Below are 57,671 nucleotides of genomic sequence, written 5' to 3'. Positions count from 1 at the left end.
ATCACCTGAGATGATTGAAATGCAAAAGAAATTAGGAGGCGAATTTGCAAAACAGGGTTCGCTTGTATCAGAGGTAATTTCTGGTGCGATATGGGGAATAGTAGGTGTTATGATTGCAACACTTGTTATTGCAGCTATTTATAAGGTGTTTATGATGTTCTATGGAAATGATACTTCTTATAAAAAAATAGTAATGATTATTGTATACGCGGATATTGTTGTTATTATTGGTGGACTTATTAATGGTGTTATAGCTTTAATTTTAGGTGCTGGACCAACTGCGTATACAAGTTTAGGACCACTATTCGATCAAGGTTCACTTGCATATGGAATTGGTAATACAATTGAATTGTTCTATTTATGGAATATCATTTTAATTTGGCTAGGGTTACAAATTACAGCTGGAGTAAGTAAAGTGAAGGCAGCTATTCCAATTATTGTTTTATTCATTATTAAAGCGGGATTCCTAGCTGCGATTGTTGTATTGATTGCAAAGTTCTTACCTGGTTTGCCTGTATAATAATATGATTGAATTAAAGGGTGACTCTTCAAGAGAGTCACCTTTTTTATTTTTACCCTTACTTCAAATACCGCCAACAAAATTTCAAATACTATCTAGTGTAATTTCAAATTCCATCGGTAGTATTTGAAATTACTCACAGTGAAATCTTTTCTTTATTTTTATATTGTGAAGGTACCGCGGAATACTAGAAAGGTATACCTTTTAGAAACGGGTACTGTGTGAAGCCAGCGACTTTTACAGAGGTAGTTGTTTTGTATGAAGGAATGATTGTAAATCAAATAAAGAAATTAGGTATTCGCCAAGATTATGAAGAGTATTATCAATGTGGTTTAATTGGTCTTTGGCATGCGTATGAAAGATTTGATGCAAAGAAGGGGTATTTCCCTGCATATGCACTTGTAACAGTGCGTGGTTATATATTAGAAAGATTGAAGAAAGAATCTACTGTACAAGAAAGATATGTATGTGTAGGAGAGTATGAGGATATCTTTCATTTTGAAGACGTTGAAATGAGAGTGAAGGAATTTATGAGTGTGTTAGATGAGAAGGAGAAGTATATTATTTTTGAACGTTTTTTTGTAGGAAAGACGATGGGAGAAATCGCTTTAGAGACGGAAATGACATATTATCAAGTAAGATGGATGTATCGGCAAGCACTCGAGAAAATGCGAGATAGTGTAAGAGGATAAAAATAACAAATAGAATGGAAGGTAAGGAAATACTACCTTCCATTCTATTTGTTATTAAGGTGATGAATCTTGCATGTTCATTTGGGATAATACATATCCAGCTTTCCATAATTGCTGACTTAGCTTATGGGAACTAATTTGTATCGTTACGGTAGCTCCGTTTGAAAAATGAATTTTAGCTCGTTTAGCTTTTTTGAAAAACTCTATTGTATGAACATGTTTGAAGAAAAGCCAAATACAATTTGGAGAAGCAGGAGATTCTGTTGGGAAAGCACAAATATATTCTCTATGATTGATCGGAATTGGAACGTTTTGTTTAAATTTAAATTTTGTTTTAACGGCATTACGTCTCCCTTGATAGGTAGAATGAATATTTGTTAGACAAGATTTCTGTATAAGTTGGAGAGCAGTTTGACAGGAGTAAAGATGGTTTCCGCTACTGTCGATAATTTTTGTACGGTAATAAGGGTGTTTACATGGTTCAAGCATCATTGTAGAACTAGAAATAAAAATGTTGTTTTCATTATCCATAATTCTATATCCTCCCTTATAATTTTCATTCTGAATATAATTATATATAAATTAAGTAAATTAATTGTTAATATTCTATTTCATATTGTAAATTTTGGCTATTCGTTTACAATCAATAGGTGATAGTCTTTCTAATTTGCATCGCTTGTACATATATATGAAAATAGAAAAGAGTAGGCGGTGATATAGTATGAAGAAAAAGTATATTATTATGGCTTTAGTTGTCATTCTCCTAGTATATTTAGCAAACAGCAATCCGAGTAAAGGAGAATATACAGAATGGGCAGCGAAGCAGTTTATGAAGCGAAATGATGTGAGTAAGAAGCTAGATGAAGTTCAAAAAGAGAATGAAGAGGGTCTCCTTGGCGACTTGGCATCGGCCGGTAAAAAGTTAGCGAAAAAGTATGTTGAGCCACAAGTTGGGTTATTAATTGATCATTATACGAAGCGAAATGATTATATATTCTTCTCAACATATACGACTGAGTTTGATATAGGTGAAGAACATTATAAGTATGTATGCGTCGGTTTTTCAAAGATTTTTATCCCGATTGAAATGCCGAAGAAAAAAGACGAATCTGCAAAATGATGCAGATTCGTCTTTTTTATTTTATAGAGTAATTGGAACTTCAGATACATTTTTTTCTACAAGGCGAGCTCCTTTTTTTCTTGTATTTTCATCAATGGATGAAAATACAGATGAGGCAAGGATTGTATCCATTACTTGATTTACGACTTGTGCATCGATTGGTGTGATAGGCGTATCGATAGAAAAAACGACTGTTTTTCCATCTTCTTTCGCGAAAATCAATTCTAGTACTTGCATGTGTTATTCCCTCCTTTGTATTTATCCCGCTATTTACGGGGGTTGGGTCTGCCGGTTAAATTGCGGGCTAATAATCAGTGGGGATGAATAAAATCCCCACTGATCCGAGTTTTACTTTATAGTTTAGAAAGATCTGATGTGCTTACAAGTTGCACAGAGTGAAGTGGTGATGCTTGTAAGGAAGCGAGAGCATGAGCTACGTTGTGTACTTGATCTAAGCTCGCATTTGTTTTAACACGTTTAAATTGTTTGCCCTTGAAAACTGTTTTGCCGTTCTTATCTAATCCGTTGTTTAAGACAAGACGTAAAGTTAAATCCATTACGATTGTTTCAATTGCCATGTGTATCACCTCCTTTCACTTTATAAATAGGGTACAAATGTCATGTTTTGGCGTGAAATTTTTTCTTTTTTTTGGTACCCTTAAAAGATTAAGAGAGGAGAATTCTGGATAATGAATCGTAAATGGTTATTTTGGATTCCTGTATTACTATGGATGGGGCTGATTTTCTATTCTTCGGCACAACCATATAAAAAGCAGGATATGCGTTCAGATATTGAACAATATGTGAATGTTGAATTTGTGAAAGAGCATTTTTCATGGGTATCTATCGATTATGGTGGAGGAACCCCTGTTAGTATTGCGAATAAAGGTGTAGGCGGATTTATTGAGTTTTTCCTTCGTAAAGGTGCTCATTTTATGGTGTTCTTTATGCTAGGTTCATTGATTTATTACGCTTTTCATCGATCAGGTCATTCGAGGAAAAGATGTTTTATATATGCCCTTCTTTTCGTTGCGGGTTATGCAACATTTGATGAAATTCACCAATGGTATACGGGAGACCGTACACCAATGTGGCAAGATTCATTGCTTGATACGTGTGGCGGATTAACGGGAATTATAATAAGTAATTGGTTTTGGAATAGAAAAAAGCGCTAATCTCATTTTGAGATTAGCGCTTTTTTGCGGGTAGTAAAACTCCCCGTAACTGGCCTGATTAAAGTTTCACTTTATACACCAAGTAATTCTTTTAGTTCGTCTGTTGATAGTTCAGTCATCCAACTATCGCTTGTGATGACCGCATTGTTTAGAGATTGTTTTCTTTCTAGCATTTCATCAATTTTTTCTTCTAATGTTCCTGTTGTAATGAGTTTGTGAACATGAACAAACCGTTTTTGACCAATGCGATATGCGCGGTCTGTTGCTTGATTTTCCACAGCTGGATTCCACCAACGATCGTAGTGAATGACATGGTTGGCAGCGGTTAAGTTTAATCCTGTTCCGCCAGCTTTTAAGGATAAGATAAAAATGTCATACGTTCCGTTTTGGAACTCCTCAATCATCTTGTCACGATCTTTTTTCGGTACACTACCGTTTAAGAAGAGGACACGCTGGCCGAATTTTTCTTCTAGCACACGTTTTAGCATGTTCCCCATGCCGATGTATTGAGTGAAGATGAGGCAACTTTCATCTTGATCCTTTATATTTTCGATGAGCTCCATTAACGTTTTTGTTTTCATGGAGCGTTCAACGACATTTTGTGGTTCTTCTTCTTTTAAATAAAGAGCAGGATGATTACAAATTTGTTTTAGCTTGTTCAACATAAGTAATATAAAGCCGCGTCTTTCAATTCCGCTTAATCCTTCTACATTTTGCAGTGTATCTTGAACAAGTTGTTCATATAAGGAAGCTTGTTCACCAGTAAGAGGACAGTAAGCTTTTTGTTCTTGTTTATCGGGTAAATTTAATGCGACTGTTTGATCTTTCTTCGTTCGGCGCAGTAAAAATGGTGAGATAAACCGTTGAACTTGTTGGATTTTTCCTTCATCACGATCTTTTTCAATCGGTGTGACGAAGCGGCGCTGGAATTGCCCTAAGCTTCCGAGATATCCATGATTAATAAAGTCGAAAATGGACCAAAGTTCAGCGAGGCGATTTTCCATCGGCGTACCAGTTAAAGCGATTTTGTGATTTGCTTGCAAGTTTCGTACTGCTTTCGACTGTTTCGTATGTGGGTTCTTAATATTTTGTGCTTCATCCAAAATAACAGCATCCCAGCATAATGAAGTCAGTTCTTCCTCATCGAGCTGAGCCAATGCATAAGATGTTAATACAACATCTGCCGATTGAAGGAAATCTTCAAATAAATTGCCCTTATCTCTATTACTTCCGTAATGTAATTGAACACGTAAATTCGGTGCGAAACGCTCAAATTCTTTTTGCCAATTTCCAAGAACAGATGTCGGTGCTACGATTAATGCAGGGCCTGTTTTGAGATTGTTTTCTTTTATATATAGTAAGTAAGAGATTGTTTGAATACTTTTCCCGAGTCCCATATCGTCAGCTAGCAATGCTCCAAATCCAAGATTTCGTAAATATAATAGCCATTCAATACCGTGTTGTTGATACGGACGAAGTGTTGCGTTTAGTGAAGTAGGGACATCTACTTTTGGAATATCTCCAATATGAAGCAGCTTCTGGAAGAGTTCTTCATAATATCCATCTAGTTCGATTTCGATATCAGTAAACGGACTATTATCTTCTACAATTTCGGTTTCAGCCGTATTTGATAAATGTTGCTGCAGGACATCTTTCATCTCTAGTCCGTATTTATCGGCACGGTTCATGAGTTTTCTTACTTCTTCGATAAAGGCTGGATCTAGTCGCATCCATTGACCGTTTATATTAAATAGACGTTTGTTTTGTTCAACGAGTTCGAAAAATTCGCTTTCCGATAAATCAATGCCGTTCGTCGAAATGCGCCAGTCAAAATTAACGAGCGTATTCATACCGAAGAACGATTGTGTTTGTGCTGTATTTTGCTTCAACTGAACACGTAATTTCGGTTTTGTTGCTTTTAAATTTTGCCACCATGATGGTAGTAAAATTGTAATGCCGGCTGCAAGTAATTCATTGCTTGCTTCTGTTAAGAAGTTCCACGCTTCGGTTTCAAAGAGCTCATTTCGGAACGTATCTCCTTCTTTTAACCACGGTATGAGCTTACTAAAACCTTCTTGTGTCTCTGTAATCCGTTCTTCGTAATCGTGCCATCTTTTCGGTAAGGAATCGATGTTTTCATATACATATATGCGATGCGCCCCGCGCTTTGGTGTCACAATTGTTTCAAGCTTCCACATTTCAAATTCTTCTTGTGGTTCTTGCAGTCTTAGTCCGATTGTAAACGGAAGATCATCTTCAATATAACCAATTTTTCGAAGCCAATCTTCTTCATGTAGTGCTGTTTCCAATTGTCTTTTCGTAAAGTCGTAATGTTCATATAGTCTTTTGGCATCTTCCCAGCCGTCATTTGAGCGATTATCTTGTAATATGCTTTCATTAACTGCTGCTGAGAAAAGAGATGCTAATGTGTCATCTTCAATTGGTGTATTTTGAACTTTCCAAGATGGTTGTTTGGACCAATGATTCATATCTGGTACGAAGCTACCACTCGTAAAGGCATCCCATAATTCATTTGCATCTTTCGTAAGGGCTGTAATAGGTCCGTTTATTTGCATATGTGCAAATGAATTCATCGGTTTGTTTGCAATGTATTCAAAGGCTTGTGCATTTGTTAGCAGCACACCTTGTTTTCCTTCGAAGGTTGCTTCTTTTAGAGAAGTACCGTAGAAAGAAGTGGAGTGCCATGTGAATGCATTTCGTTTCCAACTTGTTACGGATAATGGAGTACCGCTGTCATCTTCTCCCCAAAGGAACCAACCTTGACTAACATGCTGGAGCCTAATTGTTACTTCAGTTTGATTGATCATCGATTAATTTTCCTTTCCGTAATTCCTCTTGTAGTGCACGCAGACGTGAATGGAGATTGGCGATGTGAATAATGAAAGCATCCCATTCATCGGTGCGTTTTAATCGTTTATATAATGTGCGTAATTTCTTTAAGTAACGAACTGCGCGTTTATATGATTTGCGATTTCGTTCTTCAATTGCCTCTACAGCAGCAAGATGGTAAAGAGGAAGTGCCGCTTCTGGCGCTTCTTTTTCAATATCTTTCAGTGGCTCTTTCAACAGTTCAATTGCTTCAAATCCATATAGGAGATGAAGCTCTGCCCATGTGCGATACTGTTTTTTCGCGAGTACGTACTGTTCATAGTTTGTGAAACTATATGGTAATAGCTCTTGTAAAATCATTTCGAAACCAGCTTGTTCATTTGTATGTGTTGCATATGTTTCATACATGATTACAAATAGCCGAACGACATCTTTTATGAAAATCGTATTTTCGTGATCTTGGATTGTTTTCTTTACTTGTTTATACGTAAAGGAAAGCCAATTTTTCGCACGATCCCACTGCATGGCACTTAATAGTTCTTCTAACCAATAGAAGTATAGACTCACAACAGAAGCAGGCTGTTTTTTTAGTAAGTCCATCGCTAGTAGATCTTCGTCATTCAAAAAGAGAAGATGGGAAGACGCTAACGCTTTGGATAGTGGATTGATTTTCGTATCGATTCGTTTTTCTTCTTCTTGTATTTTCTCTTTATTGTTTAAAAGTTCACTCCATATGTGACGATAAATGAAAAATCGCTCTTGCGTATAAGTGTCGGTAGAGAAGAATGCTTCATGAACGAGACGAGCTGTTTCTTGTAAAATTATTTCAGACTCTGAAGGAATCGCTTCTGATTGTAAGTCCCGAACGATGGATTCCACTTTGTCTACAAATAGGCGAATGACATTAACAGGTTGGTGATAAGAATACGTTTTGTTTGCGTCGAATGCCTGAATTTCTTCTAATAACTTTTGAAAGCAGTAAAGTGCTGCGTGTAACCTGAATAATTCATGTATCGCAATGACACGCGGAGCTTTCCGCTCAAGTTTCGTATAGAAATCTGTAAAGATACTCATAAGAAAATACATTTGTTTATAAGTAAGCCGAGCTTGTTCTTTTTTAAATGATTCATATTCTTTTTCAAAATACGATTGCCAACTTTTATAATCGGTTTCTTCAAAAGCTGATGATTGCAATACTTGTCTTGCAGTTCGAATAGGAGGAAGGGAAGGTTTCGTATTATTTTTAAATAAAGTTAATACATCTCCTACTTGCCCGAAACTAGACGCTGCAGATAGTAATACAGCAAGCATATGCTCACATTGTGTTGGTGCGAAGCAATCACAATAACTTTCAGCGACGTTACGAATCGGAATATGAACGCTATATACGTTGCCTTCCGCATCTACAGTTCCTGATAGTGTATAACCATCAAAGTCAACATTGTAGACAACACCACTACGATATAGGTGCCGAGCTGTAGCGACATGTTCCTGATCAGCTGTTTGCTGTGGATCTAGTCCTTGAACGAACTCATTCGCAATCATCATAATTTCATCTTTCGTAATTGAGTGTTGCAGCATAATATTCCTCCGTACACATATTTCTTTCCTTTACCATTATAAACAAAAAATGCTCAAAACAGAAAAAATGAAATTTGGATTACATAACTTGAAAATCATGGTAATATATAAAATGTTAATTTCGTATATGAATATATACGTATAGGAGGAGAAATGATTTGTCAGATTTACAGACGAAGTTAGGTAGTGGAATGAATAAGTTACAAGAAGGAATAGAACAAGGGAAAATGAAGTTGCAAGTTGCACAAGAAATTGCTCAATTGAAAAAGGGAATGCAAGTGCAAATGCAGAAAAAAGCAGAGGTTCTATTAGAGGTGGGACAGCAATTGTACGTTCAATTAAGAGGAAATGGAGTAAATGAATCGAGCTTAAAAGAAATGATTGCTCCAGTTCAAGAATTTGATGTAGCTATTTATCAAGCAAGAAAACGCATTGTTGAATTGCAAAAACAACAAGGTGAAAAAGCTACATGTGAATGTGGTGGATCTTTATCAATAAATGATAAGTTTTGTGGTTCGTGTGGAAAGCCTAACCCAATGTTAGCAGTAGAAAATGAAGGTGAAACGGTAAATTGTATTTCATGTAATGAGCATATCGATAAAAACTCTACTTACTGTCCAGTTTGTGGAATTAAGCAAAGTGGGGAGTGAATTAAATGTATTGTCGCACATGTGGAAAACAACATGGTGAAGAAGTAAATTATTGTCCAAATGAAGGTAGTATGGAGATTGCAGGAGCTATAGATGCAATAACATTAGAAAAAGATACTGCAAAATACTGCAAAGGTTGTGGCAATGAAAATGCTCAAAAAAATTTATATTGTCAAAAGTGTGGGTATTCTTTATTTGTTGCGAAGAAAAAAGAACAATCTGTAAAATTGCCTACAATGGATGGTGCTCCTAAAGTTGAATTTAAAGCAGATAAAGCCGTTTTACAAAAAGGTTTTATTGGTGGGGCTGTTGCAAGTATTCTCATGTTAATTGCTGGTTGGATTGGTAGTTTATTATTTGCTTCTATGTTAAGTGAGATGTTTAGCAAATTTGCGAAAGAATTAGAAATGTTGCCGAATTTTTATTCGAGTGCAACTTCTACGATGTTAAGTTATCATTTACTTGGTTTTACAGCTAACGACGATAGTGGATTGATATTTTCTTTATCTTGGCATACTCCATTTACATTACTATTAATCATTCCATTTATTATTTTCGCTGGTACAGGAATTTGGTTAGGGAAGCAGCATGTTGCGAAAACGATTAAAGATCAAATTTTTATGGCATCAACAGTTGGTATTATTTATGGCGTCTTTTTATTCATTATAAGTTTTATAGCATCACAATCTTTTGCAATTCCATTCTCAGAAGCAGGTAAGATTACGGTTGGCTATTCAGCGATTAAGAGTTTATTGAGTGGTTTTGTATGTGGGACATTATTTACCTTATTAGGATTTATTGCTCATACAAGCAAAAACAATATGGCAGCAGCATTTCAAGAGTTAATGCCATATGGAGCGTCTGTTTATTACGGTGTTTCAGCTATGATAAAAGGACTTTTAGTAACAGCAGTAGCGGTTTGTATTATGGCGTTAGTAAGTAAGGAAGATGGTATTGAACCATTAAAAGAAATAACAACTTTAAAATCTGAAAGTACATTATTAGCATTAGAGTTAACACCTCAATTATGGAGTATGGCTCATTTTGCGCCGTTAGAAGTATCAAGTCCAGCACTTAGTAAGGAATTTACTGGAATTGGAAAGAAATCAAAAGCATATGAGAGCACACTATCGTTTTCATTTATATCAGGCGTCTCTGTAAATGGCGTAGAGCTCAGAGAGATATTGATTTCAAAAGGAGCAAATGAGGAAAGCCTTGCAGAATTTGATAAAGTGAATAACGTATTCCATTATGGTTTATTACTGCTTATTATTCCATTGTTCTTTATGTTTAGAGCGGGAAGAAAGTTAGCTAAATTACCGACTGCCAATATATATATTACATTAGCGGTATGCAGTGGTTCTTACACAATTATGATGATTGTAATGAATATGATTTCTAAGTTCCAAATTAATGTTTCAGGAACTGTAACAGGTTTATTTGGAACAAGTGGAACGGTATTATCTATGCAAAATTCATTTATATATTTAACTTTGTTTAGCTTGATTGTGACATATGTAGCAGCATTTGCTGGAATGAAATTAGCTAAAAAATAGGAGGAGAGCACGTTGAAGTTTTGTGGAACATGTAAAAAGAACGTTGCAGACCATTTAAACTTTTGTCCTGAGTGTGGGAGTAAAGTAGAAGTAATCGTTGATAACACTGCTGCTTCATATACAGAATTACAAAGCGAGACAAAACCAGTGAAAAGTAAGAAAAATGTATTTTTAATCATTGGTTTAGCTATTATTGTTATTTTATTATTTGGGGCATATAAATTTGGAGCATATAAGTTTTCAAAAGAAAAGCAAGTAAATGTAATGATTGAAGCATTCCAAAAGAAAGATATTAACGCAATTGATGAGTTTGTGAAAGCAAATGATTCAAGCTTAAAGATTAAGACGGAGGATATTAAAGCGTACATGCGTTATTTAAAAGAGAATCCTTCTTACAACAAACAATTGTTGTCTTATTTACAAAAACAGACAGTAGATCAAAAGTTAACAAAAGATAAACCTGCATTTAAAGACGGGGAAATAGTAGAAGAGGGAAAAGAGTGGTTCTTATATCCAAAGTATAAGTTCAGCATGAAATCTTATTATATGAGCGTAAGTACAACTGCAAAGAATGCAGAAATATATGTGAATGATAAAAAAGAAACAGAGCTTTCTAGTGATAAAAATTCGAAAGAGTTGGGGCCATACTTCCCAGGTACATATGTTGTAAAGGCAACGGCGAAGACAGAACTTACTGAATTAGAAACAGAGAAAGAAGTAGATTTAGCGGATGAACAGAGCGAGAAAGTGAAAATTGATTTATCGCTTGAAGGCAAGTATGTAAGCATTTCTTCTGATGAAAGTGATGCAACTGTATTTGTGAACGGGAAAAAACGTGGAAAATTAAGTTATGGAAGTTATAAGCTTGGTCCTGTATCCACAGATGAAACAGTAGAAGTACATTTAGAGAAAACTACTGATTTCGGTGTGATGAAATCTGAAAGTGTTAAAATTGGAGACCAAAGCACGTATTACTTAAAATTCCCGAAAGAAACATCAAATTCAGCAGTGGGCGACTTTGTAAAAAATCATATTTATGCTAACGTACGTGCAATTTCATTAAATGATTTTAGTTTAATTGAAAATAATTATGATAAGAGCGGGAAATCGTATAAGGAAGACCGTGATTATATACAGTATTTACACAAAAAAGGAATTACAGAAGACTTATTAACGATGGAAGTTCGTAATGTAGAGCGTCAAAGTGATACGAAATATAAAGTAACGACATATGAAGAGTATCATATTCGTTACGGTGATGGATCTGTGAAGTTCAAAAGTTTTAATAACGAACATATTGTAACTGTGAATGGAAATGGAAAGATGCTGTATCATTCTCTTGGTGCAAATAATACGTTGAAATCAGAAGATGTATCTGGTCCAACTCGTTAATATGAGAGAAGCTGTTCAATATTTGAACAGCTTCTTTATTTTGTAGCTATATCAATATTTCGTGTCAAACCGTTGATATATCGTAAGTTATGATAGATATAATTGAAAAATCGTTGATATATTGCGATTTATGATAGATATATTCGGAAAATCGTTGATATATTTTTCTTAAATTGTGTTCATGAAGGGAAAATAAAAAAGATATCACTTAGCCGAAAAATCCGGCGAGGTGATATCTTTTTTTACGATTATGAGTGCGTTTCCTTTAATATCGCTTGTACATACGGATCATGTAATATTTGCTCTATAATTGGCAACATATTTTGTTCAAATGGAATGTCGATAGGAAATGGTTTTTGAGAGCCTGGTTTTATTCCATATTGCACAATTTTGTAATGTGTATTGTTTTCAGACTTGAGCACAATTAACTTATAGCGATTATCATCGCCAGCAAGTGAGAAATCAATAGAAGTAGCGTTATATGTTACTTCATCTTTATATATGTACGGCTTTGGCGTACCAATCCAGTCTACTTTTGCTTGTACATTCATGGGCATAGCCTCCTTATATGTATTATAAATAAATAAAAGCCAGCTCTCAATAAAGAGAACCGGCTTGTAATTTAGCAGTCATTGGTTATTTTAAAATTTTCACTTTAACAGTTTTGCGTCCCCATTTTTGAGCAGCGCTATCTGATCCAAGTAAGATGTCGATACGGTTACCTTTAATTGCACCACCAGTATCTCCAGCGATAGCTTCTCCGTAACCTTCTACCCATACTTTAGATCCTAATGGGATTACTTTCGGATCAACAGCGATCATTTTCATGTTTGGATTCGCAGTTAAATCATGACCCATTGCAGTTAATACACGGCCGCCATATGTGCCACCGTTTTCGCTCGGGTGAGCTGTATATGCTGTAGCTACAACTGTTAACTCACGACCACCAGATGGTGTGCTAGTTTCAGCAGCTTTCACAGCAGGCTTAGCAGCTGGTTTTGCTTGTGCTGCAGGTGCTTGAGCCTTAGCTGGTGCTTCAGCTTTAGCAGGAACAGTCGTTTCTTGTTTCTCAATTACAGGTGCTGTACCTGTTAAGAAAGGAACATGAACATAAGCTGTTTTCCCGTTATATTCAAATTGTAACCACTCATTTTGTACTTGGTTCGTTGTTTCGATTACATCGTCTTTCTTCAACTTTCCAAGAATTTCTGAGTTTGTGTTCGCTTCAGCACGTACGTTTAATACGTTAGCTGTTACGTAGTAGATGCTTTTTGTGAACTCTGCACTTACGAATGCGTCTTTACCGTCTAAAGTAACTTTTGACCATCCGTTCTCTGTATTTTGAACATCTATCTTATTACCGTTTAGTAATTTACCGACAACTTTTGATTCCGTAGTAGGGTTTTCGCGTACGTTTAGTACGTCTGTTGTTACAACAGTTTCTGCATTAGCAGATGATGTGAAAATCCCAAGACCAAAAACTGCTGCTGTTGCTATACCAATTAATTTTTTCATGATAGCCTCCATTGCGTTTGTTTTCGTGTCCTCATTATAGCAACAGATTTTTTCGGATTTGGGGAAAACACACAATTACAAACCATTCGTAATAAGTCGTTAACATCCTGTAATATAACAAAAAATATAGGAAAGCGTTTTTCATTCTATATGACTCATAGGTTTCTAGTTATATTCAAAATATTTAATACAACATGTTTTTTTCGACGTAAATAAGAATGTTACAGGAATGTTACATGATGTTTACTAAACGATTACATTCCTTGAGTATTTTACCGTTTTATGGGTAATATAGTTATATAAACATAAACATTTTGTTTGTGAAGCTATAAACACGTGCTATATACTAGCAAAAAAACCGCATAATTGTTACAAAACGAAAGGGTTGCAAGGAAGAACTTTGCCCTTTTTTACATATGTAACACATCCTTTTTTAGGAAAATACATTCCTATCCGCGTTTTTCTCACACAATTTGACAGCAGTATTTCTAACTTGTAGCTCTTGCAGAGTGAAAAGGTTATACGAAAGGTAAGGCTGTCCATAAGAATTCGAATTGGTGAAGGTGAAAGTAAGAAAATCACCGCAAAATTATAGTTTTCTATCCGATTTTACATATCGGAATTTATGTTATTTACAAAAACGAAACCTACGAAGGGGGATTTGATGAGGAAACTGACAAAAACATTCATCGTTTCATTAACATTATGTATTGCATTTACAATTTGGGGGATTATTCCCGAATCTATTATTGGAAAAGGTAGCTTAGGAAATGTAACAACCGCAATTCAAACTGCATTAGTTAGTAAGTTTGGATGGTTTTATATTATTTCCGTTTCTATTATTTTAGGTGTATCTATCTTTTTAATTGTTTCGAAATACGGTTCTATTCGTTTAGGTAAAGATGATGACGAACCTGATTATAGTTATATGACATGGTTTGCTATGTTATTTAGTGCTGGTATGGGTATTGGCTTAGTTTTCTGGGGCGTTGCCGAACCATTAAACCATTTATACGCACCTCCGTTTGGGGATAGTGCAACTGAGGAAAGTGCGCGCCTTGCACTGCGTTTTTCATTTTTCCATTGGGGATTACATCCTTGGGGACTATATGCGTTTGTAGCGTTATGTATTGCTTACTTTACCTTTAGAAAAGGAAAAGCAAGTACGATTAGTGCGACAGTAGGCCCGTTATTTAAGGGCGGGGAACACGGGCGTATTGCTCATTCATTTGATGTGTTAGCTGTTTTCGCAACTGTGTTTGGTGTTGCAACATCATTAGGTCTCGGTGCAAAACAAATTGCAGGTGGTGTTAGTTATTTAACATCTATCCCGAACTCATTAACGACTCAGTTAGTTATTATTGCAATTGTAACAGTATTATTTATGTTATCTGCGCAAACAGGTCTTGATAAAGGAATTAAATATTTAAGTAATACGAATATTATTTTTGCGTTTGCACTTATGATCATTGTATTATTTGCAGGTCCAACAAACTTTATTATGAATTACTTCACTTCAACAATAGGTTCTTATATTCAGGAATTGCCAAGTATGAGTTTCCGTTTAAGTCCATTGGATGAAGGCGGAAATCAATGGATTCAGTCATGGACAATTTTCTATTGGGCATGGTGGATTGCGTGGTCACCATTCGTAGGTACGTTTATTGCTCGTGTTTCACGAGGCCGTACAATTCGTGAGTTTGTTATCGGTGTGTTACTCGTACCGACCGTAATTGGTGCACTTTGGTTCTCTGTGTTCGGCGGTACTGGTATTCATATGGAGCTGTTTGGTGATGCACATATCTTCGACAAAGTGAAAGAAATGGGAACAGAAGTAGGATTATTCGCTATGTTCGATCAGATGGGCAGCTTTGGATCAGCTTTATCGGTTTTAGGTATTTTACTTATTGCAACATTCTTTATTACATCTGCAGACTCTGCAACATTCGTTTTAGGGATGTTAACGACACATGGTAGTTTAAACCCACCAAATCGTATTAAAATGATTTGGGGTATCGTTCTAGCCGCGATAGCTTCTACGCTATTATATATTGGCGGATTAGAAGCCTTACAAACGGCAGCTATCATTGCAGCATTCCCGTTCGTCTTTGTTATTTTCTTTATGATGGCAGCATTATTTAAAGAGTTACAAAAAGAAGGACGTATGAAGCGTCATTAATAATAGAAGGAAAAGAGCTGATTTCATATCAGCTCTTTTTTTATCCCTCTATTTGCTGAGCAGTAAGAACCCCACCTCAAAATTCAGCAAAAGCAAATAAATCGAGCTGCTTGTAAAAGCCCGATTGGTGATGGCTAATGAAAGTTTCACTTTATATAGAAGAAATTTGAAATGCGGGTAGGGGAAATAAAATACTTTACCATATAAGTAGTATGCCTTTTATACCAAGAAAAAATGATAGGTTTCGACAATATTCGATACCTTACGAATTCTATTCGTATTTTTGTCAAAAATATGTCGGAAATGTGTTGTCACGTTTATATATATGTGCTATATTATTTCCTGTAAGCGATTTCAAATAGTTTTAAAGCGCATTCAAGGGGGACATCTAGAATAATGAAACGTTACGAAAGAAAGTGGAAGCATATTTGTTTGAAACGTGTGGCACATCGTAGTGTCCAAGAAAGCACGGAACCTAAGACTGAAACGCGCAAAGAACAGCAAGAGAAGCAATTGGTTCTACAAAAATAGCAATCACTTTTTCGTATATAAATGAAGGTCGATCGTTCGTTGGGGGATGGACGTGAAATTACTTTCAGCTAAGGGGTATTGTCTGATATATAATTTATACGGCAATAAATAAGCACAGAGCATACGGCGCTCTGTGCTTATTTTTATTTATCTTTTTTGAATCGAACTGTCTTATCCCAGCCAATGACTTGTTTCTTGCTCTTCGCACGTAAGTATAAGATTAAGCTGCGAATAAATAAGTACGTAAAGAGCTGTGCGTACGTAAAGTACATAATAACGCTAATAAAAATATTAGTCGGTGTAAAGGTTCGTTCCACACTCTGGGCACTAAATAATTGAGAAACATATGTAATATATGCGACATACCACATAAATAGTAGTGGAATGCTATATTGAATTTGGAATATCCCGAGTAGCCCAATTACAAACCAAACGTTCGAAATGATTAGGAATAGCCAAAATACAACATACACTAGAACTTGTTGTAAGGAATGAACGAGCAGTTTTCCTTTAAAGAAGCTTAATGACGAGAACATTTTTTCTAAAATGTATAAATTCCCTTGGAGCCAACGTGTACGTTGTTTAATAAGAATTTTTAAATGCTCTGGTTCTTGTTCCCAAGTAACTGATTCTGGGACGATTGGTAAGAGATAACCTTTTTGTGTAATTCGTAATGTTAATTCGGCATCTTCTGCAATTGCATAAGGGTCATAGCCACCAAGCTCTTCTAGTGCAGAGCGACGAAGAAGCATGTTTGTTCCTGTCAGTGAGCCTGTTTGGAATAGTAACCAGCGTCCAGATTGCATAAGGAGCTGGAAGATTTGAAATTCTAGTGAAATCATTCGCGTCAGCCAGTTTCTTTTTTCATTTACTGTACGAACATGTCCAACAGCCCCAACAGCATCTTCAGTTGTTTCAGCGTGCTCTACAAGCATTCGCAGTGCGTGTGGCTCAGGCTGGTTATCTGCATCGTAAACACAGAAGTATTCACCATCTGAAATACTAAGGCCGTAGTTTAGTACACGTGATTTACCCTTCGGTTCACCGGGTGGAACACGAATGTGACGAATGTGGGCATAAGCTTTGTCGAAATCATCGCCGATTTCAGGTGTTTCATCTTGAGAGTTATCATTTAATAGATAAATGGTTAGCTTTCCTGGATATTCAATCTTCGCCATTGCCTCTAAAGTATCTTTAATAACGACCCCTTCATTATGAGCAGGGATGAAAATATCGACGCTCGGATAATGTTCTAATGTACGATCTTTTCGTTTACTATTTCGGTGAATTAAGCCCGCAATTGTTAAGAAAGAGTAGTAAACGAGTAAGCCAGAGAATAGAAAGGCCGTAAAAATAAGAACATATTTAATTGAAAATGTGATACTGATCCAAAAAACGAGTACGCAAAACAGAAGAAATAAAAGAAGTATAACGAGAGTCATCATAACAATGTCTGTCCTTTGTTTCCAATTTGCTCACGTGAAATTTTTATATCTCGGATTGCTTCAGCTGCAAGCCATTGCTCCATTTTTGGCTTTAGGCGGTTCATTACAATATCAGCACCAGCTTCATTTGTGTTTTGTAATAAAATAACTAGCGTATTATTATCATATTCAGCAGCAAGGTCAAAATCATTCCTTACGGTTTCAACTAATAAGGAAGCTACACGGTCCATAACACTTTCCTTCGTATATTTACTAAAGGAAGTGAAATCAAAGTAAACAATAATGCCTGTTTCGTTACGACGATTCATTGCAGTCGTTAATAACGCTTGGCGTCTCTCGAATTCTTGTCTCGTTAGTAATTTTGATTCTCCAATATATTGTTCCAACGTTCTCACACGCTCAGTCAAAGTTTTATTTTCATGAATCACTTTTTTCAATAGGTGAGTTGTTATGTATACAATGAAGAAGTTAGCTGCCATCAGGAAGTGGGTAATCATATATTGCCATTGAACTGATGTACTCCATAAATGAAGCCATGCTTCATAAAATAAATAAAATACGGAAATGATGGTTCCTAGTATGAAGAAAATAAATGCTGTTTTGTCAGCTAAAAATAAGAATAGTACATTTACGATTACGTATATTATTGTAAAAATGAGCGCATGCTCATAATTCGTCACATGTACAGTAGTAAAATAAAATACAATTTGTAGAATCCACATAGAGAGGATTTTATAGAACTTATCTTTCACAAAACTTTCCTCCTTAAAGCTATTTCATCCATAGATACTTGTAGTATGCGCAATTATTAAGAAATTGACTATGTCTTTAAATTCTTTTGAAGGGCAACAACAAGTAGTATTTCTATTTTCATCAGAAAAATAAAAAGATCTAAACATTATTGTATCATAATGTTCTTATATTTGGGATAAGGTGCTTGATAGATATATATAATACGCTTGGATTGCATGAAAAAAGTCTTCTCTTGGAGAAAGAGAAGACTCTATATAAGTTTATAGGAACATCATACCTGCAACTGCTGCGTTTAAGAAGTTCGCTAATGTACCAGCGATAACTGCTTTAATCCCTAATTGTGCAATTTGTTTACGGCGAGTAGGAGCTAGCGTTCCTGTTACACCTAACTGAATTGCGATAGAAGAGAAGTTTGCGAATCCACAGATTGCGAATGTTAAAATTAGATTTGTTTTGTCAGAGAACTCTGCCATGTGTGGTCCTAAGTTTGCGTATGCAACGAATTCGTTGATTGCAAGTTTTTGACCGATAAAGCTTGCTGCTTGTACAGCTTCACCTGGAGAAACACCGATTAAGATTGCAAATGGTGATAATAAGTAACCGAAGATTAAATCAAGGCTAAGTTTAATATCGAACCAAGAACCAACCCATCCTAATAATCCATTTAATAAAGCGATTAATGCGATGAAAGCCATTAACATTGCTGCTACGTTAATAACAAGTTGCATACCTTCAGATGCACCGCGTGCAGCTGCATCGATAACGTTTGCATCTTCACGTTCTGTAGAAAGTTCAACGTTATTATCTACTTTTTCTGTCTCTGGCATGATTAGTTTTGCAATTAATAAGCTTGATGGAGCTGCCATAATTGCAGCTGCTAATAAGTGCTCTAACGGAATACCCATTGCTGCATAGCCGACAAGAACGGATCCAGCAACAGCTGTCATACCGCTTACCATAATAGTGAAGAATTCACTATTTGTTAAGCGTGCTAAGTAAGGTTTAATTAAAATTGGAGCTTCAGTTTGTCCTAAAAATACAGTCGTTACTGAGTTTAAGCTTTCTGCTTTAGAAGTGCCAAGAAGTTTACTTAATGCACCACCAACGACGCTAACAAATTTCTGCATAATACCGAAATGATATAAGATTGCTACTAATGAACTAATAAATACGATTGGAAGTAGTGCTTGAATAAAGAATACAAATCCCCAAGGTCCTTTTGCGTTGACTAAATCCCCAGCAACGAACTTAATTCCCTCGTAAGAAAAATTAATTAATCCTTGAACACCGTCAGCAGCGTGTTTTAAACCTGCTTTACCAGCATCCCATCGTAATACGATAAATGAAAATGACATTTGTAATGCTAGCGCAATTAAAATTGTGCGCCAATTAATAGCTTTGCGGTTGGAAGATAGTAAGAAAGCAATTGCTAATACTCCAATCACGCCGCCAATTCCCCATAAAAGATTCATGCAGTGTATGCTCCTTCCTCATAGTAAAAAAGTGTATAAACCAGTTGTCTATACGTTTACGAATATAACATCTTAAGTAACTTATCATAATGGACATCGGAGGTCAAACGTCTGATGAAAAGTTTAAATAAAAAGAAAATTCTTCAAAAAAACACATATAAAATAAATAGACATGAAATAGGTTATGTTTTTTATGAAAATATATACATTATGATAACGTTATGCATTATTTTTGCAGAATAAAGTGTATGAAATGGAAGAATAGATACATTATTTTTATAGAGAGAAGGTAGGAGAAAGGGAGTAATATGTTGAACTCATAGCAAAAAGCCTTCTAGTAAACTAGAAGGCTTGGAAACTATTAATTAAGGTGCTTTCGTGTATCCTAAGAAGTGGCTCTTCCAATAAGAGTTACTTAATGAAGCGATTGCTACACCTTTATCTCCAGCTTGGATAAATGATCCGCCCCCAAGGTAAATACCCATGTGAGAAGGACCTGATTTATAAGTGTTTTGGAAATAAATTAAGTCACCTGGTTGTGGATTTGAAGTTTGTGGTAGGCTACTCCAATATCCCGCAACACTTTGACGGCTAATGTTATGACCAAATTTCTTAAATACGTGGTAGATGTAGCCACTGCAGTCTACGCCGTTAGCAGAAGTTCCGCCCCAAACGTATGGTACACCTTGCATTGATTTTGCATATGCAAGTACGGAAGAACTGTCGCCACTATTATTGCCTGTATTATTATTGTTGTTATTGTTTTGATTGTTATTTTGGTTATTGTTAGGCTTATTATCTACTGCGCCTCCAACTGGTGTTTTAGATAGGTAACGTGTTCCGATATAACCATTTTGACCGTTGTAGTTAATTTTGCTCCATCCAGAGTTTTCAGAGATTACTTGAACCTTCTGACCTTGTGGAAGTGCGCCTATGATTCTATAATTTGTACCTTCGCCGCTACGTACATTTAGTGCAGAAGCATTAATGTAATAGTCGCCAATTGCACCTTGGTTAGGTTTTTCAGGTTGTTTTGGTTGCTCAGGAGTAGTAGTGCCACCTTTAACGAATTTTACAAATTCGCTACTAACAAAGCCTGTTTTTCCTTGGTAATTTACTTTAAACCAACCGTTTTCAGATCCAACTACGTTTAATGTTGTACCGTTTAAAACGCCACCAATTACACTATGGTAAGCGGCAGGGCCTGTACGAACACGTAAAGATGTAGCGTTAACTACGTAAGAACCACCAGTTTGAATAGTTCCATTATTATTGTTTTGCTCTTGTTTGTTGCCTTCTGTAACGTTTTCGTTAGAACCGCCTTTTGTTACGTAGTCTTTGCTTATATAAGCAGTTTGTCCTGCGTAATTGATTTTGAACCAATCTTGAACTTCGCCGACAACTTGTACTACTTGTCCTTTTTTGACAGAACCTACAGTTGTGTGAGAAGTGCTAGGACCTGTACGAACGCGAAGGGAAGATACATTTACTGTATAGTTTCCGCTTGCTGGTTTTACTTCTTGGTTGTTATTATTCGTATTGTTGTTTGAAGAACCCCCATTAGAAGAAGCGCCAGATACGAATTCGCCACTTACATAACCTACTTGTCCATTATGGTTAATTTTCACCCAACCATTTTCTTGTCCAATTACGTTTAATGTTTGTCCTTCATATACACGTCCAGAAACAGAACTAGAAGTGTTAGGAGCTGTACGTACACGTAATACATCAGCAGTAACTTTATTGTTTCCACCTGTGCTTACATTGTTGTTTGCTGCTCCACTTTTTGATACAAATTCGCCACTAACAAAGCCTGTTTTTCCGTTAATGTTAATTTTGAACCAACCATTTTCTTCGCCAATCACGTTTAGTGATTGACCGCTATAAACGCGTGAGATGATGTCGTGAGAAGTGCTTGATCCTGCACGAACATGTAATACGCTCGCGTTTACCTTATAAGATGAGTCGTTTGATGCAGAAGCTTGGACAGTTGTAGCAGCTTTTTGTGTATTTTGTTCAGGTGCAGCTTGAACACTATCAAGTGTAGGTGCTGCTCCCCCTGCTACAGACACTGCCGCAAGACCGGCAAGGTACTTTTTCATAATTTGTCGATTCCTTTCTGTCTGTAATGTAGTGAAGAAATATTTACCAACTGTTAAAAATTCTAAAGAGCATGTCGATTACTGTCAAGACTTATATAGGAATCTGAATATGACAAAAAGATTACAAGAAAAAAATCAAGGCATAAAATTACACCTTGATTTCCATTTAAATGCATATATTGAATATGAAAGGACAGAAATTATTCGTGTTTAAGAAGATGCCATATTGGATTGTAACAAGATTTGATTAAAAGATTTTTGCAGTTTTTTGGTGATAGGTCCAACTTGCCCATCTTGAATCGCGGTTCCATCAAGGTGGGTCATTGGTAAAATTTCAATCGTTGTGCCTGTAAAAAAGCATTCATCTGCTTGATAAACGTCACGAACGCTGAAAAGTTCTTCCTGTACAGGAATGTGAAGAGTATTGGCTAAAGAAAGGACATATTGACGAATAATACCATTTAAAATAAGGTGATTGGCTGGATGTGTGTAAAGAGTTCCGTTTTTAATTAAGAAGAAGTTGGAATGGCTTCCTTCCGTTACAATACCATTCCTTACGAGAAGTGCCTCTTTACAGCCTTTACGTTCAGCTTTCGTAGCAGCTAGTACGTTTGGTAATAAATTTAATGATTTAATGTCACAGCGTAGCCATCGTGTATCGGGTTCTGATATAGCGCGTATACCATATTCGATCCATAACGCTGGCCTTTCTTTTTTTGTAATATAGGCATAAATTGTCGGAGGGTTGTCATATGAAAATATATGTGTGCGAGCTTGTACACCGCGAGATACTTGCAAATAAATTGTGCCATCTTCGTGGAAATGGTTTCTTTCAATTAATTTGTAAAGTAAAGTGATGAGTTCAGCTTTTGAGAAAGGGAGCGATAATTCTATTTCTTCCATGGATCGATATAATCTCGTTATGTGCGGATCTAATAAGTGAAAGTTCCCTTTATATAGGCGAATAACCTCGTAGACACCATCTCCGAACTGCAAACCTCTTTCTTCAAGTTCTATGTACGTTTGTTGTTTTGTTGTATCAATAACTTCATCATTCCAAAGTACAAATTTTTCGTATGCCAATTTCCGTCCCATCCTTTCGTAAGTACGTAAGTAACGTGAAACTTTCATTCATGCGAGATAAGAATCACTATAGTAATTTTTATGTAAGTAATTCTCTACATATGCCCGTAAATGCCCGATTGGTGAGGGCTGATTAAAGTTTCACTTTACAGCATTTTGTATATACAAATTCGAAAATAAGAATGAGAATCCTGCTTTTAGATAAAAAAAAGCAACATTCTTATGGAATGCTGCACAAGGAGGGTAGCTATCTTTCATAGGGACATTGTCTCGTTGAATGCTTTGTGTATGGAAACAAAACATGTTGAAAGACAATTATAAGAAAGTAGAAACAAAAGATTTACACATTTCTTTAAGGGATCTTACGAAAGATGAGAGATAAGAAATATGTAGAACCTTGTTTACATATTTTATTATAGAGATTCTTCATTAACACTATGTGAATATTTGGTAAAGGTTATGTAATTTTAAAGTTAATGAATATAAGTAGTTGTATGGAAGAAAATAAAAAAAGAGGCTGAGATTACTCAGCGCTCTTCTTTTCTTCTTTAATAGCTGTTTTTACTTCACCAGTTTTGATCTTATTACTTTCAGAGAAGCGAAGTAAGTCACCTTCAATGATTTTATCAGACATGTTCAATTCATTTTGGGCACGATCAATTAGTGGTTGAGATTCTTCTTTCGGTAATTGTACAACTTCGCCAGTAGCACGGTCGTAGAATGTACTGTTTGTGTACATGTATTTATCTGTAACGAAGCTACCGTCACGAAGAACAACAAATCCTTTATTATCAGGTGAGAATACATCATGACCGAATCGAACGTCATTTGTAGAATCTACACCAAGTAAGTTTAGAATAGTTGGTTTAATGTCAATTTCACCAGTTGGTTTCGAAATTGTTTTACCTTCTTTTTGACCTGGAACGTGAATAAACATCGGTGTTTTTTGTAAGTTCATATGGTCAAATGCAGTGATTTCTTCTTTTCCTAAGAACTGTGCCATTGCACGGTTATGGTTTTCAGAAATACCGTAGTGGTCACCGTAGAATACGATTACTGAGTTGTCGTAAATACCTTCTGCTTTTAGACGCTCAATAAAGTGTTTCATTGCTTCGTCTAAGTAACGAGCAGTTACCATGTAACGGTCAAATACTCCATCACCAGAATTATATTCGTCGATTAATTTTGTACTGTCATCGTAAGTGAATGGGTAATGATTTGTTAAAGTAAGGAAGCGAGTATAGAATGGTTGCTTCACTTCTTTCAACATATCAATAGATTGATCGAAGTATTCGATATCTTTTAATCCCCAGTTTAATTTTGTTTCCGGCGTAATCTTGTAATCAAGCTCGTTGTAGTAACGATCATAACCAAGTGCTGGATACATAATGTTACGGTTCCAGAATGTTGCGTTGTTTGCGTGGAATACCGACGTGTGATACCCTTGCTGACGTAAAATTTCTGGAGTTGCTGTATATTCATTGTTACCGTGTGTGAAGAATACAGCACCGCGGTCTAGTGGATATAACGAAGTATCTACTAGGAATTCAGCATCAGATGTTTTACCTTGACCAGTTTGATGGAAGAAGTTATCAAAGTAATAACTTTCTTTCGTAAATTGGTTTAAGAATGGTGTAACTTCTTGTCCGTTAACTGTTGCACCAATTAAGAATGTTTGTAATGACTCAAGAGAGACAACAATTACGTTTTTCCCTTTTGCAGTACCGAACATATTTGGATCTGGTTTACTTTGTGTTGTTTTTACGTAGTTTTCTGTTTCTTGTAATTTACTACCGTCAGCGAATGCTTTTTGTGAACTTGATTTTGCTTGTAAGCCAAGATCGTATACTTGGTGTACATATAATCCTAAGTTTTTAACAAGCATAACGCGGTCGAATGAACGTGTTAATAGTTCTGGGCGTTCAGCTTCTGCAAGTCCTAAGTTTGCGAAGAAAATAGCAACTGTTGATACGAAGTATAGAGAACGCATCGGGCGTGCTACACGCTCTGTAGGTGCAAAGTTCTTCATTTTCTTCAACAGAACGAAGAATATGATAATGTCTGCAAATGCAAGAATAATTTTGTAGTTAAATAATTCTTTCACACTAGAACCTAAACTTCCGAAGTTAGATGTTTGTCCGAGTACTGGTAAAGTAACGAAGTCATTGTAGAATCCGTAGAACATTACGTTACCAACAAGAACGATTGTTAAGATAAAATTAATTCCAAGTGCTATATAGTTACGTTTTTTCCCTTTTGCAAATAATGCAAGACCAACAAGCAGTAATGATGCTGCTAATGGGCTAAGGAATAAAATGAATTCTTGCATGAAAGATTCAAGTTTTAAATCAAAGCTTGTGCGTGTAATAATGTAAGTTTTCAGCCATAAGGCTAATGCTACGAATACAGTGAAACGCACATTTTGAAATTGTGATTTCAAGGTTTCTTTCATTCATTTCCACCCTTTCTCTATCAGGCTTGGTCGATTTTGGAGCGAAAAATGCTAAAATAAAAAATACATAGTTTTCTTGGCCATAATTAAAGGTTCTATATTCACCCATATACGACTATAACTATGCATACCCTTTTGGTTTCTTTTGTTGCTCATAAGCATAACGTCATTTCTGTATTATACAACAAAATTCATTTCTGAGAAACACTATAACATTTTACATTTTTTGTATAAGATTTGTCACTACCAGAGAAAACTTTAACATTCGTTTATATGTCCGTCAACTAGAAAATATAACAAAGATAGAGCAGAATGTTAAGTAGAAGTGAAAATTTTCTTTGTTGAGAAATAAGAAACGAAGATGGGTAAGGGTTATCTAGAAATCTATTATATGAAGGAAATTGTGTAAAAATTAACGAACACTTGTTCTTTTTTAGTTTGTTTGTTACAATGAAAGTTCATTGATAGGTTTTGTGTAATTTCTATGAACTTTTACTGATAACATATTGTAGCTTATTTCTTTTTAAAAATAGGGAGGCTTTTACATGAAACAAAAATTTTCAGTTGAAGCGTTTTGGAAGAAAGTAAAACATGTTGCAAAGCAAGCAGGGCAGTCGGTCATTTATACAAGTTTATTACTGTTTTACGTTTTGCAAAGACCCGATGTTCCAAAACGAGTGAAAATTATTGTAATTGGAGCACTTGCTTATTTTATTGCACCGATTGATGCGATTCCAGATTTCATTGCTGGAATTGGTTATACGGATGATTTAGGGGCGTTAACGGCCGCACTAATACAGGTGTCGTTATACGTCAATGAAGATGTGAAAGATAAGGCACGAGTGAAGTTGGCAGAATGGTTTGGTTCGGATATAGACACAACATTTATCGATCAGAAATTAGGTCAATAGGTGAAACCTGTCATAAGGTGACAGGACGAACGTAAGCGAGGAAGTGCATTATGCCATCAGGAAGAACGCATACGAAAATAAACTTAATATCCCTTCCGGTTGTTTTGTTTTTGCTTTTTTCGTATGGATTAACAAATTTTGATTTTTTATTAACTTTTGCAATTGGTTTTTTAGTAGGTACTTCATTTTTAACACCAGATTTAGATACGTACAGTAATGCTTATAACAAATGGGGTTTCTTACGTATATTTTGGTATCCTTATAAGAAAGTAATGCCACATCGATCTTTCTTTACGCATACGATTATACTTGGTGATGTGATTCGTATTGCGTACATGTTAATCGTCTTTTCTCCATTTTTATTCCTATTAAATGTAATCGCACTGGATGGTAATTTAATAGAAATTGCGAAGAAACATGAGGTTGAAATTGTAACATTCTTAATGGGAATTGTTGTGGCAAGTACGCTCCACATTATAGCGGATAAAGTGAATACACGCCGAAAGAAAATGATGAGAAAAAAGAAGAAACGCAGAAGATAAAGTGAACGGAAAAGGACCCTTGCAATTTGCAAGGGTCCTTTTTTAAACAAACGTTTGTTTCAAATTAAGCTTTCAGTACTTTAATTCCTTTTACAATGTTCCAGATGAAGTAGTATAAGCTGATGATTCCGCAAATAGCTAAGACAATCATTGATCCAATTCCAAGTGTTACATCTGGTTGATCAGATCCAAGACCCATAATTCCTAAAATAGTTAAGCCAATGAATGTAGCGATACTTGGAATGATGTGTGTCCATAGAGCACGTTTTGCATGTGGTTTTGTTTCAGCGTCTCCTACAATCCAAACGATAATAGGGAATAAGATAGGGGCAAATAGTACACTAAAGTATGATAACGCAGCTAATATTTTATTTCCGTTCATATATATCACCTCATGAATAATTTCTGTTGTTATACTATTATTATGCAATAATTTTGGCAAACTTCCTATCGATGAACATTACAAGAACGTGACGATTTTGTAAGATTTCCTGTTAAATAATAAAATTTTCAAAAAAATCTTTTTTAATAGAAATTGTTATGGTACAGTATAAATGAAAGTTTTTGAAAACGTTTTCTTAAACGTTTTTTTATTTTTAGACTTAAAGGTATGATGACCTGATAGTCTATTGATAAGGTTGTATTTATTTAAAAGGGGATTCTTTAGGGGGAGAGGACAATGAACACATGGACACAAGTTTATGATCCGTTCGGTAATATTTGGATTTCAGCAGCAGTAGCACTTATTCCGATTATCTTTTTTTTCTTAGCTTTAGCGATTTTTCGCATGAAGGGGTATGTGGCAGGATTTATTACAGTTGTACTTACAGTTTTAGTAGCGTTATTCGCTTATAAAATGCCGTTCATGATGGCAATGGCAGCAACCGGGTACGGTTTTTTGTACGGGTTATGGCCAATTGCTTGGATTATTATTATGTCGGTATTTTTATATAAAATTTCTGTAAAAACAGGCCAATTCGATGTGATTCGTGCATCGGTATTATCGGTTACGAATGATCATCGTCTACTCGTTATTTTAATTGGATTTTCATTTGGAGCATTTTTAGAAGGAGCGGCAGGATTTGGAGCGCCAGTAGCGATTACAGCAGCGCTTCTTGCGGGTCTTGGGTTAAATCCTTTATACGCAGCAGGTCTTTGTTTGATTGCAAATACTGCACCAGTGGCGTTCGGAGCGATGGGAATTCCGATTACAGTTGCTGGACAAGTAACAGGTATTGATCCACATAAAATTGGACAAATGGCTGGACATCAATTACCATTCCTATCATTATTTGTTCCATTCTTTATCGTATTTTTAATGGATGGATTTAAAGGGATAAGACAAACGTGGCCTGCGTTACTTGTAGCGGGTAGTTCATTTGCGATTACGCAGTTCATTACAGCGACATTTTTAGGGCCGGAACTTCCGGATATTACATCGGCACTTGTAAGTTTAATTAGTTTAGCGCTGTTCTTAAAAGTTTGGCAGCCGAAAGAAATCTATCAATCCGGGCAAGCAAATAGTGAAGTAGCAACAACGACAGCAGCATCGATGCCGAAATTAACGTTTGGAAAAGTAGTAAAAGCATGGTCTCCATTTATCGTATTAACGGTTATGGTAGTCATTTGGAGCCAAAGTTTCTTTAAGGCATTATTCGCTCCAGGAGGGGCTTTAGCAAGTCTTGTATTTAAGTTTGAAATTCCAGGTCTGCATAATCTAGTAATGAAAGCAGAACCAATTGTAAATAAACCAACGCCTTACGAGGCAATTCTGAAGTTTGATGTATTATCAGCAACCGGAACGGCGATTTTAATTGCTTGTATCATTTCCATGTTTATTTTGAAAATGAATGTAAAAGATGCAGTAGTGACATTTAAAGAAACGTTAAGTGAATTAAAAATGCCAATTCTATCTATCGGATTCGTACTAGGGTTTGCATTTATCGCAAACTATTCTGGTCTATCTTCTACGTTAGCGTTAGCATTAGCCGGAACTGGCGGACTATTCCCGTTCTTCTCACCTTTCTTAGGCTGGATTGGCGTATTCTTAACAGGGTCTGATACGTCTGCGAATGCACTGTTCTCGAATTTACAAGCCATTACAGCGCAGCAAGTCGGCGTATCTGAAGTGCTTCTCGTTGCAGCAAATACAACAGGCGGTGTAACAGGTAAAATGATTTCCCCGCAGTCGATTGCGATTGCTTGTGCAGCAGTTGGTCTTGCTGGAAAAGAATCGGATTTGTTCCGTTTTACAGTGAAGCATAGTTTGTTCTTCGTAATAATTGTAGGGATTATGACTTATGTTCAGGCTTATTATTTAACGTGGATGATTCCATAAACAACAAAAGAAATAAATTTTGAATTTTCCAGATTATAGTGTATGATGGGAAAGTATTGAAAATTAAATCAGTGATAAACTAGGGGTGCCTAACGTATGCGTAGGCTGAGAGAGAAGCGCGTGAACTTCTTAACCCTTTGGACCTAATCTGGCTCGTACCAGCGTAGGGAAGTTAACGGCTTTACATAATGATGTCTTTATGAGCCAGGTCCTTATTTTTTTATGGACCTGGCTCTTTTTATGGAAGATGCGCAAATTGGGAATACCGACAGTAGTGGATAGGGTTGTTCAACAAGCAATCAGTCAAGTGCTTGGTTCAATATTTGAAAAACAATTTAGCGAATCTAGTTACGGCTTTAGACAAGGGCTCTTTTATGTTTGTATTTCGGAACTTCATCATATTTCTCTAAATAATAAGCACGGTAAGTAGCTTCACGAAGTTGTACAGAGTTGGCAGCTTCAACCATGTAATAACGAAGATACTGGTTTCCCGTTCGTGTCATGGGTGTTCGTTCCGATTCAAAGTTTCCAGATTGCGATTTTTTCCAGTAAAGACCGGTGTATTTGGCCAATTGTGCTTCGTTCTCAAAGCGTTCAATTTGTCCAACTTCTGCAATGATTCCCGCGGCGTATACGACTCCAATGCCTGGAACACTTGTTAAATATCTCGCTTCTGGAATGGCTTCGAAAAAAGCAGTAATGCTTTTTTCTATTTCTTTGATTTGTTTTTTCAATGTTTGAATCAATCGTGCATAAGTGGCTAATACAACGTCCACAGAGTCTTGAACGACCTTACCTAGTCGGTAGGATTCACGTATGGCTTTCTTGATGGTTTTCGCTAAATCTTCCGGGTCGCTAAAGCGTCCTTTCCCCTTTTTCTGAAGAAGAGTAGCGAGTGCTTCTAGATCCATTTCTGCGATTTCATCCAACGAAAGGGAATCTGAGAGTATTTCCATCATCGTCGCACCAAAAACAGAGGTATTTAACTCTTTCGATAACGTATTACATTTGTAGTAAAGGTTCTCCAGAAAGTGTTGCTTACATTCTGTTTGCTGGTGAACGAGTTGATATCTAGATCGTGTTAAACGTTGAAGGGCAACGTATTTTTCCTCCTTGATAAGAAATTTATTATACCGTCCGATTCGTAAAAAATCGGCAATACGGAAAGCATCTATTTTATCGGTCTTATCTTCTTCAAAGAGTTTTTTATACCGATGGATGGCTTTTGGATTTTATACGACCACTTCCACGTCTAAAGCCCTCAAATCCTTATCTTCCGTTAGGAACATGGAAGGATGGAAACTATAGACGGAAGTAGATTCCATGCCAATGACAATTTTTTTATAGTTGTACAACTGGTGAAAATGGAGAACATCCTCCTTAATGGCGTTGGCACCATTCACATCGTTTGAAAGACAAATTTCTTTCAAAACAGTGTCATGACTGTCAAGAAAACATACATCAGGTTTTTCAGAGCTTACATCAATAGCTACGAATAATCTCAAAGAAAGGATCTCCTTTCTTTGAATAGTATTTGGAATGAGCTTGGATACTGTGGGATCTCCCTAGAGTCAAAAACATAGCCACAACCTCGCGTATGAGTATTCAATGATTGCCTTCATCTAAGCTGCCCCTCCCACCACTATGAGAGGTAAGTGAAGGAAACCGATACAGCTTGTGCGTATGCAGTGCATTTTGGTCTGGGTCACAGTCTTTTAACGTGGTCGAACTACAGGAGGAGTAAGCATATTCCCGATGGATCCATTTCCATACTTCCATTATCTGGGGAAATCCCCCAGTATCCAAGACTAAATTTTACCCATACATCATTTTTTTGATGTAGCTCTTGAAGATAAAAACTATTTAATTTTCAAGGAACAGTTATTAACTTAAAACTTATTATACGAGGAGGGTGTATCATGAAAAAAATATGCTTTGTATTAATTGTCGACGCTGGTATAAATTATGGTTCAATATTTTCTCTACCATTTTTAAGGAATCAGGATGATTTGAAGGAATATTTTTCTAAGTATTATGATGTTTCAATTAATTATATTAGGGATAAAAATTCAGTTGACTATTTGGTAGTTCCCAAACCGTGTCCAGCTTTTGATAATGAAAATAATCTTCCAATAATTGAAGTACCAGCAATCTTATTTATGGAAAAGAATTTTGAAAAAATAAAGACTTATATAGACAATTATTTTTCTAATAACTCATAAAGAAAATAAAAGTACAGTAAAAAGAAGTCCGATAAAAAACGAGTGGCGTAGAATATTTCTATTAATCATTCGTTTTTTATTATATTTACATATATTTTTTAAAAGAGGATTATAGACGTTCTGAAAAAAATTAATTATAACAAGAACAGTGTTCGTGCTACTATCTACGGTTATTTTTTGTACTAAGTACCCCTTTAACTAACAAGACAACAAAAAAATAATTAACATATTAAGTAAAAATGTCACAATAAATGTAAGAGATTTTTCTTTGAGTTTTAGCTCTGAATAATAAAGGTAGTTAAATCACTAAATGGAGGAGCAGGTCAATTTTGTTCCTTGTATAGTAAATTGTTACCTATCTCTATTGCAGGTTGTATGGCAGGTAACAGTAGCAGTTGTAGCGAAATGCAGCAGAGACAAAGGCTCTTTGTCAAACGGGACTGATGAATGTATTTGGCAAGTAAAAAATGGTTCTTTCCGGAGTTAGTTGAAAAGTCTCATTCTCTCCAAAAGTAGAATCTTTGTCCGCAATGTGGAGAATTTGCATCGACCATACATGATTCTTTTAATAAGCTTTAACTTGTTTATGCTCCCTTCGGCAAGACCATTATTATTCTCATAAGTTACCGCATTTCTGACAGCTTCAATATCCCGGGCTAATCCATTCGTAAAGCTCTTAAACTCTTGTATATTAGTATTCTTCATTTTCTCAATACAATGGTCGAAATTCTCAACACTCTTTGTGGTGAAGATGTTTTTAAACTCCTATGTTAAGTCATAAACTATTTTTACAATAGGGTGTTCTTCGTAATTATTGTTGGTATTATGACGTATGTTCAAGCATATTATTTAACGTGGATGATTCCATAAAGAGAAAAAGAAATAACCTTTGCATTTTTCAGATTATCGTGTATGATGGGAAAGTATTGAAAATTAAATCAGTGATAAACTAGGGGTGCCTAACGTATGCGTAGGCTGAGAGAGAAGCGCGTGATCTTCTTAACCCTTTGGACCTGATCTGGCTCGTACCAGCGTAGGGAAGTTAACGGCTTTACATAATGATGTCTTTTATGAGCCAGGTCCTTATTTTTTTATGGACCTGGCTCTTTTTATTTTGGCATGCGCTGGCCATATCTCGTCCTTGTCACGAACAGGGGAGGCAACAAAGGTTATGAAACAGTCTGTTTCAGCTGAGCAAATTGAATTGAAATCAAGTTTACCAGGGAGTAAGAAAGTATATGTGGATGGACCACGCGCAGGCATGAAAGTGCCGATGCGTGAGATTGAACAAAGCGAAACGAACGGCATCCCAAATCCTCCAGTCCGTGTGTATGATACGAGCGGTCCTTATACGGATCCGGCGTATAAAGTGGAGCTGGAAAAGGGAATTCCAACGCCGCGTCATTCTTGGATCATGGAGCGCGGGGATGTAGAGGCATATGAAGGGCGCGAGGTGAAACCAGAGGATGATGGTGTGAAAGTGGCTTCGAAACATACACCTGTTTTCCCGCAAATGGATCGCCAGCCGCTTAGAGCGAAGCAAGGCGCAAATGTTACGCAAATGCATTATGCGCGTAATGGCATTATTACGTCTGAGATGGAATACGTTGCAATTCGTGAAGGAGTAGAGCCTGAGTTTGTTCGTAAGGAAATCGCAGAAGGCCGCGCTATTTTACCAGCGAATATTAATCATCCGGAAGCAGAACCGATGATTATCGGGCGTAATTTCCACGTGAAGGTAAACGCGAATATCGGAAACTCTGCTGTATCTTCTTCTATTGCAGAAGAAGTAGAGAAGATGACGTGGGCAACGCGCTGGGGTGCAGATACGATTATGGATTTATCTACAGGTAAAAATATTCATACGACGCGTGAGTGGATTATTCGTAACGCGCCTGTACCAGTTGGAACTGTACCGATCTATCAAGCGCTGGAAAAAGTAAACGGAATTGCAGAAGATTTAACGTGGGAAGTATATCGTGATACGTTAATTGAGCAGGCGGAGCAAGGCGTTGATTACTTTACGATTCACGCTGGCGTATTACTTCGCTACATTCCAATCACGGCAAAGCGTACGACAGGTATCGTTTCGCGCGGTGGTTCGATTATGGCGCAGTGGTGTTTATTCCATCATAAAGAAAACTTCCTATATACTCATTTTGAAGAGATTTGTGAAATTATGAAGCAGTACGATGTTTCGTTTTCTCTTGGAGATGGATTACGTCCAGGGTCTATTGCAGATGCAAATGACGAAGCACAGTTTTCTGAGCTTGAAACACTTGGTGAATTAACCAAAATTGCTTGGAAACATGATGTGCAAGTTATGATCGAAGGACCTGGACACGTACCGATGCACTTAATTAAAGAGAATATGGAGAAAGAGCTTGATATTTGTCAGGGCGCGCCGTTTTACACACTTGGGCCGCTAACGACAGATATTGCACCCGGTTATGACCATATTACATCGGCGATTGGAGCTGCGATGATTGGCTGGTTTGGAACAGCGATGCTTTGTTATGTAACGCCAAAAGAACATTTAGGTTTGCCAAACAAAGATGATGTACGCACGGGTGTTATTACGTACAAAATTGCAGCGCATGCGGCTGATCTTGCGAAAGGACATAAAACGGCTCATCAGCGTGATGATGCACTTTCAAAAGCACGCTTTGAATTCCGTTGGCGCGATCAATTTAATTTATCTTTAGATCCTGAACGTGCGATGGAATATCACGATGAAACGTTGCCTGCAGAAGGGGCAAAGACAGCTCACTTCTGTTCAATGTGTGGACCGAAGTTTTGTAGTATGAGAATTTCACATGATATTCGTGAGTATGCAAAAGAAAATGATTTAGAAACGACAGAAGCAATTGAAAAAGGAATGAAAGAGAAAGCAGAAGAATTTAAAGAAGCTGGTAGTCATTTATATCAATAACATGTTACACCTCTTTACTTGATTGATCACACTGTAGTACCTAACTTTATTATAGAAGAAGCCCCATTTGCTAAGACGGTAGCAAATGGGGCTTCTGTTGTTTATAAGGCGAAGAAGAGATGTACCCAGTAGAATAAGAGGAATAGTGTGACGACTGTTGTGAGCGGGATAACGATAAGGGATACACTTAAATAGTCTTTCCATTTTACTTTAATTTTGTTTTGTTTCAGAATATACATCCAAATGAGTGAAGCTAGTGTACCAATTGGTAGTAATAGTGAACCGATGTCACTACCAATGATGTTTGCAAGATAGATTGTTTTTAATGTGACTGGATCTAGTCCCATTTCTGTTAATGTAATTGTACCAATCATAAGGGCAGGATGGTTATTGAAGACGTTAGAGAGGATGGATACAAGTCCGCCCATTGCAAAGCTAGCATAGAGTAGATGCTGATTCACAATTGGCTCGAGCCATTGTACAAGTGCAGCTGTTAATCCTGCGTTGTGGAGTCCGTAAATAATGACGTACATAGAGAAGGCGAAAATTAAAATGTGCCACGGTGTCTTTTTCAAAATGTCGACAGGATTTGTTCGTAAGTAGTACCATCTCCAAATGAGAAGAACGAGTGAACCAAGTACTGCAACGATTTCAATTGGGATGGATAAGAAGGATGCAACGAATAGAAGACAGCGCATAAGGAAGACGAAACCTAATACTTTTAACATGAATCTTGTCCGTTTTTGTTTCGTATCAACAGAATTATTTCCTTTTAGTGGATGGAAGTTTTTCGTGAAGAAAATTTCTTCAATATCATATGAAGAAACAGGTAATTTTTTCGGAAGTTTTTTCTTCAAAACTGTATACATGAGCCATGACATAAATAATAAGCCTAATGTTGCAGGTACAAACATCATAGCAGTATGCATATAAAGAGTCATATTAACGATATTTAATGCGATTAAATTTACGATATTACTTACACCAATTGGTGCACTAGATGCCGTAGCGATTAAAGCACCACTTAATAAATAAGGAATTTGCTGATGAGGTTTTAATTGAAGATTTTTTAGAAGAAGAATTAAAATTGGAGTTGTAATTAAAATACTACCGTCGTTATTGAATAAAAGAGTCATGAGAAAACATAATAATTGAATATACCAGTATAAGCGGCGTCCAGAACCCTTTGCTAAATTTGCTAGTTTCGCTGCGGACCAATGGAAAAAGCCGAAGCTTTCTAATATAACTGCCATGACGATGGTCGCTAATATTGTTATGGAAGCACCGCCAATTTTACTTATAATATCCATGACGTCTGGTTTTGATACAAGTCCAGTAATTATGATGATACCAGCTCCGATTGCTGCTGGCCACGCCTCATTTAAACCTCGAGGCCGCCAAAAGATAACAATCATCGTTAAGAAGAATACAATAATAGTAATCCATATTTCAATGCTCATATTTTGCCTACCTTTCTATTTTCCCTTGAATAGATGTAGCTTGTCTCAAGGTTATATTGGTAGTATATTCAGCAAAAAATAAGAAGAACTAGACGTATAACGAGATGAAGCGAATATGTGTTTTTCATGCTAAAGGACAAGTGTCACTCGTAGTGAAATAACTATTGTGATAGGAGTCTATTAATTGATTGGGCAGTAAGGTAGTAAATGAGATTTATATAGGTGTAACTGAAAATATATCAGCGATTATTGAAATATATCGGCGTAACTCAAAATATATCAGCGATCATTGAAATATATCGGTGCAACTCAAAATATATCAGCGATTTTTAAAATATATCGACTTATCGACAAAACATGACAAAAGGAGCCCATCCCAAAATGCCTTTTGGAACAGACCCCAAGACTATATTATTTTTCCTTCAAAAAAGTACGATCCTTCAAGAATAAATTCCAGAAGAAAATAAATCCTGGTAATAAAATTGCAATCCCAATTGCGTATAGAATGAGCAGTGCATAGAACGTTTCTGTCGTTGTAAAGCTTGTAAATACAGTTACGTCAGGATAAATAATATAAGGTAAATGCGCGACGCCGTAAGCGTAGCTTGCAAATGCATATTGAGCGACGACAGCTAAAACGGCAATGCGAGGATATCCTAGTGTATTGTACTTTTTGTTTGTCCACCAAAGGGACGAGTATCCGATAACGAATAAAACAATAGAAACTGTAAACCACGGGAATTGCTTTATTAATCCTTGCATAAGCCAATGTGTTTCAGGATCCATTACAACGAGGGCGATGATCGCCGTAACGAGCGTTGCAGGACCAAGGATGATGGCATTTCTTCTATAAATTCTATACGTATCTTCTGAACTTTGTTCTCTCGCAAAATCAGCAAGAAAGAGAGAGGAGAGAAATAGTTCAGACGTTATTCCGAAGAGCATATAGCAATAGATAACCGGGCTAGAAAGAAGTTTTCCATACAGGAGTACTTCTTTCCCTTCAGACATTGTAATATAGGCTCCCTCTGTAACGGGTAAAACGGTAATTAATAGTGCTGGAATTAAGAGACCAGTAATACCTGAAATAACCCGAAGAAGGTACTGATATTTTGGCAAGGAGTAAGCAAATACCATAAATGTACTACGTACTGCAACGAGCACTAAAATTAACATAACTGGTACGAACATTACTGTCGCAAGAGTAAAGGCTGCTTTCGGAAAGAAGCCGAGAAATGCGACAACGACGAAGACGAGAAACGTATTTGTTACTTCCCAAGTGGGTGATAAGTACCGATTCGCAAGTTTAGCAGCGAGCGTTGGATGTTTTGCGTATACCATGCCCCAAAAACCAGCTCCAAAATCGATGGACCCTAGTATACTGTATACGAAAATAAGGGCCCATAAGATGATGATTGCAATACTTTCCTCATGCATGAGAATCGCCTCCTTGGTGTTGTAAATCATTCTTTAATGGATGTCTTCTAAAGAATGTACGTAGAACAAAGACTGTTAAAATAGCGAGTCCAATATATAAAATGATGAACAAAATAAATAAAGGACCGACGAAATCAGCGCGTGTAGCTGCATCGACGGTACGTTGCATACCATAAATTGTCCATGGTTGACGACCGCTACAACTGAAAATCCATCCGAATTCAATACCGAGCATCATAATTGGTCCGCATGCGGCAGCTCCCCAAAGTAGCCACTTCGGTAGTTCTGTTCCCTTTTTTCGGTACACGAAATACCAATATAAGAGTGCAATTGCTGCAACTGCAAAGGTAAACGCAGCAGTGCCGACCATTAAGTTGAATAGTGTATGTGTATAAAATGGTGGCCATGTTTCTTGTGGGAATTCCTTTAAACCTTTTACGACAGTGCTAGGGTCTAGTCCCACTAATAAGCTAAGCATGTTTGGAATTTCAAGTGCGTAGTTTAGTTCAAGTGTATTAGGATCCACAACTCCGCCAATGGATAGCGGTGCGTGTGATGTCGTTTCAAATAAAGCTTCAGCAGATGCAAGTTTTTCAGGTGAGTGTTTATGTAAGGCAATCGCTGATTCATGTCCTGAAAGCCACATCGTAGCGCCTGTAATAAATGTAACGACAAGCCCTAATAGTAGCCCTTTTTTATGATAAGCAATTTCACGTGTACTTAAATTTTTCTTCAATAATTTAAATCCAGCGATAGAAGCAATGACAGCCGCACCAGTTGCATAAGCCGTAATAACAACATGGAATGCACTTGTGCCAAAACTCGGATTAAAGAAAGCTTTCCACGGATCAACGTTAAAAACAGATCCATCTGGATTCATTGAAAATCCTGCTGGTGTATTCATCCATGTATTTGCTGATGTAATAAGCACGGCGGATGCTGTGGCACCAAGCATGACGAAAAATAGCGAGATTAATCTCATAAATGGAGGAAGTTTATCGGCTGCATATACGTAAATCGACATGAATAAAGCTTCCAAAAAGAAGGCGAAAATCTCAATTTGGAAGGGAACAGAGATAACTTGCCCAACAATTTTGGCGAAACCAGGCCAAAGAAGTGAGATTTGCACACCAACAATTGTTCCAGTTGGAATTGCTACACCGAGAAGAATAGCAAACGCCTTTGTCCATCTTTTCGCCATAATGGCATAGTCGGAGTCTTTCTTCCAGTGATAGAGTATTTCGCTTATAAAAATCATCAATGAAAGTCCGACGCCAAGTGTTGCAAAGATAATGTGGAATGCTAATGAAGAACCAAAAAATGCTCTTGCTAATGTTACCGTATCCATATGTAAACTCCTCTTCTTTTTTGCCATTATTTTCTGATTGAATTGGAAGATTTATTCAAAAAAACTACCAAAAATATATATGTATTTAAAAAGTGAATATGATAATATAATGTTGTAATATTTTGAATAGAAAGAAATAAATAGTTGGTCATGTTTTGTTTGTTTTTTGCTCAGGAATCTTTTATAATCTTTTATGCGAACATAAGTTCTGTTTTTCGGAATCAAGAAGTTTATGTGAAATGGAGAGGGTGTTTTATGTATCCTGAAGTCATTAAAAAGATGGCATTTTCAAAAGAGCATAGAGATTTATTATTGAAGCTATATAATAAAGAAATTACGCGTCGTGAATATGATCGACTTGTACAATCGCTATATAAACCTTCTAAAGAGGTTTGCGGGGGATAGAAATGGGGGAGACAATCTAATAGATTGTCTTTTTTAAATTTATGTATGTTCTGATAAAATTAAGGTTAGCCTTACTAGGGAGGTGAAAAGATTGCGGAAACGTTTATATATAGGGATTGGAGTTATCTTCTTAATCGCTTTAGGTGGAATTGTATTTTGGTCAGCTTTACAAGGAAACCGTACAGAAAATTTTATTTTAAGACATATGGTGAATGACAATGGAACACTTGCCACGTATCGTTTAGTAGATACTAAGGCAGGTACGGGTGAAGCTAAGGGACGTGAAGCTTTATCAGAATCGGCGGGATTATGGTTACAGTATACACTTGATAAAGATGATCAGGCGTTATTTGATGAGCAAGTAAAGGTTATTCAAGATAATTTCATATATAAGAATCATATCGTTTTATGGAAACTCTCTGAAAAGGGAGAGAGGCAGTCAGCTACAAATGCACTTATAGATGATCTTCGTATTATAGAACAATTATATCGTGCTTATGAAATGTATAAGGAAGAGCGTTATAAAAACCTTGCCGATCAATTAAGTGATGCTGTACTTCGTTATAATAAAAAAGATAATTATTATGTTGATTATTATGACGCAGATGCAGGGAAACAAAATAATTTTGTAACAACATCATACATAAATCCGCGTGCATTCTCCTATATGAAGAAGTACGGCAAAGTTTCTGCTCAGCAATATCAGGAAGTCGTTCAATTTTTAGCTGATTATCCAAGGCATGGCTGGGCATTCCCAAAAGAGTATAAAGAAGATGGTACATTTACGTACGATAAAGAAGTGAATCTTATTGACCAATCATACGTTGCATATCATCGAAGTTTAGGTGGTCTTTCATCAGCTGCTTATTTGGAATTTATAAAGAAGAAGTTCCAGGAGGATGGAAAGCTATACGGTCGTTACAATTTAGAAACGGGAAAACAAACTGTGAATTATGAATCGCCGGCCGCGTACGGATTAACAATTTTGTACGTACTACAAACAGGTGATACAAAGTTTGCGAAGGAATTGTATGATCATATGGCCACATTCCGAAATGACAATGTATTTAGTAGATATTACGGTGGATATGTAACAGGTGAAAATAATAATACGCATATTTTTGATAACGTACTACCACTTTTAGCTGAAATGGAATTAAAAAAGAGTGAACAATAAAAGGTGCCACCATATGAGGGTGGCACCTTTTATTTGTTCATATAATTTTACGTTCTAATATTAGAAAAGTAGTCAATCACAAATTCACGGAATTGCTGAGCTGTTTTTGATAAGTAACGTTTTTTTGACCAACTTAATCCGATGGTTCGCTGACAAGTGGGTTCAATAATACGCAACTTGCTTGCTGCTAAAGTAGAGTTTTTTAATAAAGTTAAACTTGGAACAAAAGCGATGCCGAGACCTTGCTTAATGAGATCGCTAATCACGGTCGGTTCATCGACTTCAAAAGCAATATGCGGAGTGAAACCAGCTTCTTTACAAAATTCATCCGTTAAGTGCCGAAATCCGTAGCCAGTGTTCATACTAATAAACGGTTCGTCTTTTACTTCATGCAGGTGGATATTTGCTCGGCCGGATAAACGGTGGCCTGAAGGGACGACTAAGAAAATTTCTTCTGTAATAAGTGGTTCCCAACCAACCTCCTCACCTTCAATTGGCACAGAGGAGATACAAAAGTCAATTTCTATATTATCTAGTTGTCGTTTCATAGAAGGAGTGGATGCAAGAAATTGTTGGAATCGAACGTTAGGATGTTCTAGTAAAAAAGAGCCAAGTAGTTCTGGTAATATTCTCGGAATAGAAACGGCCAGTGTAATAGAGCTTTGTTGTAATTCGGCTAAATCTTTAATTTCTCGTTCCCCTTCACTTAATTCATGAAAAATACGTTCTACTCGTTTTAAAAATACTTTTCCGAAAGAATTTAAAGTAATCTGTCGGCCTTGGCGATCAAATAAAGGGACGCCTAAATCCTTTTCGAGTCTCGCTATTGTTTTGCTGAGTGAAGGTTGCGCGATATGCAATTCTTCAGCTGCCTTTGTCATGTGTTCTAGTCGTGCGACTGTCTGAAAGTATTTTAACTGGAGCAGTTCCATTTCGAATCTCCTTTCTATAGACCAAAAGGAATGAATTGATAATTAAAGATGTATTATACAGTATGGAAAGTGACGTGTATAGTAAATCTGTTAAACCATTCGAAGGGTGTTAAATTAGAAGAGGAGTATGTTTCATGAAGGGAATTAAACTTATATTTAAAGATTGGAAAGCGATGTGGCACCATAAACATGGACGTATCGCTTTAATTTTTTTATTAATCGTTCCATTAATTTATTCAGGATTCTTTTTAGCTGGGTATTGGGATCCGTACGGAAAATTAGATAAATTACCTGTTGCAGTTGTGAACTTAGATAAGGGGGCTGCGATGGATGAGAAAACAATTCATGCAGGAGACGATTTTGTAAAAAATTTAAAGGAGAATAAAGAACTGGCTTTTCATTTCGTATCAGAAAAAAATGCTGATGAAGGGTTAAAAGAAGATAAATATTATATGGTTGTTACGATTCCAGAGAATTTCTCTAAAAAGGTAAGTACACTTATGGATGAGAAACCAGAGCCGGCAAAGTTGCAGTACAAAGTAAATCCAGGTAAAAACTTTGTAGCAGCTCAAATTGGAACGACGGCTGTTGAAAATATGAAAACAAAAATCTCAAACAGTATTACGAAATCTTATACAGAAGGTGTCTTTTCAAAGTTTCAAGATTTGGCACAAGGATTGAGTGATGCAAGTAATGGTGCTGGGAAGTTACATGAAGGAACGACCGATGCAAGAAATGGAGCGAATCAGCTTGCGGATGGTATTGATCGTTTAAGTGATGGGACATCGAAATTGAAAGAAGGAAGTAACAAGCTTGCATCCAGTCAATCTGCTTTAACCGGGGGAGCAAATGAGCTGAGTCAAGGAGCGACATCACTTCATAGTGGTATGGAGTTATTAGCACAAGGTGAAAAAACGTTACAATCAGGAGTTAGTGAATTAAGTGCTGGTACAAATGAATGGGTGAGCGGAAGTGAGAAGCTTGCTGAAGGCCAAGTAAAAGCGGATGGTGCGGCTAATAGTATAAAACAACAATTAGAAGAGTACGTGAAAAATCATCCAGAAGTGCAGCAAGATCCCGCCTTTCAAAAAATCGTTGCTACGTCTAATGGACTAGCTAACGCAACAAGTACTTTAAATAATAGCCAACAACAATTGACACAAGGTGCGAAGAAGCTTACTGACGGTCAACATAAGATTGAAGAAGGCATAAATACATTCGGAGTTAAGTTAAATGAAGCTACTGCTGGAACGCAAAAGATAGCAGATGGTGCATCGAATTTGGCTGATGGATTTACGAAGTGGGGAAATGGATTTACATCATTGCAAGAAGGTGTAAACCAGCTTGCGAGTGGTGGAACGGAGCTGAATAACGGTGCTGGTAAATTAACAAATGGACTTGTTAAACTTGATGATGGTGCGAAAGAACTTTCTACGAAATTGGGAGAGGGCGCAGAGAAGATAGCGGATGTTCGTAATGATGATGCACGTAATACGATGTTCTCAGAGCCAGTTCAGTTAGTGAAGTCAACAGTTTCTGACGTTCCTAACTACGGTTCAGGCATTGCACCATATTTCTTATCGCTTGCATTTTATGTTGGCGGAATTATGGCATCGAATATTTTACCGCTTGGTCGTAGACAAAATATGAAGGTAAGTGGAACGGTACATTTTATTAATAAACTAGGATTGGTATATTTAATTGGACTTATTCAAGCGCTACTCGTAGATGTAGTTGTGCTAGGTGTTATGAAATTAGAAGTCGCAAGTGTGCCACTCTTTGTTTTATCAAGTATTGTGATTTCCTTTACGTTCATGACATTTATTCTTATGTTAGTAACAGTATTTGGTCTTATTGGAAAGTTCTTAGCAGTAACGCTTCTTGTCTTGCAATTAGCGACGAGCGGGGGGACTTTCCCAGGAGAATTAAACATAGCTGTTCTTAGTAAAATTGGACAATTTCTCCCAATGTCTCATTCTCTTAGAGGATTACAAGATGTTATCTCTTTAGGAGATTGGTCACAATTACAAATGCAAATTTTAATATTGTTATGTTACCTCGTTGTTGCCGGTGGAATTGCTTGGATCACGAGTCATATACAGCATAGAGAAACGAATGCAGAACAAGTTTCTTAAAATGAAATAAGCTATCCGATTTTTTCGGATAGCTTATTTTTTATTTGCGTTCCATTACTGCAAAGTAATTATTTTCATTATCAGCAAAGTTGAATGCTCTACCAGTAGGTAAATCTACAACCTGTCCAACTGTGACATTTTTCTCAGAAAGATCTTTATATAGACGGTCTAAGTCATTTGAGAAGAACATAAGTGAAGGTGTATTTAGGTTTAGTTCAGGTTGCATCTTCGCGATTAACGCTTTATCGTGAAGGACGATGCTTGTTCCTGCTTCTTTCGCCGGTGCAATTTCAATCCAGCGGAATCCGTTTCCGTTATTTTCTTCCGCAATGATTTGGAACCCTACTTTTTCTGTCCAAAATTGTACTGTTTCGTCTTGGTTATTTACATATAGCATAATTTGTCCAACTTGATTGATCATAGGTGTCTCTCGCTTTCTTTTTATATGCGTATCATTATATCAAATATATGGCTTGAATAGTTTTTTATGATTTTTTCGGAATACAACCTTCGTCCATTTCATCTTTGTTGTAGGAGAAGGGCCTGTAATCCAAGTATGAAATGGTATTGTGCTACAAATGACCATTGTTGAAATAGAGATAATAGCCGTTAACACAAATAGTAATAGGCTATATAATATAGTATTTTCTTGCAGCGTGAATAAGGAAAGAAGTTTTGTGCATAGTTGCAAGAAGAATAAATGAGCTAAATAAGCACCATACGTGTAATTTCCAATGAAACGTAACGTTTTATATAAGAAACCACGACGCTGTACTATCATAATAGATAACACATACAGTATGATAATTTCGCATACGATATATAAAAACATAGATGGTTTTAAATAGGTAGAAACAGTTAAATGAATAGAGTTTGCTCCGTAAAAACTAAACAACTCATAATTGATGAATAAAAATAAGATGAAAAATAATATTGTTATAAGCGGGATATGTTTCATGACGAATAGCCGCCAAGTTTTTAGTGCTACAGCGGCAATGCCGCCCATAACGAAATAGAATGAGTAGAATAGAAATGATCGATCTGTATAATGTAAAATTGTTGAACTTGTTAATTTTTCTCCATTAAAAATATAGTGAGAAGAGAACCACATTAATAGAAAATATAGGCAAGCGAAAAAGGTCATATATTTATATATGTCTTTTTTATTTTCTGTTCGTTTTTGAAACCAATAAAAAAGTGTGCATAGTAAAGGGAACAATAAGTGAATTTGGAACATCATAATAACGTACCAAAGATGGGGCGCGGCTGTTCCGAGTAATAAACTTTTTATTCCACTTTGTAACGTAATAAGATCATTTGTTGTTAATAAGTAAAGAATAGACCAAAAGAAATAAGGAATGAGTAAGTGTGTCGCTTTTTCAGAAATATATTCTTTATATACTAATTGCTTCGTATAGTGACGAATTAAGTGAAATCCAACGATAAATATGAATGCTGGTGCTGAGAATTTTGCAAGATTAAATAGCATGCCCATAATGAGGGATTGCTCAAGTAAGACATTTCCTTGATTCATTGTATATAATAAGGAACTTTGCAAAACGACAGCGAGAAATGCAATGCTTTGCAAAACTTTAAATTCTGGTGCGCTTTGTGTCATCGTGTCCATCTCCTTTTCCATACATGATTATAGTACGGAGAATGGATAATGGATGTGGAATATTTGTGAAGATTTTAACAAATTTGTGGCGAGAGGAAATATCAACTTATCAACAAATAACGACAAAAAGAGGATGCTCGTTTAGAGCATCCTCTTTCTAGCTATTAAGCAAATTTGTTTTTGATCCAATTCTTACCTTCTACAAGGCGAGCTGTCATTACCGCACAAGCGTTATCTGCTGTTACGTTTAACATCGTTGCAGGTGGATCAATGATTGTACTAATTGCTGCGATAATTGGCAGTGCTTCTGGCGGGAAACCGTATAGAGATACGATTAACATTTCACCGATCATACCACCGCCTGGAATAGCACCCATTACTGTTCCTACTAATAGAGAAACAACAAGTGCGATTGCTAATGTTTTCGGTCCTTCGAATTCCATGTTGAAAATACCGAATAAGAAAGCAATTTTTAATACGCCACCTAAAACAGAGCCGTCTTTATGAAGTGTAGAACCAAGAAGGACAACTGTTTCACGAACGTCTGAAGAAATACCCATTTTCTTCGTTGCTTCTAAGTTCGCTGGAATACTTGCGGCACTACTACAAGTTGCAAGTGATGTAACTGTAGGAGAGACCATGTTCTTCCAAAATACTTGTACACCTTGTTTGCGACCTGCAAGGTATGCATAGAACGTGAAGAATACAAAGAAGTAGATAAGAGAAGCTGGATAGTATACCATTGCTGCTCGGAAGTAAGTTCCAAGAAGTTGTGGTCCGAATTCACCAACTAATGCTGCGAAGTAAGCAGCAAGTCCGATTGGAGCGTAGTACATAATGAAAGATACAACCTTCATTGAAATCTCTGCACCAGCTTGTAGGAATGTAGCGAATGGCTTTCCTTTTTCGCCAACTGCTGAAGTTGCAATTCCCATTAAGATAGAGAAGAAAATAAGAGCTAACATATTTTCACGAGATAGTAACTTCGAGAAGTCAGATACTGTTAAAATACCGACGATTTGATCTGCAACACTAACAGCTTTGCCGGCTTTGTCAGGTTGTGTTAGTTCTAGTACAACACCTTGTGCTGGCGGGAATACTTTCACGACAATAATCATAAAAATAGCAGCTAAAATACTTGTAAATAAGAAAGTCCCAGCCATACTAGACATAATTTTACCGAAACGTTTTAATCCATCCATATTAGCAATAGACGATGCGATGCTAAAGAACACTAGAGGTACAACAATCGTAAACATTAAGTTTAAGAAAATATCACCAAGCGGCTTTAAAGCAACTGCATCGGCACCCATGAAATAACCAATGAAACCACCAATTAGGATAGAAGATAATAAAATAAGTGGAAAGCGATATGCCTTCATAAATATATCCTCCTATCAATTAAAAAAATCATACTGAATCATTATAGCGAGTTAGAGTCCTCTTTACTAGGAGAATACGGATAAATGGAATAGCGTGAAAACCAAGAAATTTTTGTTTTTAAGCTCGGCATACAGCAGGAAATCTAGACATATATATTTGTAACCTAGTGGTGGCAAGGGATGCACCATAACTTAGGTTTAGAAAAAGGGGGAGGGAAGCGGAATGAATATTTTACTTTGCTGTGCAGCGGGAATGTCTTCCAGTTTGATTGTTACAAAGATGGAGAAAGCAGCAGAGGCAAGAGGGATAGAAGTGAAAATCTGGGCAGTATCAGGTTCTGAAGTGAATAGTCATATTGATAAAGCTGATGTCCTTTTACTTGGACCGCAAGTACGTTATTTATTACCGAAAATGAAAGAATTATGTAAGGATAAAGGGATACCTGTTGATGTCATTCAATCCGTTCATTACGGACTTTGTAATGGAGAAGCTATCTTGCAAGCAGCTTTGTCAATGAAACCATGAGGAGAGTGGGATAGATGATACGGTTTTTAGAGAAGTACGTGATGCCGGTAGCAGGGAAGGTTGCAGAGCAGAGGCATTTACAAGCAATTCGAGATGGAATTATTTTAACGATGCCTTTCTTAATTATTGGATCGTTTTTCCTCATTATTAGTGCACTGCCGATACCCGGATATAACGAGTTTATGGCAGGTTTGTTTGGTGAGAATTGGCAGAGAGCTTTAGGGTATCCAGTTAGTGCAACTTTTAATATAATGGCTTTAATAGCTGTTTTTGGAATCGCTTACAGGCTTGGAGAGTATTATAAAGTGGATGCTTTAGCATCCGGGGCATTGTCGCTTGTGACGTTTTTACTTGCGACGCCATTTCAAGTTGCATATATTATACCAAGTACAAAAGAAAGTGTACTTGTAGAAGGTGCTATTCCAGCTGCATTAATGGGAAGCCAAGGGTTATTTGTAGCAATGATTATTGCACTTATATCTACTGAACTGTATCGATTTATTGTACAAAAAAAGATAATTATAAAGATGCCAGAGACAGTTCCACCAGCTGTCACGCGTTCATTTGCCGCACTTGTTCCAGGATTTATTGTTGTAACAGTTATTTGGATTTTACGCTTAATTATAGAAAATACTTCTTTTGGCAGTATCCATAATATTGTAGGACAAATTTTACAGGAACCACTTAGTGTACTTGGTGCTAGTCTTTGGGGCGCAATAATAGCAGTTATTCTCGTTCATGTTCTTTGGTCGTGTGGAATTCATGGTGCTACTATTGTTGGTGGTGTAATGAGCCCCGTTTGGTTGTCGTTAATGGATCAAAACCGAGTTGCTTTTCAAGCTGGGCAAGATGTACCAAATACAATTACGGCACAGTTTTTTGACTTATGGATTTATATGGGCGGTTCTGGAGCAACGCTTGCTCTAGTTGTCGGAATGTTACTATTTGCACGAAGTCAACAATTAAAAAGTTTAGGGAGATTGTCAATTGCACCTGGTATATTTAATATTAATGAGATGGTAACTTTTGGTATGCCGATTGTAATGAACCCACTTTTACTAATTCCATTTATATTAGTTCCAGTTGTGTTAACAATTGTTTCTTACTTTGCAATGGAATGGGGATGGGTCGCACGTCCGAGTGGGGCCGCTGTACCTTGGACGACACCTATTCTTTTTAGTGGATATTTAGGATCGGGCGGGAAAATTTCAGGTGTTATTTTGCAACTTGTTAACTTTGCGCTAGCATTCTTCATTTATTTACCGTTCTTAAAAATATGGGATAAACAAAAACTGGCGGAAGAAAAGGGGGAGTAAAGAACTAAAATGGATACGATAGAGACGAAAGCTTTTCATTTAATCTTGCATGGGGGAAACGCGAGAAGTTGTTCAATGGAAGCAATTGATTGTGCGAAGCGTGGGGAGTTTACAGAAGCTGAAGCTAAATTACAAGAAGCACTAGAGGAATTAAAAGAGGCGCACCGTGTACAAACGGAGCTTATCCAGAAAGAAGCTGGTGGTGAAAAGACCGAAGTTACTCTTTTAATGGTACACGCACAAGATCATTTAATGAATGCAATTACGGTGAAAGAATTAGCGAGTGAGTTTGTAGAGTTATATAGGAAGATGTCGGTGGACGAATGAACCTTGCTTATGCAAGGTTTTTTTATCTAGAATTAACGGGCAGTAAAACTCCCACTAATTAAAATTTCATTTTATGTATGTGCCTGTACCATCAGTGGAATGTTCATCCCACTGATGGTATTTACAATCCTCCTTTTTCGGATGAGTAAGAGTTATAATTAATCGGTAGTAACAATTTCTCCTATACCACGAATTAATCTTTTTATATGCATCCGTTCCGGTTTTAATATATTTACGATATAATCAATCGCTATTTGTGGTTCAACGGTTGTACCGCAAGTATAACAGTCAATAGCTGCAAAATTTTGTTCCGGGTAAGTGTGAATGGAAAGATGGCTTTCTGATAATAGCACTAATACAGTAACACCATATGGCTGGAACTCTTTTTTACTTACGTTTAAAACATGGGCACCAGAGTAATCTGCAGCGTTAACTAAATGGTATTCTAAAAAGTGAATATCATCTAATAGGGAAAAATCCACTCCCCATAAATCTACTATTATATGCTTGCCAAAGGTAGAGTATTCCATAGGGCAGCACTCCTTACTATTAATATCGTCAAAACTTCATTTCCTGTTTGTAGCATTGATGTAAGATAAGATTTGATTCTGAATTTAAAAGAGCGAGGTTACGTTGTTCTAGATGTTCTTCTTTAAATTGAAATAAAGGAAAAAGAAGAGAAGGCAATGTTCGAGGAGTTGGTACTACATATAATTGCTCAATTTCATTGAGTACATAGGCAGAATTAGTAGCAAGATGAAATCCCCAGTCAGTTCCGAAAGAAGGAACGATTGTATGATAGCTTTTTACAGTTAATCCAGCGTGTTCAATTGTATTACCGATACTCCAATATACTAGAGGTGCATCAGCAGGGGAATTAGATTGGCAGACGAATGCGCCATCTTCTGTTAAAAACGTAGCTATACGAGCAAATAGTTCGCTTGTATATAAAGTACTTAACAACTCTGTCGCTGGGTCTGGAAAATCAATAATGATTACATCGTATAAAGAGGAAGGAGAATTCAGAAATTCTTTTGCATCACATACGTGTGTGTTCACACGATTATCAAAAAATGCGCTTTTGTTTAAAGAAACTAATTCAGGAACGTTACGAGCCATATCAATCATCGATCCATCTAAATCAACAAGGTCTACATGTAGCACAGTTTTATATTTCAAAACTTCTCGTAAAGCAAGACCATCGCCACCACCTAATATAAGAATACGTTTCGGATCAATTACTTTTGACATAATTGGATGAACAAGTGCTTCATGATAAATTTGCTCATCGACGGAACTAAATTGTAGTTGCTTGTCCAAATATAAACGAACATCGCTTACTTGTAACAAATTAATATTTTGGTAATTACTTTGTTCTGTAAATAAACTTGTATGTTCACCAGCTTGTATTTCTTTGAGAGAAATTTCATCCCATATATCTAAGTTGTGTGAACTTGTTTCTATTATAGGTTCCGATTGTTCTTGCTTGTTCGGATTGTCTTGTTTACTGTGCTTATCCTGATTATTTTCTATTTCCTGTTGTTCTAGTTCAAATTTGTCAGAGTTTAATTCAGAGCGCTTGTCTTTTTTATAGCTAGTTATTCTATAAATCTTTATTTTCTTCTGTTTTCTATGTTTTGGCATAGGAATCCCCTTTCGAATTGTGTTATTTTATTCTATTCTATGTAGTTTAGTAGAGTTTGCTTGGACAATAGAATAGATAGAAGACTGAACTCAAGAAAATGTTGTTTTTTACTAGATTTCTACGATGAAAAAAATTTTTTAGTGTTTTTTTATATTAAACATAACTAGACAACTAAACACTAACCTATTTTCATACAGTTATGTGTTAAAAGCGTGCTGTTTTATAACACACTGTGTGTTTTTTGGACGACACACTAATTGAAAGCGTTAACACACAAAGAAAATGCTCGAAAAAGCACTGATTTTAGTGGTTTTAAAAAGTTGGCACGCTAATTGCATTAATAAATAGCGTAAAGAAAAATAAATAAACATAAATTTTTTATACTACACAAGGGGGATTTTCAAATGAATATTTTATTATGTTGTTCAGCAGGGATGTCTACAAGTTTACTAGTTACAAAAATGGAAGCGGCTGCAAAAGCTCGCGGTCTAGAAGGAAAGATTTGGGCTGTATCTGGGGATGCAGTAAAAACAAATATCGATCAAGCAGATGTATTATTACTAGGACCACAGGTTCGTTACATGCTGTCTTCAATGAAAACGCTTGCTGATGAGAAAAACGTTGGAATCGACGTTATCAATCCAATGCACTACGGCATGATGAATGGAGAGGCAGTTTTAGATCACGCATTAACACTTAAAAAATAATTAGGGGGGAAGCGAAATGCAAAAGTTTATTGCATTCATGGAGAAATATATTGTTCCTGTCGCTGGTAAAATCGGATCGCAACGTCACTTAGCTGCGATCCGTGACGGATTTATTGCAGTTATGCCACTTATTTTAGTTGGTGCACTGGCATCACTAATTAATGGTTTTCCATCTGAAGTTTTCCAAGATTTCATGAAAGGTTTGTTTGGTGAAACGTGGAAACAAGTCGGCGGCGGAATGTGGACTGGTTCTTTCGCGATTCTAGCACTAATCATAGCATTTACAACAAGTTATAACTTAGCAAAATCTTACGGCGTTGATGGTTTGTCAGCAGGTATTATTTCATTTGGTGCGTTAATTATTCTTACACCAACAACACCGAAAGAAGGCGGATTGAACTTAGCTTGGACAGGTGCACAAGGGTTATTCGTAGCAATTATTGTGGCACTCCTTGTTACTGAAGTATTCCGTTTCTTTGTACAAAGAAACATTACTTTTAAAATGCCTGATGGAGTACCACCAGCAGTTTTAAGATCTTTCGCAGCTATAGTTCCAGCATTTGTTATCTTAACAGTAGTTGCAGGTATTCAATTAGCAGTGAAATTATCTGGTACAAGTGTTCATGAATTTATTTTTAATACGATTCAATCACCACTGCAAAGTTTAGCAGGGACATTACCAAGTGCAATTATCATTGTAATCCTTGTTCATCTTCTTTGGTTCTTCGGTTTACATGGGCCAAATATCGTTGGTGGTATTATTGAGCCATTATACTTACCGGCATTAGAGAAAAATATGAATTTATTCAAAGGTGGTACATCTGCATTTGATGTTCCAAATATTATTACAAAACCATTCTTTGATACTTTCGTATACCTTGGTGGTTCTGGTGCGACATTAGCATTCTTAGTAGTGGTATTACTCGTAGCAAAAAGTGCACAATTACGTGGTGTATCTCGCTTATCAATTGGACCTGGTGCATTTAACATTAACGAACCAGTAATATTTGGTACACCAATTATTTTAAATCCAATTTTATTCTTACCTTTTATCATAACACCAATTGTATTAGTAATTACTTCTTATACAGCTATATCTATGGGGTGGGTACCAAAAACAGTTGTGATGATTCCATGGGCAACACCACCAATTATTAGTGGTTATCTTGTAACAGGTGGACATATTTCTGGTGCAATTCTACAGTTATTCAACTTTGTAATTGCAATGGTAATTTATTATCCATTCGTTGTGTTATGTGACCGTTCAGTTGTTCGTACTGAAAAAGCAGCAGCGCAAGGTAATAGTAATTCTTTACCTATGTAACATAGTAATTGTTCTCATAGACAACGATACCTGTGAGAACAATTACCTTTATATCATGTTCAAAAAGATGAAAAACATCTATATGAACACTAAACTATCATTAATAAATTCATACTTTAATAGACATGTTCAAACTGAAGGGGTATTTAAATCGGTTGAACCTTATAGAGAGGGCGGTAATTATGATGACTACAGCAGAACAAATTCCATTCCAATTGATTTTAAATAGTGGTAACGCACGAAGCTTTGCGATGGAGGCACTTCAATTTGCCAAACAGGGGAAAATGGTAGAAGCAGATGAAGCGATGGTAAAGGCGAAAGAAGCGATTAATGAAGCGCATCATTTCCAAACAGAGCTCATACAATCAGAAGCAAGAGGAGAAAAAACAGAGGTTAGTGTTCTTTTAATTCACGCACAAGATCATTTAATGAATGCGATTACAGTAAAAGAATTAGCAGCAGAGTTTATCGATCTTTATAAAAAGTTTGAAGCGAAAGGGGAATAAAGCATGACTGGAATTAAAATTGCTACAATCGGCGGTGGATCTAGTTATACACCAGAGTTAATTGAAGGATTTATTAAGCGTTATGATGAGCTTCCTGTTCGTGAAATTTGGTTAGTAGATATTGAGGCAGGAAAAGAAAAGTTAGAAATCGTTGGTAACTTAGCGAAACGTATGGTGAAAAAATCAGGTTTACCAATCGAGGTTCATTTAACACTTGATCGCCGTGAGGCATTAAAAGATGCAGACTTCGTAACAACACAACTTCGCGTTGGTTTATTAGAAGCACGTGCAAAAGATGAAGCAATCCCGTTAAAATATGATGTAATCGGTCAGGAAACAAATGGTCCTGGTGGTCTATTTAAAGCGTTGAGAACGATTCCTGTTATTTTAGATATTTGTAAAGATATGGAGGAGCTCTGTCCGAATGCATGGTTAATTAACTTTGCAAATCCAGCTGGTATGGTAACAGAGGCTGTCCTTCGTTATACAAATATTCAAAGAGTAGTTGGTCTATGTAACGTTCCAATCGGAATCCGCATGGGTCTTGCAAGATTACTTGAAGTAGATGCAAGTCGTGTCCACGTTGATTTCGCAGGTTTAAATCATATGGTATACGGACTAGATGTATACTTAGATGGCGTAAGTGTAATGGATCGTGTGTTAGAGCTTGTGACAGATCCAGAAAAGCAAATTACGATGGAAAATATCGCAGCGCTTAACTGGGAACCAGACTTTATTCGCGGCCTTCGTGCAATTCCATGTCCATACCATCGTTACTACTACAAAACACGTGAAATGTTAGAAGAAGAGAAAGAGGCTTCTGTTGAAAAAGGTACACGTGCAGAAGTAGTAAAACAATTAGAAAATGATTTATTTGAGTTATATAAAGACCCAAACTTAGATATTAAACCACCACAATTAGAAAAACGTGGCGGAGCTTATTATAGTGATGCAGCATGTAGCTTAATTACGTCTATTTACAATAATAAAGGTGATATCCAGCCTGTTAATACACGAAACAACGGAACAATTGCAAGCTTACCACATGATTCAGCTGTTGAAGTGAACTGTATTATTACGAAAGAAGGCCCAAAACCAATTGCAGTTGGAGATCTTCCAGTACCAGTTCGCGGTTTAGTACAACAAATTAAATCATTCGAGCGCACAACAATTGAAGCTGCTGTTACAGGGGATTATCATAAGGCGCTGCTTGCTATGACAATCAATCCACTTGTACCATCAGATAAAGTTGCAAAACAAATTTTAGATGAAATGTTGGAAGCACATAAAGAGTATCTTCCACAGTTCTTTAAAAAGGTAGAGAAGTAAAAGCGGCGCTATTTAGCCCGCTTTTTTTATTCTATTAGGAGGTATTATGATGATTAAGTTAATTGTAAATGCAGATGATTTCGGTCTTACAGAAGGTACAAATTACGGCATTATTGATGGGCATATAAATGGACTTGTAAATTCAACGACGATGATGATGAATATGCCAGGAACAGAGCATGCGGTACGCTTAGCAAAAGAGTATAAAACGTTAGGGATAGGAGTACATCTCGTATTAACAGCAGGGGAACCACTTCTTGGAGACGTACCATCACTTGTAGGTAGCGACGGATCGTTTCATAAACAAAGTGTTGTAAGGGAAGGGAATATAAATCCAGAAGAAGTTGAGAGAGAATGGACTGCTCAAATTGAGAAGTTTTTATCTTACGGATTAACACCAACTCATTTAGATAGTCATCATCATGTGCATGGTTTACCGATTTTACATGATGTTCTTGAGAAATTAGCGGCTAAATATAATGTTCCGATTCGTCGTTGTGAGGAAGATAGAGCGGTGCATCCATTTTCTGATGTGTTTTACAGTGACTTTTATGCGGATGGTGTGACGGAAGATTACTTTGTGAAGTTAAAAGAAAGAGTACAAGGTGAACAAACGGTAGAAATTATGGTTCATCCAGCTTATATTGATCCAGAGCTTGTGAAGCGTTCTTCTTACGTAATGGATCGTGTGAAGGAATTGCGTATTTTAACAGAGAGTGAGTTGCCAGAAGGAATAGAGCTTGTGAAGTTCTAATAGAAAAACGACGGCTACATCATGCCGTCGTTTTTTTTATTTATAAAATGGACAGAATATATCCGCCAAAGGCTCCGAGTATAACGATAACCCAAGGTGGTGTTTTCCAAAAAGCTAGTAAGCAAAAAAGAAGCGAAGCGAAAACGAAATCTGAAGTATTTATAATTGTACTCGTCCAAATGGGATCGTAAAAAGCGGCAATTAAAATACCAACAACTGCGGCGTTAACACCAAGTAGTGCGCCTTGTATGAATGATATTTTTCTCACACTGTTCCAAAATGGTAAAACACCAATAACGAGTAAGAAAGCAGGGAGGAAAATCGCAATTGTTGCGAGTATTGCCCCAAGCGTCCCGTTTAATACTGCTCCTATATAAGAGGCGAATGTAAATAGTGGTCCTGGTACTGCTTGTGTTAATCCGTATCCAGCTAGGAACTGTTCTTTCGTCATCATTCCGTTTTGTACGAACTCACCTTCAAGAAGGGGCAGCACGACGTGTCCTCCTCCAAATACAAGTGCGCCAGAGCGATAGAAACTATCAAATAAAGCGATGTAATAAGAAAACGGTCTTAATATCGGTAGCAGTAGTAAGAGTCCAAAGAATAAGACGAGACAAGAAACTGCTATCTTTTTTGAAATAGGTACTTTTATATGCTGAGATTGGCTAATTGGTTGGTTGCGATATAAAAACCAGCCGATAAAGCCACATATTATAATGAGGATGACTTGCGTCCAGCTACTTGGCCATAATAAGGCGATTGCGGCAGTTACAATCGCAATCGTCGCACGGTTGCGATCTGGAGTTAACTTTTGCGCCATTCCCCATATGGCGTGAGCGACAATAGCGACTGCTACAAGTTTTAGTCCATGAATCCAGCCAGCACTCCCAAGATCGAACTGATTAAGGAATGAGGCGAAGAAAACTAAAACAAGGACAGACGGTAAAGTGAATCCAATCCATGAAATAATAGCTCCTAAAAGCCCGCCCCGTAATAATCCAACCCCCATACCGACTTGACTGCTGGCAGGACCAGGAAGGAATTGACATAGCGCTACTAAATCTCCATAGCTTCGTTCATCCATCCATTTTCTTTTTTGCACGTATTCGTGGTGAAAATAGCCGAGATGAGCGACAGGACCGCCGAATGAAGTAAGTCCTAATTTAAATGAGACGAGAAAAATCTCTAATAATGTGTGAAAGGTGTGTTTGTTTTTTTTCAAAATAACCTCCTAGAATGTTTTTGCTATGTGCATTATACAAGAAGTGGTAAAGCAAAAGGAACAAATCTAATGTAAAGATTTTGTGAATCTTTTCTTTGTAATTAAAATTGAAAAAGTCATAAATGATTATGTCTAAACCATAAAGTAGTAGAAGTAGTGCTGGGAAATTTATATAAGGAGAATGCCTTATGACAACACATTTCTTTGCCAGGTTAACAGGTAAGAGGGAAGTGCCTCCTGTAAATACAGAAGCTTTTGGGGTAGCAGAGTTTATTTTTAGTGATGATTTAACGAAATTGCATTACAGAGTAATACTAAAAAATATAGAAAAGGTTACATCGTGTCAAATTCATTTAGGGAAGTCTACTCAAATTGGTCCTGTTGTTTTATATTTGTATGGTCCACTGGAGCAAGGGATTAGCTTGAACGAGGGAAGTATTACTGGTGTAGTGAATGTGGAGGATTTTGAGGGACCTTTACAAGGGAAATCATTTGTACATTTACTTCAAGAAATTATTCAAGCAAATGTATATGTTAATGTCCATACGAAATCACAAAAAAGAGGAGAAATAAGAGGGCGAGTTAGAAAAGTAAAGAAGTAGAGGAAAAGGCTGTCCATATGTTGGAACAGCCTTTTCTCATTATATAAGGTGCTAGTTTTAGCGATTATTGTCGGTAAATCGATATATTTTGAAAATCGCTGATATAACTCGCGTTACGCCGATATATTTCAATAATCGCTGATATAACTCGCGTTACGGTCGATATTTTTAAAAACTGCCTCGATTAATTTTTCACAGGTTGATTTTTAATAAAGAAGTCCATAACGTAAAATACTTCGTCATCTGGTATTTGTATTTCAAATGTATTTTCAATTGGTTGCAATGCTTTTTTTACTTTCATATACATCCAGTATTCATCTTGTCTTCTTTTCTCTTTATCAGGGTGAGGAAGAAGGCTTTCTCCTTTTTGAAGACGGTCAACCATACAGCTCATATGCAGAATAACACCCATTAAGCTATCAGGAGTTAGCTGTAAGGAAATTAATTCCTGAATTGTATTTAATGCGTAACGAATTGTTTTAATAAGTAATGCCCCATCGTTACGCTGCATTTGTTGTTCAAGAATATCCGCCATTTTTGCATATGTTTCTTCATACGTAATTAATTCTTGAATGGGCTGAATCGCTGTGTAGTTTACGATGTCTTGGAAATGATATGTTAAGCATGGTACTTGCACATCGAAATTCGTAACGATACAAATGATGTTACGCTCTTTTTTTATGTTCTCGATCATTTTCGTTAAATCTTTTTCATGGACGATACTAATCGGAATAATTTCAATTAAGTCTTTATCAAATCGTAAATAGTTCTCTAACATTTTTTGAATAGCTAAAGCACTTCCTTCACCAGTTAAACAAGCTGTTAAAATAACAGATTTCATTGGAGAGAGAGGTTTTTTCTTTTCTTCTTGTACGTTTAAGTAAAACGGTGTTAAATTTTTTACTGTTTCATATAGCGCATCTAATGAATAACCGAGCTGAGCTTTTCGAGCTGCTTCTAGTGCATGTGGTGTGCTCGTCATCGAGAGAACACGTACAGGAATTTTGAATTCCGTTTCTAATATGTCACCGATATAAGCAAGTGACCCCATATCAACAAGTAAAAGAAGCCCATTTACATTTTGGAGTGTTTTCATATAAACTTTCACACGCTCTAAGAAATCTTTCGGTGATTCGTGTAACGGCATATCAATACCGGTTACTTCCTCAATGCCGAGAAGTTCGTTTGCAACGTTTGCCATTTCAGTTGCGATGCCATTACCGTGTGCTAATATTAATACTTTTACTTCGGTTTGTGAGGCAGGAATTGGATCAACAACGAAGAACATTGTTAAAAAGCCAGCTTCATCAATAGGCATTGTTATTTGTAATTCTTCCTCCAGTAGTTGAATGCATTGCATAGCTACGGAAAAAGCTTCTTTATATTTCGTACGAATTTGATTTAATTGTGGGTGATGTATTTGTTTTCCGCTTTGTAAACGTTGTAGAGTTGTCTGTACATGTAAACTTAAAGCGAGAAATACTTTTTCATCAAACGTCTTAGATA

Annotated in this window: 51 protein-coding genes, 2 pseudogenes and 2 riboswitches (2 of these 55 running past the window's edge); of the genes and pseudogenes, 26 read left to right on the top strand and 27 right to left on the bottom strand. The window is 36.6% G+C overall.

The annotated features are described in order from the left end of the window. Positions 1-520: the 3' portion of a YknW family membrane protein gene (yknW, locus tag DN400_RS05210; RefSeq protein ID WP_065229586.1), read on the top strand. The gene continues 182 nt to the left of window position 1, outside the view; 520 of the gene's 702 nt are visible here — the last part of the coding sequence; the start codon falls outside the window, past its left edge; its stop codon occupies positions 518-520. A 221-nt stretch (positions 521-741) separates the two neighbouring features. Continuing rightward, a complete protein-coding gene (locus tag DN400_RS05205; protein WP_147801566.1) occupies positions 742-1,212 on the top strand; it encodes a sigma-70 family RNA polymerase sigma factor in 471 nt (156 codons plus the stop codon). Positions 1,213-1,266: 54 nt separating this feature from the next. Here the strand turns inward: DN400_RS05205 and DN400_RS05200 are convergent, their stop codons facing one another. Continuing rightward, positions 1,267-1,743: a competence protein ComK gene (locus tag DN400_RS05200; protein WP_000368313.1), complete on the bottom strand. Its 477-nt coding sequence runs from the start codon at positions 1,741-1,743 to the stop codon at positions 1,267-1,269. Between the two features lie 190 nt (positions 1,744-1,933). Here DN400_RS05200 and DN400_RS05195 point away from each other — a divergent pair, with 190 nt between their 5' ends. Then, a complete protein-coding gene (locus DN400_RS05195; RefSeq protein ID WP_000731400.1) occupies positions 1,934-2,332 on the top strand; it encodes a DUF4359 domain-containing protein in 399 nt (132 codons plus the stop codon). A gap of 21 nt (positions 2,333-2,353) precedes the next feature. On the opposite strand, the gene DN400_RS05190 is transcribed toward DN400_RS05195, so the two are convergent. Both DN400_RS05190 and DN400_RS05185 read right to left on the bottom strand, forming a co-directional pair. Beyond that, positions 2,354-2,569 carry a DUF2922 domain-containing protein gene (locus DN400_RS05190; protein ID WP_001197593.1) on the bottom strand — a complete coding sequence of 72 codons (216 nt, stop codon included), beginning with the start codon at positions 2,567-2,569 and terminating at the stop codon, positions 2,354-2,356. A gap of 116 nt (positions 2,570-2,685) precedes the next feature. Next, positions 2,686-2,910: a DUF1659 domain-containing protein gene (locus DN400_RS05185; RefSeq protein ID WP_065229584.1), complete on the bottom strand. Its 225-nt coding sequence runs from the start codon at positions 2,908-2,910 to the stop codon at positions 2,686-2,688. 111 nt (positions 2,911-3,021) lie between these two features. Between DN400_RS05185 and DN400_RS05180 the strand changes: the two genes are divergently transcribed. Then, positions 3,022-3,507: a VanZ family protein gene (locus tag DN400_RS05180; RefSeq protein WP_001080707.1), complete on the top strand. Its 486-nt coding sequence runs from the start codon at positions 3,022-3,024 to the stop codon at positions 3,505-3,507. 71 nt (positions 3,508-3,578) lie between these two features. Here the strand turns inward: DN400_RS05180 and DN400_RS05175 are convergent, their stop codons facing one another. Then, positions 3,579-6,335, bottom strand: coding sequence for a DEAD/DEAH box helicase (locus tag DN400_RS05175; RefSeq protein ID WP_065229583.1), 2,757 nt, complete (start codon positions 6,333-6,335; stop codon positions 3,579-3,581). Next, positions 6,319-7,938: an SWIM zinc finger family protein gene (locus DN400_RS05170; RefSeq protein ID WP_065229582.1), complete on the bottom strand. Its 1,620-nt coding sequence runs from the start codon at positions 7,936-7,938 to the stop codon at positions 6,319-6,321. The genes DN400_RS05175 and DN400_RS05170 overlap by 17 nt, the downstream gene beginning before the upstream one ends. Positions 7,939-8,096: 158 nt before the next feature. Between DN400_RS05170 and DN400_RS05165 the strand changes: the two genes are divergently transcribed. Genes DN400_RS05165 through DN400_RS05155 form a run of 3 tightly spaced genes read left to right on the top strand, consistent with a single transcriptional unit; the run spans position 8,097 to position 11,536 of the window. Then, positions 8,097-8,588: a zinc ribbon domain-containing protein gene (locus tag DN400_RS05165; RefSeq protein WP_065229581.1), complete on the top strand. Its 492-nt coding sequence runs from the start codon at positions 8,097-8,099 to the stop codon at positions 8,586-8,588. 5 nt (positions 8,589-8,593) lie between these two features. After that, a complete protein-coding gene (locus tag DN400_RS05160) occupies positions 8,594-10,144 on the top strand; it encodes a zinc ribbon domain-containing protein (protein ID WP_000271636.1) in 1,551 nt (516 codons plus the stop codon). Between the two features lie 12 nt (positions 10,145-10,156). After that, positions 10,157-11,536 (top strand): zinc ribbon domain-containing protein, encoded by a 1,380-nt coding sequence (locus DN400_RS05155; RefSeq protein WP_097913031.1) that lies wholly within the window; start codon positions 10,157-10,159, stop codon positions 11,534-11,536. Between the two features lie 248 nt (positions 11,537-11,784). Here the strand turns inward: DN400_RS05155 and DN400_RS05150 are convergent, their stop codons facing one another. Then, positions 11,785-12,087, bottom strand: coding sequence for a DUF3910 family protein (locus DN400_RS05150; protein ID WP_001102539.1), 303 nt, complete (start codon positions 12,085-12,087; stop codon positions 11,785-11,787). An 85-nt stretch (positions 12,088-12,172) separates the two neighbouring features. Next, entirely contained in the window at positions 12,173-13,051 is an 879-nt protein-coding gene (locus tag DN400_RS05145; RefSeq protein ID WP_000733343.1) for a cell wall-binding protein EntA, read from the bottom strand. A gap of 664 nt (positions 13,052-13,715) precedes the next feature. Between DN400_RS05145 and opuD the strand changes: the two genes are divergently transcribed. Further along, positions 13,716-15,230, top strand: a complete 1,515-nt coding sequence (opuD, locus tag DN400_RS05135) for a glycine betaine transporter OpuD (protein WP_001229103.1) — start codon at positions 13,716-13,718, stop codon at positions 15,228-15,230. Positions 15,231-15,904: 674 nt separating this feature from the next. Here the strand turns inward: opuD and DN400_RS05130 are convergent. From DN400_RS05130 to DN400_RS05100, 6 genes are all read right to left on the bottom strand, one after another. Then, entirely contained in the window at positions 15,905-17,206 is a 1,302-nt protein-coding gene (locus DN400_RS05130; protein ID WP_000988751.1) for a glycosyltransferase family 2 protein, read from the bottom strand. After that, on the bottom strand, positions 17,203-17,958 hold the full coding sequence (locus DN400_RS05125; protein ID WP_000653229.1) for a nucleotidyl cyclase domain-containing protein: 756 nt from the start codon (positions 17,956-17,958) through the stop codon (positions 17,203-17,205). The genes DN400_RS05130 and DN400_RS05125 overlap by 4 nt, the downstream gene beginning before the upstream one ends. A gap of 261 nt (positions 17,959-18,219) precedes the next feature. Continuing rightward, on the bottom strand, positions 18,220-19,431 hold the full coding sequence (locus tag DN400_RS05120; RefSeq protein WP_001051020.1) for a NupC/NupG family nucleoside CNT transporter: 1,212 nt from the start codon (positions 19,429-19,431) through the stop codon (positions 18,220-18,222). Between the two features lie 365 nt (positions 19,432-19,796). Then, complete coding sequence (locus tag DN400_RS05115) at positions 19,797-21,533, bottom strand: C40 family peptidase (RefSeq protein ID WP_097913029.1); 1,737 nt, start codon at positions 21,531-21,533, stop codon at positions 19,797-19,799. 210 nt (positions 21,534-21,743) lie between these two features. Beyond that, on the bottom strand, positions 21,744-22,628 hold the full coding sequence (locus DN400_RS05105) for a D-amino-acid transaminase (RefSeq protein ID WP_074593743.1): 885 nt from the start codon (positions 22,626-22,628) through the stop codon (positions 21,744-21,746). A gap of 511 nt (positions 22,629-23,139) precedes the next feature. Further along, complete coding sequence (locus tag DN400_RS05100; RefSeq protein ID WP_000665343.1) at positions 23,140-25,068, bottom strand: LTA synthase family protein; 1,929 nt, start codon at positions 25,066-25,068, stop codon at positions 23,140-23,142. Between the two features lie 545 nt (positions 25,069-25,613). On the opposite strand from DN400_RS05100, the gene DN400_RS05090 reads away from it, so the two are divergent. Together DN400_RS05090 and DN400_RS05085 are read left to right on the top strand one after the other, a co-directional pair. Next, complete coding sequence (locus tag DN400_RS05090; protein WP_000810378.1) at positions 25,614-25,979, top strand: YkvA family protein; 366 nt, start codon at positions 25,614-25,616, stop codon at positions 25,977-25,979. Between the two features lie 50 nt (positions 25,980-26,029). Beyond that, positions 26,030-26,521 carry a metal-binding protein gene (locus tag DN400_RS05085; RefSeq protein ID WP_001139059.1) on the top strand — a complete coding sequence of 164 codons (492 nt, stop codon included), beginning with the start codon at positions 26,030-26,032 and terminating at the stop codon, positions 26,519-26,521. 64 nt (positions 26,522-26,585) lie between these two features. Here DN400_RS05085 and DN400_RS05080 read toward each other — a convergent pair whose 3' ends face one another. Beyond that, entirely contained in the window at positions 26,586-26,903 is a 318-nt protein-coding gene (locus DN400_RS05080) for a magnetosome magnetite crystal formation protein family (RefSeq protein WP_001014092.1), read from the bottom strand. Between the two features lie 297 nt (positions 26,904-27,200). Between DN400_RS05080 and lldP the strand changes: the two genes are divergently transcribed. Further along, the gene (gene lldP, locus DN400_RS05075) at positions 27,201-28,859 is read left to right on the top strand and encodes an L-lactate permease (RefSeq protein ID WP_097913027.1); all 1,659 of its coding nucleotides are present in this window, start codon (positions 27,201-27,203) and stop codon (positions 28,857-28,859) included. A gap of 71 nt (positions 28,860-28,930) precedes the next feature. Beyond that, a riboswitch (TPP riboswitch) is annotated at positions 28,931-29,046 on the top strand. Positions 29,047-29,215: 169 nt separating this feature from the next. Here the strand turns inward: lldP and DN400_RS05065 are convergent. After that, positions 29,216-30,364 (bottom strand): annotated as a pseudogene (locus tag DN400_RS05065) (IS110 family RNA-guided transposase). 414 nt (positions 30,365-30,778) lie between these two features. Between DN400_RS05065 and DN400_RS05060 the strand changes: the two are divergent. Continuing rightward, complete coding sequence (locus DN400_RS05060; protein WP_000717611.1) at positions 30,779-31,081, top strand: hypothetical protein; 303 nt, start codon at positions 30,779-30,781, stop codon at positions 31,079-31,081. A gap of 483 nt (positions 31,082-31,564) precedes the next feature. Here DN400_RS05060 and DN400_RS05055 read toward each other — a convergent pair whose 3' ends face one another. Continuing rightward, positions 31,565-31,834 (bottom strand): ISL3 family transposase, encoded by a 270-nt coding sequence (locus DN400_RS05055; protein WP_024927962.1) that lies wholly within the window; start codon positions 31,832-31,834, stop codon positions 31,565-31,567. A 45-nt stretch (positions 31,835-31,879) separates the two neighbouring features. Between DN400_RS05055 and DN400_RS30260 the strand changes: the two are divergent. Continuing rightward, positions 31,880-31,951 (top strand): annotated as a pseudogene (locus DN400_RS30260) (L-lactate permease); the annotation flags it as partial. 71 nt (positions 31,952-32,022) lie between these two features. Further along, positions 32,023-32,138, top strand: a riboswitch (TPP riboswitch). 114 nt (positions 32,139-32,252) lie between these two features. Further along, the gene (gene thiC, locus DN400_RS05050) at positions 32,253-34,013 is read left to right on the top strand and encodes a phosphomethylpyrimidine synthase ThiC (RefSeq protein WP_000814450.1); all 1,761 of its coding nucleotides are present in this window, start codon (positions 32,253-32,255) and stop codon (positions 34,011-34,013) included. 101 nt (positions 34,014-34,114) lie between these two features. Here the strand turns inward: thiC and DN400_RS05045 are convergent, their stop codons facing one another. From DN400_RS05045 to cydA, 3 genes are all read right to left on the bottom strand, one after another. After that, positions 34,115-35,473 (bottom strand): arsenic transporter, encoded by a 1,359-nt coding sequence (locus DN400_RS05045; protein ID WP_000021123.1) that lies wholly within the window; start codon positions 35,471-35,473, stop codon positions 34,115-34,117. Between the two features lie 411 nt (positions 35,474-35,884). Next, positions 35,885-36,910, bottom strand: a complete 1,026-nt coding sequence (locus tag DN400_RS05040; RefSeq protein ID WP_000544183.1) for a cytochrome d ubiquinol oxidase subunit II — start codon at positions 36,908-36,910, stop codon at positions 35,885-35,887. Further along, positions 36,903-38,258: a cytochrome ubiquinol oxidase subunit I gene (gene cydA / locus DN400_RS05035; RefSeq protein WP_000381975.1), complete on the bottom strand. Its 1,356-nt coding sequence runs from the start codon at positions 38,256-38,258 to the stop codon at positions 36,903-36,905. Before cydA ends, DN400_RS05040 begins: the two co-directional genes overlap by 8 nt. A gap of 255 nt (positions 38,259-38,513) precedes the next feature. Here cydA and DN400_RS29320 point away from each other — a divergent pair, with 255 nt between their 5' ends. Further along, positions 38,514-38,663: a hypothetical protein gene (locus DN400_RS29320; protein ID WP_000283180.1), complete on the top strand. Its 150-nt coding sequence runs from the start codon at positions 38,514-38,516 to the stop codon at positions 38,661-38,663. A 91-nt stretch (positions 38,664-38,754) separates the two neighbouring features. Beyond that, positions 38,755-39,840 (top strand): hypothetical protein, encoded by a 1,086-nt coding sequence (locus DN400_RS05030; protein WP_001231662.1) that lies wholly within the window; start codon positions 38,755-38,757, stop codon positions 39,838-39,840. Between the two features lie 47 nt (positions 39,841-39,887). Here DN400_RS05030 and DN400_RS05025 read toward each other — a convergent pair whose 3' ends face one another. After that, a complete protein-coding gene (locus tag DN400_RS05025; RefSeq protein WP_147801565.1) occupies positions 39,888-40,772 on the bottom strand; it encodes a LysR family transcriptional regulator in 885 nt (294 codons plus the stop codon). A gap of 134 nt (positions 40,773-40,906) precedes the next feature. On the opposite strand from DN400_RS05025, the gene DN400_RS05020 reads away from it, so the two are divergent. Continuing rightward, on the top strand, positions 40,907-42,907 hold the full coding sequence (locus DN400_RS05020) for a YhgE/Pip domain-containing protein (RefSeq protein WP_097913025.1): 2,001 nt from the start codon (positions 40,907-40,909) through the stop codon (positions 42,905-42,907). Positions 42,908-42,947: 40 nt separating this feature from the next. Here DN400_RS05020 and DN400_RS05015 read toward each other — a convergent pair whose 3' ends face one another. The 3 genes from DN400_RS05015 to DN400_RS05005 all read right to left on the bottom strand — a co-directional run bounded on the left by DN400_RS05015 (position 42,948) and on the right by DN400_RS05005 (position 45,907). Continuing rightward, entirely contained in the window at positions 42,948-43,328 is a 381-nt protein-coding gene (locus DN400_RS05015) for a VOC family protein (protein ID WP_000610162.1), read from the bottom strand. Positions 43,329-43,367: 39 nt separating this feature from the next. Beyond that, positions 43,368-44,525, bottom strand: a complete 1,158-nt coding sequence (locus DN400_RS05010) for an acyltransferase (protein WP_065229570.1) — start codon at positions 44,523-44,525, stop codon at positions 43,368-43,370. Positions 44,526-44,689: 164 nt separating this feature from the next. Beyond that, complete coding sequence (locus tag DN400_RS05005) at positions 44,690-45,907, bottom strand: dicarboxylate/amino acid:cation symporter (RefSeq protein ID WP_000649376.1); 1,218 nt, start codon at positions 45,905-45,907, stop codon at positions 44,690-44,692. 223 nt (positions 45,908-46,130) lie between these two features. On the opposite strand from DN400_RS05005, the gene DN400_RS05000 reads away from it, so the two are divergent. Genes DN400_RS05000 through DN400_RS04990 form a run of 3 tightly spaced genes read left to right on the top strand, consistent with a single transcriptional unit; the run spans position 46,131 to position 48,076 of the window. Then, positions 46,131-46,433, top strand: coding sequence for a PTS sugar transporter subunit IIB (locus tag DN400_RS05000; RefSeq protein ID WP_001023543.1), 303 nt, complete (start codon positions 46,131-46,133; stop codon positions 46,431-46,433). 14 nt (positions 46,434-46,447) lie between these two features. Then, positions 46,448-47,749, top strand: a complete 1,302-nt coding sequence (celB, locus tag DN400_RS04995; RefSeq protein ID WP_000617789.1) for a PTS cellobiose transporter subunit IIC — start codon at positions 46,448-46,450, stop codon at positions 47,747-47,749. A 9-nt stretch (positions 47,750-47,758) separates the two neighbouring features. Next, positions 47,759-48,076: a PTS sugar transporter subunit IIA gene (locus tag DN400_RS04990; RefSeq protein WP_000379645.1), complete on the top strand. Its 318-nt coding sequence runs from the start codon at positions 47,759-47,761 to the stop codon at positions 48,074-48,076. Between the two features lie 158 nt (positions 48,077-48,234). On the opposite strand, the gene speD is transcribed toward DN400_RS04990, so the two are convergent. After that, positions 48,235-48,606: an adenosylmethionine decarboxylase gene (gene speD, locus DN400_RS04985; RefSeq protein ID WP_065229569.1), complete on the bottom strand. Its 372-nt coding sequence runs from the start codon at positions 48,604-48,606 to the stop codon at positions 48,235-48,237. Between the two features lie 28 nt (positions 48,607-48,634). Further along, complete coding sequence (locus DN400_RS04980; RefSeq protein WP_098236340.1) at positions 48,635-49,720, bottom strand: polyamine aminopropyltransferase; 1,086 nt, start codon at positions 49,718-49,720, stop codon at positions 48,635-48,637. A 405-nt stretch (positions 49,721-50,125) separates the two neighbouring features. Between DN400_RS04980 and DN400_RS04975 the strand changes: the two genes are divergently transcribed. From DN400_RS04975 to chbG, 5 genes are all read left to right on the top strand, one after another. Then, entirely contained in the window at positions 50,126-50,428 is a 303-nt protein-coding gene (locus DN400_RS04975) for a PTS sugar transporter subunit IIB (protein WP_001023567.1), read from the top strand. A 16-nt stretch (positions 50,429-50,444) separates the two neighbouring features. Then, entirely contained in the window at positions 50,445-51,752 is a 1,308-nt protein-coding gene (gene celB, locus DN400_RS04970; protein WP_097913016.1) for a PTS cellobiose transporter subunit IIC, read from the top strand. 182 nt (positions 51,753-51,934) lie between these two features. Beyond that, positions 51,935-52,258: a PTS lactose/cellobiose transporter subunit IIA gene (locus DN400_RS04965; protein ID WP_000989058.1), complete on the top strand. Its 324-nt coding sequence runs from the start codon at positions 51,935-51,937 to the stop codon at positions 52,256-52,258. A gap of 3 nt (positions 52,259-52,261) precedes the next feature. Further along, positions 52,262-53,587 carry a 6-phospho-beta-glucosidase gene (gene celF, locus DN400_RS04960; protein ID WP_000145762.1) on the top strand — a complete coding sequence of 442 codons (1,326 nt, stop codon included), beginning with the start codon at positions 52,262-52,264 and terminating at the stop codon, positions 53,585-53,587. A gap of 49 nt (positions 53,588-53,636) precedes the next feature. Further along, the gene (chbG, locus tag DN400_RS04955; RefSeq protein WP_097913014.1) at positions 53,637-54,341 is read left to right on the top strand and encodes a chitin disaccharide deacetylase; all 705 of its coding nucleotides are present in this window, start codon (positions 53,637-53,639) and stop codon (positions 54,339-54,341) included. 40 nt (positions 54,342-54,381) lie between these two features. On the opposite strand, the gene DN400_RS04950 is transcribed toward chbG, so the two are convergent. Further along, the gene (locus DN400_RS04950) at positions 54,382-55,563 is read right to left on the bottom strand and encodes a chromate transporter (protein ID WP_065229566.1); all 1,182 of its coding nucleotides are present in this window, start codon (positions 55,561-55,563) and stop codon (positions 54,382-54,384) included. A gap of 188 nt (positions 55,564-55,751) precedes the next feature. Here DN400_RS04950 and exsM point away from each other — a divergent pair, with 188 nt between their 5' ends. Beyond that, entirely contained in the window at positions 55,752-56,165 is a 414-nt protein-coding gene (gene exsM / locus DN400_RS04945) for an exosporium regulatory protein ExsM (RefSeq protein WP_000207046.1), read from the top strand. Between the two features lie 184 nt (positions 56,166-56,349). Here exsM and DN400_RS04940 read toward each other — a convergent pair whose 3' ends face one another. Beyond that, positions 56,350-57,671 carry the final stretch of a sigma-54-dependent transcriptional regulator gene (locus DN400_RS04940; RefSeq protein WP_000820950.1) on the bottom strand. 1,354 nt of this gene lie beyond the right edge of the window, so 1,322 of the gene's 2,676 nt are visible here — the last part of the coding sequence; its start codon lies beyond the right edge, outside the window; the stop codon is at positions 56,350-56,352.

The organism is Bacillus sp. AR8-1, from assembly GCF_008042345.1.
Classification (GTDB): Bacteria; Bacillota; Bacilli; order Bacillales; family Bacillaceae_G; genus Bacillus_A; species Bacillus_A cereus.
This window is presented reverse-complemented; position numbering and strand designations above follow the sequence as displayed.

Excerpts from the sequence above, each read along its gene's own strand:
- thiC (WP_000814450.1), top strand. The coding sequence starts at position 32,253 with ATGAAACAGTCTGTTTCAGCTGAGCAAATTGAATTGAAATCAAGTTTA.
- DN400_RS04980 (WP_098236340.1), bottom strand. The coding sequence starts at position 49,720 with ATGCCAAAACATAGAAAACAGAAGAAAATAAAGATTTATAGAATAACT.
- DN400_RS05025 (WP_147801565.1), bottom strand. The coding sequence starts at position 40,772 with ATGGAACTGCTCCAGTTAAAATACTTTCAGACAGTCGCACGACTAGAA.
- DN400_RS05175 (WP_065229583.1), bottom strand. The coding sequence starts at position 6,335 with ATGATCAATCAAACTGAAGTAACAATTAGGCTCCAGCATGTTAGTCAA.
- DN400_RS05195 (WP_000731400.1), top strand. The coding sequence starts at position 1,934 with ATGAAGAAAAAGTATATTATTATGGCTTTAGTTGTCATTCTCCTAGTA.
- celB (WP_000617789.1), top strand. The coding sequence starts at position 46,448 with ATGATACGGTTTTTAGAGAAGTACGTGATGCCGGTAGCAGGGAAGGTT.
- DN400_RS05045 (WP_000021123.1), bottom strand. The coding sequence starts at position 35,473 with ATGAGCATTGAAATATGGATTACTATTATTGTATTCTTCTTAACGATG.
- lldP (WP_097913027.1), top strand. The coding sequence starts at position 27,201 with ATGAACACATGGACACAAGTTTATGATCCGTTCGGTAATATTTGGATT.
- chbG (WP_097913014.1), top strand. The coding sequence starts at position 53,637 with ATGATTAAGTTAATTGTAAATGCAGATGATTTCGGTCTTACAGAAGGT.
- DN400_RS05200 (WP_000368313.1), bottom strand. The coding sequence starts at position 1,743 with ATGGATAATGAAAACAACATTTTTATTTCTAGTTCTACAATGATGCTT.
- DN400_RS05130 (WP_000988751.1), bottom strand. The coding sequence starts at position 17,206 with ATGATGACTCTCGTTATACTTCTTTTATTTCTTCTGTTTTGCGTACTC.
- DN400_RS05170 (WP_065229582.1), bottom strand. The coding sequence starts at position 7,938 with ATGCTGCAACACTCAATTACGAAAGATGAAATTATGATGATTGCGAAT.
- DN400_RS05120 (WP_001051020.1), bottom strand. The coding sequence starts at position 19,431 with ATGAATCTTTTATGGGGAATTGGCGGCGTGATTGGAGTATTAGCAATT.
- speD (WP_065229569.1), bottom strand. The coding sequence starts at position 48,606 with ATGGAATACTCTACCTTTGGCAAGCATATAATAGTAGATTTATGGGGA.
- DN400_RS05005 (WP_000649376.1), bottom strand. The coding sequence starts at position 45,907 with ATGAAGGCATATCGCTTTCCACTTATTTTATTATCTTCTATCCTAATT.
- DN400_RS04965 (WP_000989058.1), top strand. The coding sequence starts at position 51,935 with ATGATGACTACAGCAGAACAAATTCCATTCCAATTGATTTTAAATAGT.
- celF (WP_000145762.1), top strand. The coding sequence starts at position 52,262 with ATGACTGGAATTAAAATTGCTACAATCGGCGGTGGATCTAGTTATACA.
- cydA (WP_000381975.1), bottom strand. The coding sequence starts at position 38,258 with ATGGATACGGTAACATTAGCAAGAGCATTTTTTGGTTCTTCATTAGCA.
- DN400_RS05000 (WP_001023543.1), top strand. The coding sequence starts at position 46,131 with ATGAATATTTTACTTTGCTGTGCAGCGGGAATGTCTTCCAGTTTGATT.
- DN400_RS05080 (WP_001014092.1), bottom strand. The coding sequence starts at position 26,903 with ATGAACGGAAATAAAATATTAGCTGCGTTATCATACTTTAGTGTACTA.
- DN400_RS04990 (WP_000379645.1), top strand. The coding sequence starts at position 47,759 with ATGGATACGATAGAGACGAAAGCTTTTCATTTAATCTTGCATGGGGGA.
- DN400_RS05090 (WP_000810378.1), top strand. The coding sequence starts at position 25,614 with ATGAAACAAAAATTTTCAGTTGAAGCGTTTTGGAAGAAAGTAAAACAT.
- DN400_RS05150 (WP_001102539.1), bottom strand. The coding sequence starts at position 12,087 with ATGAATGTACAAGCAAAAGTAGACTGGATTGGTACGCCAAAGCCGTAC.
- DN400_RS05115 (WP_097913029.1), bottom strand. The coding sequence starts at position 21,533 with ATGAAAAAGTACCTTGCCGGTCTTGCGGCAGTGTCTGTAGCAGGGGGA.
- DN400_RS29320 (WP_000283180.1), top strand. The coding sequence starts at position 38,514 with ATGTATCCTGAAGTCATTAAAAAGATGGCATTTTCAAAAGAGCATAGA.
- DN400_RS05020 (WP_097913025.1), top strand. The coding sequence starts at position 40,907 with ATGAAGGGAATTAAACTTATATTTAAAGATTGGAAAGCGATGTGGCAC.
- celB (WP_097913016.1), top strand. The coding sequence starts at position 50,445 with ATGCAAAAGTTTATTGCATTCATGGAGAAATATATTGTTCCTGTCGCT.
- DN400_RS05145 (WP_000733343.1), bottom strand. The coding sequence starts at position 13,051 with ATGAAAAAATTAATTGGTATAGCAACAGCAGCAGTTTTTGGTCTTGGG.
- DN400_RS05010 (WP_065229570.1), bottom strand. The coding sequence starts at position 44,525 with ATGACACAAAGCGCACCAGAATTTAAAGTTTTGCAAAGCATTGCATTT.
- DN400_RS05190 (WP_001197593.1), bottom strand. The coding sequence starts at position 2,569 with ATGCAAGTACTAGAATTGATTTTCGCGAAAGAAGATGGAAAAACAGTC.
- DN400_RS05180 (WP_001080707.1), top strand. The coding sequence starts at position 3,022 with ATGAATCGTAAATGGTTATTTTGGATTCCTGTATTACTATGGATGGGG.
- DN400_RS05100 (WP_000665343.1), bottom strand. The coding sequence starts at position 25,068 with ATGAAAGAAACCTTGAAATCACAATTTCAAAATGTGCGTTTCACTGTA.
- DN400_RS05015 (WP_000610162.1), bottom strand. The coding sequence starts at position 43,328 with ATGATCAATCAAGTTGGACAAATTATGCTATATGTAAATAACCAAGAC.
- exsM (WP_000207046.1), top strand. The coding sequence starts at position 55,752 with ATGACAACACATTTCTTTGCCAGGTTAACAGGTAAGAGGGAAGTGCCT.
- opuD (WP_001229103.1), top strand. The coding sequence starts at position 13,716 with ATGAGGAAACTGACAAAAACATTCATCGTTTCATTAACATTATGTATT.
- DN400_RS05040 (WP_000544183.1), bottom strand. The coding sequence starts at position 36,910 with ATGCATGAGGAAAGTATTGCAATCATCATCTTATGGGCCCTTATTTTC.
- DN400_RS05105 (WP_074593743.1), bottom strand. The coding sequence starts at position 22,628 with ATGGGACGGAAATTGGCATACGAAAAATTTGTACTTTGGAATGATGAA.
- DN400_RS05060 (WP_000717611.1), top strand. The coding sequence starts at position 30,779 with ATGAAAAAAATATGCTTTGTATTAATTGTCGACGCTGGTATAAATTAT.
- DN400_RS05185 (WP_065229584.1), bottom strand. The coding sequence starts at position 2,910 with ATGGCAATTGAAACAATCGTAATGGATTTAACTTTACGTCTTGTCTTA.
- DN400_RS05160 (WP_000271636.1), top strand. The coding sequence starts at position 8,594 with ATGTATTGTCGCACATGTGGAAAACAACATGGTGAAGAAGTAAATTAT.
- DN400_RS04975 (WP_001023567.1), top strand. The coding sequence starts at position 50,126 with ATGAATATTTTATTATGTTGTTCAGCAGGGATGTCTACAAGTTTACTA.
- DN400_RS05085 (WP_001139059.1), top strand. The coding sequence starts at position 26,030 with ATGCCATCAGGAAGAACGCATACGAAAATAAACTTAATATCCCTTCCG.